The sequence below is a fragment of the Amycolatopsis sp. genome (genome assembly GCF_025464955.1).
Classification (GTDB): domain Bacteria; phylum Actinomycetota; class Actinomycetes; order Mycobacteriales; family Pseudonocardiaceae; genus Amycolatopsis.
Window position 1 is genome coordinate 56437 of record NZ_JAODNM010000131.1, and the last position, 42267, is coordinate 98703.

Genomic DNA, 42267 nt, shown 5'->3' on the forward strand with positions numbered 1-42267 from the left:
CGCTCTACATGGTCGTCCTCGGGGCCGGCATGGGCTGCCTGATGCAGACGTCCACGCTCATCGCGCAGAACAGCATCGAACTGCGCGACATCGGCGCGGGCACCGGCGCGTCGACCTTCCTCCGCAACATGGGCAGCTCGATCGGGGTCTCCCTGCTGGGCGCCATCTACACGAGTTCGCTGGCCAGCTCGCTGGGCGGCGGTACCGGCGGCGGCACGAGCAGCCAGCTGACCCCGGCCGCCCTGCGCAAGCTCCCCGAAGCCGCCTGGCACCTGTTCCAGGAAGCCGTGACCACCAGCCTCGGCACCCTGTTCACGGTGGCGGCCTGTGTCGCCGCGGCGGGCATCGTCATCGCGCTGTTCATCCGGCAGGTCCCCCTCCGCGGCCTCGTCCCCGACGAGGACCTCGTCCTCGCCGAGGTCTAGCCCGGCGGCAAGCGCGTCAGGGTTGCGCGGTGAGGAGCTGGGTCGTCGCGAGTTCGCGGTAGAGATCGTCGTCCTCGACCAGTGAGCGGTGGGTACCCGCCGCTCGCACGGTTCCCTGTTCCAGCACGATGATCTGGTCGGCCTCGATCACCGTGGACAGCCGGTGCGCGATGAGGATGACCGTGCAGTACTCCGCCGTCCGGGCGACGACTTCGCTCAGCGCCTGCTCGTTGCGGGCGTCGAGCTGCGCGGTGGCCTCGTCGAGCAGCAGCACCTGCGGCCGACGCAGTAGTGCCCGCGCGATGGCCAGGCGCTGGCGCTCCCCACCGGACAGCGTCACGCCCCGCGTGCCGACGGGCGTTTCGAGGCCCAGTTCCAGTCGCGACACCAGCCCGTCGAGGCGGGTGACGCGCAGGACTTCGGCGATCTGCTCGTCCGTCGCCTCGGGGGCGGCGTACAGCAGGTTGCCGCGGATCGTCCCCGCCATCGCCGGCGCGTCCTGCTCGACGTAGGCGATCCGGCGACGCACTTCGGCACGGGACAACGTCGAGATGTCCTGGCCGCCGATGCTGATACTCCCGGCCGTCGGCTCGTAGAACCGTTGCAGAAGCGAGAAAAGTGTCGTCTTCCCGGCGCCGGACAACCCGACCAGCGCGGTCTGCGTCCCGCCCGGGATGGTGAGCGAGATCCCGCGCAGCGCGGGTTCACGACCGGCGTAGGCGAACTCGACGTCGCGCAGCTCGATCGCCGGCGCGGGCGCGAGGGCCAACGCGCCGGTGAGCACTTCGACGTCGTCCTCGATCGGCATCCGCGAGACCTCGTCGATGCGGCCGACCGCGCCGAGCCCCTGCTGCAGCATGCTCGCGCCGGTGACCAGCGACGAGATCGGCAGCGCCAGGAAGAAGATGTAGAGCAGGAACGCGATGAGCGCCGACACCGCCATCGTGCCGTTCGCGACGAACACCCCGCCGACCCCGAGCACCACCAGGAACGCGGCCTGGATCGACGCACCGCCGACCATCGTGATGATCGCACCGTATCGGGCGCCCACCAGCCCCGCGCGATACGCCTCCTCGACGGCTTCCTCGGCCAGCACGGTCTCCCGGTCCTCGGCGCCGTTGGCCTTGACCGTGCGCGTCGCACCCAGCGTCCGGTCCAGCATCGCGCCGATGACGCCGACGGAGTCCTGCGCCCGCGCCACCGCGGCCTTGATCCTCGGCAGCACCACCGTCATCACCACGCCGACGCCGAGCAGGACCACCATCGTGATCCCGAGCAGCGCGACGTCGAGGGTGGCCATCATGACGATGGTGCCGATGAAGGTCAGGACCCCGTTGACCGTCATGATCAGGCCTTCGGTGGCCGCGCTCTTGAGCAGCGTGCTGTCCGACGTCACCCGCGCGATCAGGTCGCCCGGCGGGCGGCGGTCGAGCTCGGGCACCCGCAGGCGGATCAGCCGGAACACCAGGTCGCGGCGCACCTGCCTGACGACGCGTTCGGACGTCCGCTGCTGCAGCCACGCGTTCAGCCCGGTCAGCAGCGCGCCGGCGACCAGGAGCACCGAAAGCCAGATGATCGGCCCCGCGACCCCCTGCCCGGTGGCGAGGCTGCCCAGGATCTGCTGCGCGAACTTCGGCTGGACCAGCCCGGACGCACTCGCGAGCAGCGTCAGCACCAGCGATCCGACCAGCACCCCGCGGTGCGGTTTGGCATAGGACAGAAGGGCGCCCAGCGATCCCGAGGCGGGAGCGGCGTCACTCATCGGTTCCCCACTTCGGTGTGCTCGCGGTCGGAAACCCCGGCCCGGGGTAGCAGTCCTTCAAGGTGGTCGGCGGCGGCTTCGGCACCACCGGCCGCGCGGAACGACAGTCCGACGGTTTCGGCGGCGCGCCGGTAGCCGCCTTCGGGGTCGAGCACGGCGCCGATGGCTGCGGCGATCCGGTCCGGGGTCACGCGGCCGAACCGCAGCCGGACCCCGGCGCCCGCGTCGACCACCTGACCGGCGACGATCGGCTGGTCGTCCCGGATCGGCGCGACCACGAGCGGCACGCTGTGCCAGAGCGCCTCGCAGACCGTGTTGTGCCCGGCATGGCAGACGACCGCGTCGACCCTCTCCAGCAGTGGCAACTGAGGAACGTGACCGCGCACCAGGATGTGGTCCCCGGTCTCGCCGAGCGTCCCGCCCGGGTCGAGGATGATCGCGCGGACGCCGGTCATGCCCTCGATCGCCTCGCACGCGGCCTTGAGGAAGCCCGCGCCGGCGTCGGCGTTGGCCGTGCCGAGGGTGACGAGCACGGTCGGGACGGCCGGGTCCAGCCACTCCCACGGGAAGTCCGAAGTGGACGGACGGGTGGCGACCGACGGGCCGATCAGCCAGACCACCGGCGGCAGCTCGACCTGGCCGAGCAGCTCACGGGTGGTGAACGCCAGCACCCCGTGCGGCGACATCCTCGGGTCGGCGTCACCGTTGCCCGCGCCGATGCGCGCACGCAGGTCGTCGATCAGCCCGTCCAGCCACGCCGCGACCTTCGGCAGACCGCTCAACGGGTTGATCAGCTCGGCCGAGGTCGTCGCCGACGTCACCCAGGTCAGGCCCAGCGAGTCCGCGATCAGCCCACCCGCGACGGCTTGCTGGTCGGACACGACCACGTCCGGGCCGAAGTCGTCGATCGCGGCGCGGACGCCGGGGGCCATGTCCTCGGCGAGCGGGATGAGGAAGTCCTCCCAGAGGAACTGGAAGGCGGCCGGCCCCTTGAGGTCGGCCGTGCGCTCCAGTCCGTGTTCGGGCACGTCGCAGCCGTAGACCACCGAATCAGGCCCGGTCAGCTTCCGGACGACCTCGGTACCGACCCAGGCGACGTCGTGTCCGCGCGCGCTCAGCTCCGCGGCGATCCCGACGGTCGGGTTGACGTGCCCGACCAGCGGCGGCACCACGAACAGGAATCGGCTCACTAGTCGACCTCGACCAGTGCCGCACGGGAGTGGCGGCCGATCCAGTCGAGGATCAGCCCGGAGGTTTCCCCGGTCCGCTCCACCAACACCGAATGCCCCTGCTGCGGCAGCACGACGACGTGGCAGTCCACGAGCCCGTCCCGCAGGCTGTCGACCTGGATGTCGAGCCCGGACTCGTCGCCGAACAGCGCGAACACCGGGCAGCGGACCTCGGAAAGGTCTTCGGCGATCGTGAGACTGAGCGGCAGGTCCTCGGCCATCGTCGTGCTGTGCAACAGCTTGCCGGCACCCTTGGTCAGCCGGGCGGTGTGCGCGCCGTGCTGCTGGGAAATCCAGTCGATCGACTCGTCGCGCGCCAGCTTGTCCTTCGCTTCGGCGAGCCCGGACCCAAGGTGCTTCATCCACGTCGGCGTCGGCGGGGACGACTCGATCGCGGTAATGCTCGCGACGCGTTCCGGCCGGGTCGCGGCGTAGCCGTAGGCCATGGTGCCGCCGAAGGAGTTCCCGACCAGGTGCACCGGCTCGGTGATCTCGAGCGCGTCCAGCAGCGCGTCCAGGTCGCCGAGGAAGTGTTCGAGCCGGTACCCGGTCTCGAACTTCGTCGAGCGGCCGTGCCCGCGCAGGTCGTACATGACCACGTCCATCCCGGCGTTGGCGAACGCCGGTCCGAGCGTGAAGTAGTAGCTGGCGAGGCTGTCGTAGAGCAGACCGTGCAGGAAGACGACGATCGGCGGCTTGCCGTCGGTGGGCGGCAGCACCGGGTGCAGCCGCTGCAGGTGAATGTTGATCTCGGGCGTGCGGATCACGGACATGTCAGTCCTTCCCTGGAGCCTGCAACGACTCGACGACGAACTCGACGAGCTCGCCGACGGTGAGTGCCATGATCTCGCCGAGTTCACGCTCGGCGATGAAGGCGGCGAAGTTGATCGCGTCGCCGTAGCGGTCGCGGAGCTGACCGGAAAGCCCGACCAGGTCGATGCTTTCCAGCTCGAGGTCGTCGTGGAACTTGGTGTCCATGGTGATCTCGGCTTCGTCGAGGCCGTACTCCTCGAGCAGAATCTGCAGCATGCCAGTGATGTCCGCGAGCACCGAGCCCTCGTCCACTGTGCCGCCCACTGCACTGTCCAACATGGCCGGACTCGTCGTCTCGACACTCATTTTTCCTCCTCTTGATCGATTTCCTCAGCCCAGGCGACGACGTACTCGCGCCCCGGCGGATCACTGACGGTCCGGCTCTGGACCTGGTACTCCTGGCTCGCGGCACGGACGGTCATCAGCCCCGAGCCCACTGCCGCGACTTCGAAATTCTTCGGCTCGCCGCGCAAGCCCGTGCCGAGCAGCTTCGACACGGCCTCCTTCGCGGCCCAGAATCGGGTGAACCACAGCGATTCCGGCTCTCCGGCGGTCTTCGCGGCCGCCATCAGCAGGGCCCACTCGCCCTCGCCGAGCGCGGCGGCGAACGTCGAGTCGGTGCGCTCAGCGACTTCTTCGACGTCGATACCGCATCGGTGCCGCCGTGCCATGGCGACGCCGATCCCGCCGCGGTGGGCGATCGACACGGTGAGTTCCGGCAGTTCCCGGCCGAGCGCGCCCTCGACGGTCGGACGTCCGGCACGGTCGTTGCCGATCCTCAGCTCCGCCGGGAAGATGCCACCCGCACCGGCGTCCCACAGCAGGTGCCGCACGGCGTCCTTCGCCGCGATCCGGCCGAGCAGCCACTGCCGCCTGCCGCGCGGAGGATGGCGCTCGTACTGTTCGCGTTCGACGCCGACGAGCATGTTGCGCATGATCAGTTCGCGGGTGGCGAGGTCGGGCCACTGCTCGTGGACGAGCGTCCAGTCGCCGTTCTCCCTTGTGGACAGTGTGTTGTGCTCGGGTACGCGGTCGACGGCGCGGATCGTGGGGTTGCTGTCGAACCGGCGGTCGCGCCAGCCGCGGAACTCCGCCCACACCCGCCCCCCCAGCACCAGCTGCATCTCGGCTTCCAGCGATGAGTCGGTCACGGCCGTGATGCGCACCAGGCAGTCGAGCTTCTCCCCCGCGCCGGGATGCGGCCCGTGGAAGCGGATCTCGTCCATGCCGACCGGGAACACCGTGGTGCGATTGGGAAGCTGCGACATGATCCAGTAGCCGAGCACCTGGCCCACGTTGTCCAGCAACGCACCCGGGGCGGCAGGCGTGGTGATCACGCCGCGCACGTGGGTGTCGCCGACCGCGGTCAGCTCGGTGACACCTTGGAACTGCGGACCGTGGAACATCCAGCGCTCGGTGTAGAGCTGTTCCGCGGTCAGGCCCGGAACACGCTCGGCGTCGGCTGGGAACGACCACGGCACCGGAGGCGTTCCTGGGTACTCGGGAGCCAACTCGACGACAGCTTGCGAGTAGGTCCCGAGCGACGCGGTGACGCGGTTCGGTCCATTGGGGACAATCGTGACCGGGATGTCGGTCGACGGCGTCGCGGTGACCCACTGGTTGAGCCGGACATCGTGGACGGAGACCGCGTGGCGGCCCGGCGCGGACTGCTCGGCGAACGCCATCAGGTGGCCGATGACGGTCGTGGCCGGCACCACCGGCCAGCCGGCGGCAGGGTCGGCGCCCGGTGGTTGCTTGAAGAAACAATGGTCCAGCAGATAGGGCATCTCCTCGACCGACACGTGCAGGGTCGAGGTCAGCGCCGTCGGCGGCGCGAGAACCGTGGGGGCCGGACGAGTGGTCAGCATTTCCGACGCCAGCGCGGCCGTGTCCTTCAGCAAGGCGGAAAACTCGGCCGCCAGCGGGCTTCCACCGAGGACGTCCAAAGAGGACGTTCCGGCACCGGCGGCGACCGGTTGCCGCCGGCTCGCGCGGACGTCGGCGCGGGTGCGCTCACCGAGCGAGATCAGCCCGGAGCCCAGCTCCAGCCGCATCGGCCGGCGAACGGCCTTGCGACCGACGGCCTTACGGCTGGCAGTCTTCGGCAGCAGGGGTGCGACGTCGACCTCGGCGCCGTCAGCCCAGAGCGCGGTGACGACCCGGTGCAGCTGCGCGAGTCCGCCGCGATGGGCCGAGTGCGCCGCGACGACCAGGTGATCCTTGCCCTGCAGCGTGTCGCCCACGAGCGAACCGAGCTGGCCGGCCCCGAGCTGGATGAACGCGCGGAAGCCGTCGGCGTGCATCGCCTCGATCATCGGCCGGAACCGCACGGGTTCGAGCAGGTGCCGGACGAACAGCTCACGCACTTCTTCGGCGCTCGACGGGTATTCGGCCGTCGTGGTGGCCGACCACACCGGCAGCTTCGCGGGATGCAGTGTGTACGTCTCGGCCGCTTCGAGGATCGGGCCGAGATACGGTTCCAGCATGGGCGTGTGGAAGCCGGACTGGAAGGGCAGCACCTGCGAGATGATGGCCTGATCCCGGAAGAACCGGACGAGCTCGCCGATCGCCTCGGTCGGACCGCAGATCATCGACTGGTTGGGCGCGTTGTCGTGGGAGAGAACGACTTCGGTCTGGCCTTGAAGCGCTTCGGACACCCGTGAAGCGGCCGCGCCGATGACGGCGAACGCGAGCCCCGGCACCTTCAGCGCGTCCGGATCGAACGTGGACAGGAACGCGTCGACCTCGTCGGAGGCGTGGATTCCGGCGGCCGCCATCGCGGTCCACTCGCCCAGGCTGTGCCCGGCGAGCGCGTCCGGGATGACACCGAGCCTGCCCAACGCCGTGTCGAGCAGCCGGCCGAGTTCGAAGACGCCGGTGCCTTGACGTCCGATGTCTCCGATTTGGACGTCCCAATCAGACACCGTGGACACCCGCAGTCCGAAGTGCCGGGCGAGGTCGTCGGAGTCCTGCTCGAATTCGGCTTCCAGACCCGGGAACACGAACGCGAGCTTGCCGCCCCCAGGGCCGAGCAGCGGGTTCGGCGCGAACCAGATGTCGTTGCGGCCACGCCATCCCTTGCCCTTGGCCACCGCGCGGCGAGCCATTGCCAGCCGCTTCGGCGTCGGGTCGATGACGGCGAGTCGAGTGGGTCCGAAGGCGGGCTCACGTTCGTCGAGACTCGCCGCCAGCACCGCGGAGTCATCGGCGTCGAGCAGTGCGCCCAACGCGGCCGGGTCAGCCGCGGACAGCCGCAGCACTCGCTCGGCCTCGTGGACAACGGCCGGGGCACGAGTCGCCTGTTCCAGCACGACGTGTGCGTTGATCCCGCCGAACCCGAAAGCGTTGACGGCCGCGCGACGGACGGGCTGCGCGTCGGACGTCGTCCACGGCCGCGCGGTGTCGACCGGGGTGAATCGGGTCAGCGCCAGCGCCGGGTTGGGGTCTTCGCAGTGCAGGGTCGGTGGCAGGACGCCGTGGTGGACGGCGAGCGCGGCCTTGATCAACCCAGCCACCCCGGCAGCCGGCATGGTGTGGCCGATCATCGACTTCACCGAGCCGATCACGGCCGTCGAGTCGGCTGAAGGCGGACCGAACACCTCGGCGATGGTGGCCAGTTCGGCGTTGTCCCCGGCCGGGGTCGCGGTGCCGTGCGCTTCGAGCAGGCCGATCGACTCGGGCTCTGCCGGGTCTAGCCCGGCTGCCTCCCAGGCCTGGCGGACCGCGCGGACCTGCCCGCCGGAGTCGGGGTTGAGCAGGCCGGCCGCCTTGCCGTCGCTGGCGACGCCGGTCCCGGTGATCACGGCGTAGATCCGGTCGCCGTCGCGTTCGGCGTCGGCCAGCCGCTTCAGCACGACCACGCCGGTACCTTCGCCGATGAGCACACCGTCGGCGTCGCGGTGGAACGGGCGGATCTGCTGGCTCTTCGACAAGGCGCCGAGCTGCGTGAACACGCTCCAGAACGTGATGTCGTGGCAGTGGTGCACTCCCCCGGCGAGGACGACGTCACAGCGTCCCGTAGCGAGTTCGCGCATCGCATGGTCGACGGCCACCAGCGACGACGCGCACGCGGCGTCCACTGTGTACGCCGGACCCCGCAGGTCCAGCCGGTTCGCGAGCCGGGATGCCGCCAGGTTCGGTACCAGGCCGATCGCCGACTCCGGCGCTTCGGGACCGAGCTCGTCGGTGAACGCCTGGCGCACCTGCTCCAGCCGCTCGTCGTCGAGTTCGGGCATCAGCTCGCCGAGGGTTCGGACCAGCTGGCTCGCCGTCCGCACGCGCTGGTCGAGCCGCACCAGACCCGGAGTGAGATAGCCGCCCCGACCGAGGATCACGCCGACGCGGTGTCGATCGACGGGCAACCGCTCGGGCCCGCCGGCGTCGTCGAGCGCCTGTGCCGCCACTCGCAGCGCGATGAGCTGGTCGGGTTCGGTCGAGGGCACCGAGTTCGGCATGATCCCGAACCCGGTGACGTCCACTTCGGCCAGTTCGTCGACAAAACCGCCGCGCTTGCAGTACAACCGGTCGGCCCGCGGCGCTTCGGAAGGCGCGTAGTGACTCTCGTCCCACCGTCCGGGTGGGACGTCCGTGATCGCGTCGAACCCGCCGACGAGGTTGCGCCAGTACGCGTCGAGGTCCGGCGAGCCGGGGAACAGCACCGACATGCCGACGATCGCGACCGGGGTCACCGGGCTCACTGGAGTCACCATCACCAACCTGACGCCGTGTAGACAACCGCGCCGGTGTCACCGGGATTGTCGGGACCCCAGGCCAACTCCCGCAAGAGACTCAGCACGCCTTCTTCGGGATCGATGAGCTCGATCCCGCGCTGGGCGTAGTTCCGCATCAGCTCGGGCGTGACCATGCCGTTGTTGGTCCCGGTCGGTGCCCACGGTCCCCAGTGGACGGTCAGCCCGCGGCGTCCGTCCACATCGGCCCACCGGCTGCCCAGCGTCTCCAACGCGTCGTTCGCCGAGGCGTAGTCCGATTGGCCGCGGTTGCCGAGCGTCGCGGCGATACTGCCGAACAGGACCGCGAAACCTGGCCCCTGCGGCAAATCGCCGGCCGCGTCGAGCAGGGCCCGCGCACCGTCCACCTTCGTCGAGAACACCCGGCTGAACGAAGCCTGCGTCTTCTCCGCGATCAGCTTGTCCTCGATCACACCGGCGGCGTAGACGACACCGTCGAGCCTGCCGTACTCGGCGTGGATCTCTTTCACCGCGCCATGGACGGCTTCGGTGTCGAGCATGTCGACGGAGTGGTACCGGACCGTGCTGCCCAGTTCGGTCAGCCGCCGAACGGTGTCGCGCACCTCTCGGCGGGCTTCGATCTCACCGATGGTCCGCTCGATTTCGGCCGGGACGCGCTGCCCGCCGGCGATCAGCGCGGTCCGGAGTTCGGCGGACGTCCCCGCCGCGGCGATGGCCGGTTCCTCTTCTTCCGCAGGCAGCGATGTGCGACCGAACAGCTCCAGCCGGCACCGGCTCGCCGCCGCCAGCGACGTCGCGAACCGGGCCGTGATGCCCTTGGCGCCGCCGACGAGCAGCACGACCGAGTCTCGGTCCAGTCCGATCGCGGCGGCCTCGGCAGCACCGTCACCGGCAGGACCGGCGCCCGTGCTTCCCAGCAGTCCGAGCCCTTCGGCCTCCATGCGGAGACCTGTGCGCTCCTCCCCTCTGCGCAGGACGACGGGCTCACGATCCACATCGGACAGTTCGGCGATCAGTCCGTCCGCGACGACTTCGGGCGCGGTACCCGGTTCGTGCTCGACAAGCCGGGCAATGGTGTCCGGGTATTCCCGCGAAACCGAACGGAAGAAGCCACGCATCCCCTCGACCGGACCGTTCGCGATGACCCACCGCGGAGACGCGGCGAGCGCGACCTGATAGACACCGAACGCATCGGGGAGGACGGGCTCGCTGTCGGCGGCCGGAAGGTGGAAGACGCCGTCGAGCCCGCCGTCCGGGATCTCGAGCGAGGTGACCACCTCAACCCCATGCGCGCCGAGTTTCGCAGTCAGGACGTCGGCGAGCACCCCGGCGCCGAGGACGAGGAACCGCCGCCCGGACAGTTCACCCTCGCTCAGCCCGGCTCGCGAAAGCGCGAACTCCTTCATGACCAGGCGCTTCGGCGCCACGATGACCGGCTCGTGACCGTCCACGGAAGACTTCACCGGTTCGGGAGCCGCCGCGATCTGGGCCGGTGCGCCGGCGATGAGCGCGGTGATCCCGGCCGCGGTCCGCGCCTTGGCGAGCTCCTCGGTGTCGCCGTCGAGCGGGAGGTTGAGCCGGGTGGCGAGCTCACCGGCGATCTCGGCCCGCTTGATCGAGTCGACACTCAAATCCGCTTCCAGGTCAAGATCCGGCTCGATCATGTCCACCGGATACCCGGTCCGCTCCCCGATCACCTGGAGGACGACGGCCAGTACCGAAGCTGCAGGCAACGGCGTCGCGGAAGTCGTTACCGCGACCGACACGGCCGCGGTGACCGGTGCCGCGGCAGCGTCGGTGACACGACCGACCACCAGCGCGGTGATACTCGCGGCGGTCCGGGCCTTGGCCAGCAGTTCGACCTCTTCGTCCCCGGCAGCCGGGAGGTTCAGCCGGGTGGCGAGCTCACCGGCGATCTCCGCGCGCTTGATCGAGTCGACACTCAAATCCGCTTCCAGGTCAAGATCCGGCTCGATCATGTCCACCGGATACCCGGTCCGCTCCCCGATCACCGCGAGCACCACCGCCAACACCGAAGCACCGGTCACCGCCGGAGCCGCCACGGGCGCGGCAGCGGCGACGACGGCCGTCACCGGCTGGACAACACGCGCGGGGGCCAGCTCCTGCGTGAACGTGACCGGCGCGGCCATCGGCCGCGCGGCGGGGTCGGCACCGAGGTAGCCGAGCAGAACGTCGCGCTGGGCGGAAATCATTTCCCGGCTGGTGCGCAGGAAGTCGGCGACCAGCGCCTCGGCGGGCGAGGAAGCCTGTCCAGGGTGTCCGGCGGTCACGAGCGGCTCCGAAATTCGTTGGGCGGGATGCAGGGCAGCAGCGGGGATGGCACCGTCGGCGGTGCGGACGAGGTGGCCGTCGACAGTCCAGCCGGGACGGACACGACGGGTGGCCCGAGCCGGGTCGACCGCGTCCCGGCCGCCGAACAGCCAGCCGGTGCGGACCTCGGCCCCGGTGACCGCCAGTCGGCCCAACGCCGCGAGGAACCCGGACAGCCCCGCGCGACGAGGTCCCTCGAACGCGACAGTCCGATGTGGACGTCCTTCGAGGACCGCCGACACCAACTTGGTCAGTACCGTACCCGGACCGGCCTCGACGAACACGCGCGCACCGGCGGCGTACATCGCTTCGATCTGTTCGGCGAACTTGACCGGCGAACCGATTTGCGCGGCGAGTTCGGCCCGGATCAGCGCCGGTTCGGTCGGATAGGGCCCGGCGGTGCGGTTGGACCACACGGGAAGTTCCGGTTCGGTGACGGACACCGTGTCGAGCACAGCCGCGAACGCGTCACCAGCGTCTGCCACGAGCGGGCTGTGGAAGGCGCAGGCAACCGGAATCCGCTTGGCGCTCAGCCCCGCCGAGCGAAGACTGTCCACAGCAGACTCCACAGCGGCGGTCGGGCCCGAGATGACTGTCTGTTTCGGCGAGTTGCTGTTGGCGATGACGACCGTATCCGGCAGTCCCACGGCTTCGATCTCGGCTCGCCCGGCGGAAACCGCGGCCATCGTGCCGGGATCGCCGTCGCCCGTGGCACCAAGGATCGCGTCGGCTCGGGCGCCGCTGCAGCGCAGGAGGGTTTCCGCGTCCAGCGCTCCGGCCGCGGCCAACGCCGTCAACTCGCCGTAGCTGTGCCCGGCGACCATCGCGGGCCGTACCCCGGCCTTGGCCAGCAGGACGTTCGCGGCCATGCCGACGATGCCCAGCGCGGGCTGCGCCGCGGTGGTGTCGGTGATCCTGGCCAGCTGCTCACGTCGGCCGGCTTCGCTGAAGGCCAGCGGCGGGAACAATGTCCCGGCGACGTCGCCGCCGATCCGCAGGAGCCGCTGGAGTTCGGGGAACGCCACGAACAGCTCGGCGAACATGCCCGGCCGCTGGCTTCCCTGTCCAGGGAAGAGCAGCGCGACATCGCCGGTCTCCTCGGCGGCACCGGCAAGATAGACACCGTCGGCGGACTCGCCGGCGATTGCCTTGCGCAGCAGCCCGGCCAATTCGTCCACACTGGACGACACCAGCGCGATTCGCGTCGCGGCGCCGCGGGCGGCGTCCAGCTCGGCGCGGCGGGAAGCACCGAGCGCGAGGTCACGCAAGCGCCACGGCTCGTACTTGCCCGGATCCGCCTCGGCCAACGCCAGCAGCTCGCCGGCCACCTTGGCGGCCCCGGCCTGGTCCGCGCCACGGAAGGTGAACAGCTCCGCGGGCCACTCGTCGGAGGTGTGCGCGGGCGGCGCACCTCCGTCGTAGGCGCGGAGCACGACGTGGAAGTTGGTGCCGCCGAACCCGAACGCGCTGACGCCGGCAACGCGATCCGCGGGCGCGGTGGCCCACGGCCGGGCTTCCGCGTTGAACGTGAACGGGCTGCTCTCGACGTCCCAAGCCGGGTTCGGCTGCTGCAGGTGCAGGGTCGGCGGTTTGACTCCGGTGTACAGCGCGAGCGTGGTCTTGATCAGCCCGGCGAGCCCCGCCGCGCACTTCGTGTGGCCGATCTGCGACTTCACCGAACCGATCGCGCAGGTCCCGGCCTCGGCCCCGGCTTCGACGAACATCTTGGTCAGGGTCGCCAGCTCGGTCCGGTCGCCGACCACGGTTCCGGTGCCGTGCGCCTCGACGAGTCCGACCTCGGCGGGCGAGATCCCCGCGTTCGCATACGCCCTGGTCAACGCGTTGTGCTGCCCCTCGGGCCGCGGCGCGGTGAGCCCGAGCCCACGGCCGTCGCTGGCGCTGCCGACACCCTTGATGACGGCGTAGACCCGGTCCCCGTCGCGTTCGGCGTCGGCCAGCCGCTTGAGCGCGACGCAGCCGACACCCTCGCCCAGCGCGATGCCGTCCGCGGTGGCGTCGAAGGTCGCCGAGCGACCCGTCGGGGAAAGGGCGTGCACTGAGGAAAACAGCAGGTAGTCGTTGATGCCGTTGTGCAGGTCGGCGCCGCCACAGAGGACGAGGTCGCTCGTGCCCGCCGTGAGTTCCTTGCACGCGACGTCGACCGCGGTCAGCGAGGACGCGCACGCGGCGTCGACGGTGTAGTTCGCGCCGCCGAGGTCGAGCCGGTTCGCGACCCGGCCGGCGATCACGTTCGCCAGGACCCCGGGGAACGAGTCCTCGGTGAGCTTCGGCAGCTGGGCGTCCAGCGCGGGCGGGATCTCGCCGACATAGGACGGCAGCACCGTGCGCAGGGTCATCGCGTTGGACAGATCGCTGCCCGCCTCCGCGCCGAACACCACCGACGTCTTCGAGCGGTCGAACGGGCGCTCGCCGTATCCGGCGTCGACGAGCGCGCGGTGCGCGGCTTCGAGCGCGAGCAGCTGGACCGGTTCGATGCTCGCCAGCGACGCGGGCGGGATGCCGTAGCGCAGCGGGTCGAACCCGATCTCCGGCAGGAACCCGCCCCAGCGCGAAGAAGTCCGGTGAAGCTCGCCGTCCGCGCTGTAGTACAGCGACTGGTCCCAGCGCTCCGCGGGCACCTCTGTCACGGCGTCCACTCCGGACAGGATGTTCGCCCAGAACGTACTCAGATTCGGCGCCTTCGGGAACATACAGGCCATCCCGACGATGGCGATGTCCAGCGGCTCCGGGGTCGAACGGGGTTCTGGCACGGCCAAGCCGAGTTCCGCGACGCGTGTCGCCAGGAAGTCCTGCGCGCCCGTTCCGACGGACTCGTGCAACGCGGCGATGGTGGTAACGGCGGACCGCAGGACGGCGACCTCGCCGGCCATGAACATGCCTTCGGCCAGCTGGCGGTCTTCGCCGACGCCGAGGAGGTCGTCCCCGACTCGTTCGATTCCCTTGCTGGCCAGGCGAAGCCGTCCGACGTTGAGCTGTTCGAGCTCCTCCCACGCCTCCCGGCCCGGCACTTCGCGGGCGGCGAGGTCGGCCTTGATGGCCTGGTACTCGGTGGTGAACGGGCTCCGCACGCAGCGGGTCGCGTGGCCGGGCGCGGTTTCGAGCAGGTCGGTGTGCGCGGCTTCGAGCACCTGACGCTGGAACAGCGGAAGCACCGCGCCGGCGCCGACGGCTTCCTCGGTGAACAAGTAGGCCGTGCCCATGAGCACGCCGACGGCGGCACCACGCGCGTTCAGCGGTGCCGACAACGCGGCGACCATCGCGGCGGACCGCTCATCGTGGATGCCGCCGGCGAAGAACACCTGGAGTCCGGCGGCGTCTCCACCCTCGGCGAAGAAGTCGTCGAGGACGCCGAGTTGGGCCTCCCACAGCGGGAAACTGTTACGGGGACCGACATGGCCGCCGCATTCGGAGCCTTCGAAGATGAACTTGCGCGCGCCGGCCGCGAGGAACTGCTTGAGCAGCCCTGGCGACGGGACATGCAGGAACGTCGAGATGCCGACCTCTTCGAGCGCGGCGGCCTGCGCCGGACGGCCGCCGGCGATGATCGCGTGCGAGGGCCGGATCTCCCGGATGATCGCCAGCTGGGCGGCCTTGATCTCGTCGGCCGCGAAGCCCAAGACACCTACACCCCACGGCGCGTCGCCGAGCGCGTCCCGGGTCTGTTCGAGGAGCGTGCGGGTCTGCGCGGGGCCGGACAGCGCGAGCGCGAGGAACGGCAGCCCGCCACCGCCCGCTACGGCGGTGGCGAACGCGGCCTGGTCGCTGACGCGGGTCATCGGGCCCTGCGCCACCGGGAACGTGGTGCCCAACGCCCGGCTGCCGGCGGTATCCGGGCCGAGCACGGGGACGGTGGCCGCGAGAGCTTCGGTCACGGCGTCCCGCACTCCGCGGACAGCGGCGCCGACCGTTCCCCAGCGCCGCTCGAAGCGGGCCGCGAGGAAACCGTCCTGTCCGATCGGGAGCGCCTGGTCTGGACCACGTGCCGGACCTCGACGCTGGAGCACCCGAAGCCCTTGCACCACGGCCGTTTCCGACCCGTCGAGCCCAGCGAGAGCGGCAGCGTATTCGGGCGGCGTCTCCGAGTCGGCCAGCAGCGCGAGCTGGGTGTCGAGGACGACTCCGGCCGCCCCGCCGGCAACCGCGGCGGCAGCCGTGTGGGGACCAGCCCCGCCGCACACCCACACCGGCAGCGCGAGAGTGTCATCGGCGAGTAACTGCTGGAGCAACACGAACGAGCTGAGGTCGCCCACCTGGCCGCCTGCTTCATGACCACGCGCAACCAAGCCCTGCGCCCCGGACGCGGCGGCCGACAACGCCTGCGCCCAGCTCGTCACCTCGGCGAGCACTCGCCGACCGGGGAAATCGGCGGCGGACAGCGACGAATCAGCCGTCAAGATCACTGTGTGTGCCGACGGCGGGAGATCTTCCGCCGGGGAGAGCGGGAGGTCGGTAAGACGCACACCGAAGCCGTCCGACGCCCATTCCGCGGCTTTGACCAGCTCTTCTCTGGCCTTGCGGCCACCGCCGGTGAGGTCGAGAACACCCAGCCCGCCGGCGTGGGCGGCCGCCGCGACAAGGCGTGCCGATGGCACGCCAAACGGACTGACTGCGATCACCAGCTCGGCGCGGACCCGCACGCCGTCGGAGCCGGTGCGGCCATTGGTGCCACTAGTTGACCCACGCAAGAGGAACCCCCGGATTCACGGATGAGTGAACATGGTGACGGGGTGTACTTAAGCGTGCTATGGCGGCCGCGTCAATGACCTGACCGGATTTAGTAGTGGTACGACCACCAAATTTTCTGGTCGAATACGAGTGGGGCCTCAAGTCAGCTCGCCCATTTGCCTGTGATAATGACCAGGCGGACCAGCCAAACCCCGTGGTCCGCTGGGTCTTCCTGGTCATCCACCAGGCGACGCGCGGTATTTGCGTAGAATTTACAAGAGGCGAAAGGCAGATTGCGGCGGTTGCCCAATCCGGTCCTGCCGGTGCGCGACAAGCGATGATAAACGCTCGTAGGCGCCTTCCAAGTGAACAAGAAAAGACACGTGTTTCTTTTGTCTCCGGGCCGTTAATCGACAGTTAACGACCCATTTCTCGGCCGACCCACGACGCCACGAAAACCGGTGACCCCGGTCACCGGCACAACGCCACACACTGTGGACAGCGTCGTCCTGGGATTTGGCAAACCTCCACCTTCACCTTCTGCCCCCAGAAAGCTCAAGGCGGGAGCATATCCGGCTCGGTCGCGAAAATCCACAAAGTGAGAGATTCACCAACCCAACAAGCGGATCTCATGATCGCGGCTACCCGCACACCTTGGTCAGCAGCTCGATATTGTGGCCGTCAGGGTCGGCGAAGTAGCAGCCGCGACCGCCGAAGTTGCGGTTGACCTCGCCGGCCCGCTCGTGACCGGGGTCGGCGAAGTACGCGATCCCCGCCGCCCGGATCCGCGCGAACGCGGCGTCGAAATCGGCGTCCCCCACCAGGAAGGCGTAGTGCTGGGAACGGACTTCGGCGGAATCGAGATAGTCGAGCGTGACTCCGTTGTCCAGCCGGACCGGCACGAAGACCCCGGTCTGCGCGCCGACCGGCAGCCCGAGGATGCCGGCGAGGAACCCCGCGGCCGCCTGCTTGTCGCGGACCCGGACGATGGTGTGGTTCAGCTCGATGCTCATCGCGCACCCGCGATCGGGCTGAGCTGCACTCCGGCAAGCGCCCACCGCTCTCCGTCGCGGACGAAGATCTGGGTGACCCGGAAGCGACCTTCGGTGGGGCGACCCTGATATTCGGCGCGCAGGTTATGGATCCCGATCGCGACGGCTGCGGCGCCGTAGTCGCGCACCGAGGCGTCGTGCCAGTCGGCGGACCTCGTGACGAGGTCACCGCCGCGGTAGCGGTCGAGCCACTGCTGCTTGTCGAGGACGAACCCGAGGGGGCCGACGAGGATGAAGTCCGGGGTCGTCATTGCGTCGAGCGCGATGGCGTCACCGGCGGCCTCTGCTTCCGCCCAGCGTCGGCCGAGGTCGAGAACTTGGTCTGCGGTCGTGGTCATGTTTCCTCCCAGCGTTCGGCTTGCCGACAACGTTAGATATCTAACCATTAGATGTCAAACAGTTAGACGGCTACGCTACGCTCACATACATGTCCCGACCGCTCCACACACCGATCGGCGTGGTGCTCGCGCAGACGACGAAGCTCATCAGCCGCGCCTTCGACGACGCACTCGTCGCGGCGGGCGGATCACGGGCGAGCTGGCTGGTCCTGCTTGCACTGAAGACGCGGAAGCCGGCCAACCAGCGTGAACTGGCCGAGGAGGTGGGGATCCAGGGCGCGACACTGACCCACCACCTCAACGCTATGGAGGCCGACGGGGTGATCACCCGCAAACGCGACCCCGACAACCGGCGCATTCACCAGGTCGAGCTCACCGAGCACGGCGAAACCCTGTTCCTGCACCTTGCGAAAGCAGCCCAAGCCCACGACCGGCGCCTGCGCACCGGCTTCACCGACGCTGAGATCGCCGCACTCGGCTCCCACCTGGACCGCCTGGCCCGCAACATCACCGACGGCCGCTGACGCGATCTGTGGACACGAGAATGCGATCTGCGTACGCCGGGCTCAAGACTGGCGGACGGTGATTCCGCGAAGGTAGGCCGCCTGGCCGACGTGCTGGAGGTCGTCGCTGATGACGCTGACAAGCCGGACGCCGAGGGTCACCGGCGGGTCCCAGGCGTCGTCGACTACGCGGTCGAGGTCTGGACCACTGAGCCCGGCCAGGTACTTCTTCGTGCGCTCGCACACGGCGTCGTGGTACCCCATCAGCACGTTGACCGACTTGACGTGTACCCCCGCGACGTCCTCGGCACTCTGCCCGTACCCCGTCTCGGCCTCTCCGAACGGCAGGTCGAAACGGTCGCTCCAGCCGTCGGCCGTCCACACCTGCTCGGTGCCGGCGACATCGGCGACGTGGTCGTCCTGCACCCGCGTCAGATGCCAGACGAGCCACACGATCGAGTTCGAGCCGGGGTCGGGGCGCCACGACAACTGCTCCGGCGTCAGCCCTTCGACCGCGCTGTGAACCTCTTCGCGCACCCTCTCGAAAGCGTCGGCCAACAGGTCGGCGACGTTCATCCCGGACTCCCTTCGCTGGATTTGCAACCAGTCTATGAGCAGGCGCCGCACCCCGCCGGAGGCCAGTGGTCGTCGGCGGCCCGGTCGATGATCGCGTTCGCGCGGTGGACGTCGGCGACGAGGCCGCCGGGCTCACGCCACGCCGAATCCCGGCCGACACCGCGCGACCGACGGCCGGCCACCTGACACCCGCGGCACCACATCGACCGCTCGCAGGTGCGCGGTATCTCGAGGGTCAACTCGACGCGCGGGTGCCGAACCGGATACATGACGTCGCTGCACCTGGGCACCAGCCATTCGATGGCGGGATCGGCGAGATCGGCCTTCAGGTACTGGTGGATCTGCCCGTTCTCGACCCACCACCGAACGGTGTAATCAGCATCCTCGGCCATGTTGTCCTCCCTGCGTCGAAAGTGGTGGTGCACCGGCGGTGCCATTTGGTGCCGAGCGGAACACGTCACTATCGGTCCCGGTACTACCCGGCACAAGTCACCTTTCGAGGGAATGCTTTGACCACGCAGTGTGTGCTTAGGTGTGGCACATGGCTGGCACCACTCCCAAAGCACGCGCGATCGGCGCAGAACTCCGACGCGCACGCGAGGACGCCGGGCTGAGCGCCCGTCAGCTCGCGATCAAACTCGGCGTCGCGCACACGACAGTCGGCCGCTGGGAATCCGGCGAACGGGGACCGCGACCGACTGACGTCGCCACGGTCTTGACCGCACTGGGCGCGTCCAACGCGCTCCGCGAAGAGCTCGTAGAGCTGTCTCGCGACTCCGACGGACGCCACTGGGTCGCGTCGGGCCTACCCGAGCAACAACGCCAACTCGCAGCACTCCTGGAGCTGGAACGCGACGCGAACCGGATCGTGAACGTCTCGCCGCTGCTGATCCCCGGCCTGCTGCAAACCTCCGGCTACGCCCGAGCGATCATCGGCGCTGGCGGCGTCCCCGCCGACCAGGTCGAGACTCGAGTCGCAGTCCGCATTGGACGGCGTGACGTGATCATGCGACGCAACCCGGCGGTTTTGCTCGCGATCATCGATGAAAGCGCGCTCCGAAGGAATGTCGGTGGCCCGGCCGTGATGGTGGATCAGCTTCGAGCCCTGGACGAGGCCAGCCGTTGGGGCAACGTCGAAGTACGGATCGTTCCGGTCGATGCGGGATGGCATCCGGCACTCGAAGGTCCATTCGTGTTGATCGAACTCGCCGACAGATCTCCGGTCGTCCAGATCGAAAACCGGAGGTCGGCGCTGTTCTTCCACGAACCGGTCGACGTGGAGGCTTATCAGCAAGCGATCAAGTCGGTGTTAAATGTGGCGTTGAGCCCTGCCGATTCACGAGGACTCATCGCCGACGTCGTCAAGCAACTGGAGACAACACCATGAAGCTGGCTCAGGATCCCGATGGCTGGCGTAAGTCCAGCCGGTCGCAGAACACATCGGACTGTGTCGAGGTGGCTCTCGGCGCCAAGGTCGGCGTCCGCGACACCAAGGACCGCACCACCGGCCACCTGAACGTCGCGCCCGACGCCTGGTCCGCCTTCCTGACCACGGTGACCCGGTAGGTCCGGACACATCGGAAGCCCCCGGCGACTTGTGGACACCGGGGGCTTCGTCATGGGTGGCACCGGGTGGTACCTGCGCGAACACCGTCGGTGTCCGGATTTTCCCGTTCGGTTCGGAAAGCGCCATTCCCACTCGAGCGATCTACGATCTCTCCGTGGACCTGCCTGTGATGCCGCCGGTGAAGCCGATGCTCGCCAAAGCCGTGCACGAGGTGCCCCGCGCGCCCGGCCTGACCTATGAGCCGAAGTGGGACGGGTTCCGCTGCATCGTGTTCCGCGACGGCGACGAGCTCGAGCTCGGGTCCCGCAACGACAGGCCGCTGACGCGGTACTTCCCCGAGCTGGTCGAGCTGCTGGCCGCGGCACTGCCCCCGCGCTGCGTGGTCGACGGCGAGATCGTGGTCGTCACCGATGACGGACTGGACTTCGACACGCTGCAGAACCGCCTCCATCCCGCCGCATCGCGGGTGAAAAAGCTGGCCGCGGAGACGCCTGCGAGCTTCGTCGCGTTCGACCTGCTGGCCCTCGGCGATCGCGATCTGACCGGCGAGACGTTCCTCGAACGACGTCGACTGCTCGAAGGCATTCTCGACCGGTCCCCCGGACGCGTCCACCTGACGCCCGTCACCGACGACCCCGACGTCGCCCAGGACTGGTTCACGCGGTTCGAAGGCGCCGGGTTCGACGGCGTGATGGCGAAGGCGTCGAATCTGCCCTACCAGCAGGACAAACGCTCGATGTGGAAGGTCAAGCACGAGCGCACGGCCGACTGCGTGGTAGCGGGCTTCCGGTGGCACAAGGATGGCGAGGGCGTCGGCTCGATGCTGCTGGGCCTCTACGACGACAACGGCACGCTGCACCACGTCGGCGTCGCGTCGAGCTTCACGGCCGTGCGCCGCAAGGAGCTGGTCACCGAGCTCGCCCCGCTGCGCGAAAACGCGCTCGCCGAGCATCCTTGGCGAGCGTGGGCCGAGGCCCAGGACGACTCCGGCGGCCGCATGCCGGGCGGGCAGAGCCGCTGGACCGGCGGCAAGGACCTGTCGTGGGAACCGCTGCGGACCGAACTCGTGGCGGAGGTCCGCTACGAGCACGTCATGGCCGGCCGTTTCCGCCACGGCGGCCGGCTCGTGCGGTTCCGGGCGGACAGGCTCCCCGAGTCGTGCACCTATGCCCAACTCGACGAGGTCGCGCCGGCCGAGCTGGGGACGCTGTTCGGCGAGGTCACGCCGTGAGCGAGTCGATCACGATCGACGTCGACGGCACCGAAGTGACGGTCTCGAGCCCCGACAAGGTCTTCTTCCCCGAACGGGGTGAGACCAAGCTCGACCTGATCCGCTACTACCAGGCCGTCGCCGGGCCGCTGCTCGCGACGACCCGCGGCCGCCCGCTGATGCTGGAGCGCTATCCGACGGGCGCTGGTGGCAAGTCGTTCTTCCAGAAACGCGTGCCGAAGAACGCGCCTGCCTGGCTCACCACGACCGAGGTCTCCACGCCGAACGGCACCACGAGCGACGCGCTGGTCGCGGCCGACATCGCGCACATCATCTGGGGCGTCAACCTCGGCTGCCTCGGGTTCCACGTCTGGCCGATCCACGCCGAGACCCCCGGGGTCACCGACGAGCTGCGCATCGACCTCGACCCCTCGCCCGGCGTCGGCTTCGCGCAGATCCAGGAAGCCGCCGTGCTGACCAGGGAATTGTTCGACGAGCTCGGCATCGAAGCGCACTTGAAGACGTCGGGCTCGCGGGGTCTGCACATCTATGTCGCGCTGCTGCCGCAGTGGGACAGCTACGAGGTCCGAGCCGCCGCTGTAGCGCTGGCGAGGGAGCTCGAACGCCGTCATCCCGACCTCATCACCGCGCAGTGGTGGAAGGAGGAGCGCGGCGCACGCGTGTTCGTCGACTTCAACCAGAACGCCCCGCACAAGACCGTGTTCGGCGCCTGGTGCGCGCGGCCGCGGGTCGGCGGGCAGGTGTCGACACCGATCGGCTGGGACGAGCTGGCGACCGTCGAGCCGGACACCCTGACCATCGCGACCGTGCCCGCCCGCGTCGCCGAGCTGGGCGACCCGTGGGCCGACGTCGTGAGCCGGCCGCAGTCGATCGAACCGCTGCTGGCCCGCTCGCGGGCCGACATGGCGGCCGGGTTGATGGACGCCCCTTGGCCGCCGGTGTATCCGAAGCAGCCGAACGAACCCCCGCGCGTCGCGCCCAGCCGCGCCCGCAACCAGTCGTAGGGCACGTGGCGAAGCAGCAACTGGACGCGGTGGTCGTCGGAGCCGGGCCGAACGGCCTTGCCGCGGCCGTGATCCTCGCGCGGGCCGGGCTCGACGTCGAGGTGCGCGAGGCCGCCGACACGCCCGGGGGCGGCACGCGCACCGAGGAGACGCTGCCCGGGTTCCACTTCGACACGTGCTCGTCGGCTCACCCGATGGGCCTGGCGTCGCCGTTCTTCCGAGCGTTCGACCTGGCTGCGAACGGGGTCGACATGCTGCAGCCCGAGGTCGCGTACGCGCATCCGCTGGACGGCGGCCGGGCCGGGGTGGCCTGGCGCGACCTCGATCGGACGGCCGACGGGCTCGGTGCGGACGGGCGTGCCTGGCGAGGGCTGTTCGAGCCGCTGATGCGGCAATGGCCGGGCGTGGTCGGGGCGGCGATGTCCGATCTGCGCCGGATCCCCGCCGACCCGCTGTCGGCGTATGCGCTGGGACGACGTCTGCTAGAACTGGCGACTCCGTTGCGGGACCTGCGTTTCCGCGGCGACGCGGCGCCCGCGATGCTCGCCGGAATCGGCGCGCACGCGATCCTGCCGCCGCGCGGCCCGATCACCGCCGGGGTCAGCCTCCTGTTGGGCGGGCTCGCGCACGCCGTCGGCTGGCCGCTGGTCCGCGGTGGCAGCCAGGCGATCGCGGACGCGCTCGTCGCCGACCTCCTGGCGCACGGCGGCCGCCTGATCACCGGGCACCGCGTGGACTCGCTGTCCGAGCTGCCGTCCGCCCGCGCGACGCTGCTCGACGTCACACCGGCCGGCTTGCTGCGACTCGCGGAAGGCAGGCTGCCGACACGCTACGCGCGGTGGCTGCGGGCTTTCCGCTACGGCAACGCGGCGTGCACCGTCAGCTTCGCGCTGTCCGGCCCGGTGCCGTGGGCGGCCGAGGGATGCGCGTCGGCCGGGACACTGCACCTGGCCGGGTCGTGGGAGGAAACCGTTGCGGTGGAACGGGAAGTGGCCGCGGGACGGCATCCGGAGCGGCCGTACGTGCTCGTGTCGCAGCCCAGCGTGGTCGACCCGAGCCGAACGCCTCCGGGGAAGCACGCGCTTTCGGTGTACACGCATGTCCCGGCCGGTTCGCCGGTGGACGTCAGCGACGCCGTGGCGGCGCAGATCGAGCGATTCGCCCCGGGCTTCGGCGACCTCGTCGAAGCGCGGCACGTGCTGACGGCAGCGCAACTGGAGGCACACAACGCGAACTACGTCGGCGGGGACATCGCGGCGGGCGCGGTGACGCCGTGGCAGACCGTCATGCGGCCTGTCCCGCAATGGAACCCTTACGCCACGCCGATTCCGGGCGTCTACCTGTGCTCGTCGTCCACCCCGCCGGGGCCTGGCGTCCACGGCATGGCCGGGCTCCACGCCGCCCGCCACGCCCTGCGTACCCGCTTCGGCATCCGTACCGACCCGCTGGGCACTTTTCCACAAAAGCGCCCTGGTTGAGTGGGTACTCCCTTGCTGATCCGACGGCTGACCCCGCCCACGAACCTCGAGAACCTCACCAGTCACACCAACACCACCCCGACACCACAACCAGCCGCCGAGCGGTGGCCTTGAGCGTTCAACCACCGCAACTCGACGGCGAGTTGCGGTCTCTTAGTTTCTGAGAGACCGCACAAAAGCGCAAAAGTGCGACGCTGGGGACGTCAGAGATCGGCGAGGAGGAGGCCGCTGCGGGGCTTGGGGGTGAAGTAGGTCGCCTTGCGGGGCATGCGTTTCCCGGCGTCGTGCACAGCCAGCACGTCGTCGAACGGGACGGGCGCGAGCAGGATGACAGCGTCAGCAGCATCGCCGACAGCCTGGCCGCCCGGAAGCGCGCGCAGCGAAGGGCCGTCGGGGTCGACACCGAGTGCCTGTTTGACCAGAACCTGTTCCACGACACCGTGATCGATGACCGGACCGCGCTCCGCGGACTCCGGCAGCAACACGCGCACAGCGTCGTTCCCGGCCACTACGACGACTTCACCCTTCGCGGCCAAGTCCCGGGGCGTCGACGGACGCACGTCGAGGCCGATCGCGCGCCATCGCCGCGCCATCTCGTCCAGGCTCAGCCCGGTGCCGCTCAGCACGCGGTTGATCGACCCGATCCGCAGACCTGGCCCGCCCGTGACCAGCGCCAACAGCGAGCCGTGGCCGGCCGCGGCGGCGGCCGCGACCCGGTGGTTCCCGTCCGCGACCAGCAGTGGCTGTTCCTGTGCCACCGCGAGGATCTCGTCCTGGCGCGCTCCAGCGCCGAGCAGCCACATCCGGTGCCGCCGTCCGCCGGAATCGAGCGTCGACACGACCGGTTCGCCCAGCTCACCGCACAGTTCGACGATCAGGTCGGTCAGCCGCCTGCCGTCGCCCGCCGGCACCAGCATCGCCGCACTCGTGGCGCACCCGAGCCCGGACAGCACCGCCGCCCGCTCGGCGACGACGTCCGGGTACACCTCCTCGGTATGCCGCACGTACGCCTGCCCATCGGTGCCGACGGCGGCCGGATCGGCGACGCACAGCAGCCCGAACGCCGTCCCGTCAGGCCCGTCGACGCTGTACGGCGCGATGACGTCGGTCACCGGACGGTAGTGCTCGGTCTGGAGTCGCTCCAGAGCCGCCCGCGCGATCGGCAGCGCGGCGGTCAAGCCCAGGCCGCCGACCAGCGCCGCGGGAGTCCGATGCGGGTGTTGCACGGCGAGCAGCGTCCCCTCCGCGGCCCCGGGTGCGGCGAGCGCGGCCGTCACCCGGTCCGGATCGGCGAACTCGTCGACGTCCGGCCCCGGGACCGCGCCGCGGACCACCCAGCCGTGCCGTACCGGACGTACCCAGTCACTCATCTCCCCATCATGACCGGTTAATCGCTTACGCCGATCCGACACGCGTGGAATGCTTAGCGGGGTGAAGTAGTTGAGTGCTTTGGGGGCCCTGCCAGGCCGTCCTAAGACGTGTTCGCAAGACCCGAGGAGCCTTCCGCATGACCAAACCGGCCATCGCCGGCCCGACGGCCGTCGGCTTCCGCTCCGAACGCGGCCCAGTGCTGGTCGCAGTGATGCTGAGCACCGGACTCGTCGCGCTCGACAGCACGATCATCGCCACCGCGGTCCCCTCGATCGTCCGCGACCTCGGCGGGTTTTCGCAGTTCCCGTGGCTGTTCTCGATCTACCTGCTCACCCAGGCCGTCACCGTGCCGCTGTACGGCAAATTCGCCGACGTCCTCGGCCGCAAGCCGGTGATGTTCTTCGGGATCGCGGTGTTCCTGCTCGGTTCCGTCCTGTGCGGCGCGGCGTGGAGCATGCCCGTCCTGATCGCGGCGCGGGCCGTACAAGGCATCGGCGCCGGCGCGGTCCAACCGATCAGCATGACGATGATCGGCGACCTCTACACCGTCAAAGAACGCGCCCGGGTGCAGGGATACGTCGCCAGCGTCTGGGCCATCGCTTCGGTGATCGGCCCGACCCTCGGCGGGGTGTTCGCGGAGTACCTGACCTGGCGCTGGATCTTCTTCGTCAACCTGCCGCTCGGCGCGATCGCGGTATGGATGCTCGCGCGCAAGTTCAACGAGAACGTCGAACGCAGCAAACACCGGATCGACTACACCGGCGCCGCACTGCTGACCATCGGCTGTTCACTGCTCATCCTCGGCCTGCTGGAAGGCGGCGTGGCCTGGGGCTGGGGTTCGGCGCCGAGCGTACTGATCTTCGTCGTCGCGGCGGCGATGCTGGCGGGGTTCGTCTTCGTCGAACGCCGGGCCGCCGAGCCGGTGCTGCCGCTGTGGGTGTTCAGCAAGCGCACGCTCATCGGCGGGAACCTGACCGCGCTCGTGGTCGGCGCGGTGATGATGGGCCTGAGCTCCTACCTGCCGACGTACGCCCAGGGCGTGCTCGGGACAGGAGCGCTCGCCGCCGGGTTCGCGCTCGCCGCGCTGACCATCGGCTGGCCCATCGCGGCGTCGCTGTCCGGCCGGGTCTACATGCGGATCGGGTTCCGCGACACGGCGTTGATCGGCAGCGGGATCGTCGTGCTCGGCACCGTGCTCATCGCGATGCTGTCGCAGCATTCCACGCTGTGGGAGGCAGCGGCCGCCGCGTTCGTGCTCGGTGCCGGGCTGGGCCTCGCGTCAAGCCCCACCGTGGTCGCCGTGCAGTCGACGGTCGGCTGGGACCGGCGCGGCGTGGTCACCGCGACGAACATGTTCAGCCGGTCGATGGGCAGCGCTGTCGGCGCGGCGGTGTTCGGAGCGATCGCGAACGCGACCCTCGCCAGCCGCTTCGACCACCCGCCCGCCGCCGTGGCCGGACACCTGCCGCCGAGCGTCGACGCCACGAGCCTCGTCCTCGGCGGGAAAGCCGAAGGCACTCCGGCGGTCACGGAGTTCATCCGCGGCGCGCTGTTCGATGCGACGCACCACGTGTTCCTCGCGCTGGTCGTTGTCGGCGCGCTCGGCGTGGTAGGCCTCCTGCTGATGCCCCGCCGAACCGAGGAACTCACCTTCGTGTGACGTCGCGGCGTGCCCTCAGGGTCACCATCAGGATGGCCTTGAGGGGTCCGTGGTGCCTACCCCTTCACCAGCTCAGTGAGGCGGTCGAGGAAGACGCGCTGGCCTTTGACGAGTTTCTCCGCGGCGGTGGCCAGTGCGAACCAGGCCACGCGGTCGAGTTCGGGGAACTCCTGGGTGCGTCCGGATTTCGGCGGCCATTCGAGTTCGAACGTGCCGGGGACGACGTCCGCGGGGTCGAGGTCGGCTTCGAGTGCCCAGAGCGTGACGACTTTTCCGCTCTGGCGCGCGGCGCCGAGTTCGTGCAGTTCGCCGTCGGGTACGGGGAGTCCGAGTTCCTCGGTGAACTCGCGTCGCGCCGCTGTCAGCTCGTCCTCGTCCGGCTCGCACTCGCCCTTGGGCACCGACCAGCCCGCCTCGTCCTTCTTCGCCCAGAACGGCCCGCCCATATGGCCGATGAGGACCTCGATCCCGGTCTCGGCCCGGCGGTACACCAGGATCCCGGCACTGCGTTTCGCCACCACCGGGGCAAGTCTGCCGTAGACCGCAATTCGCCGCCGACTTGCGCTCAGCCGACCGTGCTGATGCCGCCGTCGACCGGGATCACCGCGCCGGTGACGAAGCTGCTCGCCCTGCTCGCCAGATAGATCGCGATTCCGGCCATGTCTTCCGGTCGGCCGATCCGCTTGAGCGGCACCTTGCCTTCGACCTCGTCGCGACGGTTGGCGAGGATCGGTGCCAGCATCTGAGTCTCGAACGGCCCCGGGGCGATCGCGTTGACGAGGACGTCCGGCGCCAGTGCGAACGCGAGGTGCCGGGTAAGCATGTGCACGGCTGCCTTGCTGGCGCTGTACGAGTAGTTGGTCATCCCCGCGCCCGGCACCTTGATGCCGTCGATGCTGCCGATGTTGATCACCCGCGCCGGCTCGCCGCTGCGAACCGAAGACGCACGCAGCAACGGCAGGCTGTGCTGGGTGAGCTCGAAAACCCCTTTGACGTTCAGATCGAGCACCTTGTCCCAACCGGAGGCCGGGAACTCCTCCAGCGGCGCTCCCCAGGCCGCTCCGGCGTTGTTCACCAGCACGTCGAGGCTGTCCTCGTCCGCGGAGACCCGTTCGGCCAGCGACCGGCAACCGTCCTCCGTGGACAGATCGGACACCAGGTACCGGACGTCACCGTACTGTCCTAGCTCCGAAACCGTCCCGGTGAGATCGGCTTCCTTGCGGCTGGTGACGATCACCCGCGCCCCCGCCCGCAAGAATCCCTCGCTGATCATCCGACCGATGCCCCGGCCGCCCCCGGTGACCAGCGCCGTCTTCCCCGCCAATGAGAACAAGTCGGACATGGTCGACTCGGCGTCCACAGCACACTCCCTTCGCCTGAGCCGCAAGTCTAGGGCTCGTGAGTGTTCCGGCACGCCCGGGCGCGGGTGTCCCGCAGGGCACAGTAAGCGGCCGGAACACTCACGAGCCATCTACGCAGCCGCGGGCCAGGGGACCTCAGGTGAGCGGTAGTAGGTCAGACCGAGGGCGTCCCAGCGGGGTGCCTGCGCGGCGAGCCGGGTCCGGTAGCCGGTCCAGGTGTGCGTCGACTCCGGCGACCAGCCGATCTCGGCGATGCCGGGCAGCCGCGGGAACGTCATGTAGTCGACATCGCTGATCGTCGGGAACACGTCCGTCCACAAGGGAGCTTCGACGCCGTCGATGTCGGATTCGCCGATCCCGGGCACGAAAGTCGCGGGATCCCAGTCATAGGCGTCGCTGACGCTGTTGTAGCCGGCCCAGTCCTGGCCGATCGGCGTCTGCGCGTCGTACTTCATGTCAAGGTACGACTTGTCCGCCGGCGACATAACGATCTTGTTCCCTCGCGCCTTCGCCTGCTGCGCCAGCGCGACGTCGTCGGCGGACCCGGCGGTGCCCCAGTACTGCGCGACCGGTCCGGATGTCAGGTCGGCGGCCTCGATCTGGTGCCAGCCGATCAGCTCCTTGCCGTGCGCGTGGACGATGGCCTGCAGCCGGTCGACGAAGTAGGTGTAGTCGGCGGCCGAGGTGGTGAGCGCCTCGTCGCCGCCGATGTGCAGGTACTTGCCGGGCGTCATCGCCGCGAGCTGGCCGATCACGTCGTCGAGGAACTGGTAGGTGACCTCGCTGCGCACGCACAGCGAGCTGTACCCGGGGTTGAGCAGCGGCGGCGCGACGCCGTCGCAGTTCAGCTGCGCGTAGGACGCCTGCGCCGCGGTGACGTGGCCGGGCGCGTCGATCTCCGGGACGATCGTGATGTGCCGCGCGGCGGCGAACTTGACGATCTCGCCGTACTGGGCCTGCGTGTAGAACCCGCCGGGGCCGCGGCTGGCGTCCGTGCTGCCGCCGTAGCGCGCGAGCCGCGGCCAGCCGTTGATGTCGATGCGCCAGCCGTCGTTGTCGCTCAGGTGCAGGTGCAGCACGTTGATCTTGTACATCGACAGCTCGTCCAAATAGGTCTCGACCTGGCCGACGTCGAAGAAGTGCCGGGCCACGTCGAGCATCGCGCCGCGCCAGGCGAAGCGCGGGGTGTCGGAGATGCGCACGCCGCCGATGGTCCACGGGCCGGCCTGCTTGGAGCGCTTTTCGACGCCGGCGGGCAGGAGCTGGCGGAACGTCTGCACGCCGTAGAACAACCCGGCCGACGCGTGCGCGGAGATCCGGACACCGCCGCGCGTGACGTCGAGGGTGTAGCCCTCGTTGCCGAGCGACGCCGCGCCCCACTGGTCGAAGGTGATGTCGTCGCGGCGGGGGAAGCCGATCGTGACGGGCAGGGCGAACCCGGTCGACGGGCGCAGCACCTGCGCGAGGTAGTTCGCGGCGGACACGGCGTCGTGCGAGCCCTGCGGGACGAGGATCCGGGACGATCGGTCGAGGCTCACGCTCTGTCCGGGCAGGGCGTGCTCCGAGGACGGCTGCGGCACGAGGGCGGGCGCCGGGGTCGAGGCCGGGGCGGCGTTCGCCGATCCGACGGTCGCGGGGAGGAGGGCGAGCACGACCAGCAGCGACACGGCCAAGCTCGGCAATCGGGGTTTCATGATCGGAGGTTAGTGAGCGCGCTAGCCCGCTGGAAAGCGCTTTCGCACGGATTGTCCTGACCTGGCCCCGAAAAGCCCAACGGCGTCCCGCTCAGCGGTGCGCGGCGAGCAGCGTTTCGATCCGGCTCAGCTGCGCGTTCAGCTTCTCGATGTCGGCCTTCGTGGCTCCCTGCTCCTCGGGCTTGAGCGTCAGCACGAGCTGTCCACCGGGTTCGAGGCTGCCCTTTTCGACCTGCGCGATGTCGTCACCGTTCTGCATACGCACGGCGTGGTCCAGCTCGCTGGGCCGCATGCCGAGCCTTCGCACCGCCTTGCGGACGACATGGCCGTTCTTGATCACGGCGGTCGCGTGCCCTTCGAACAGGCGCGCGGCGTGCCGGTTGACCGCGATCAGCCGGTTGAGACCGGCGTTGACCAGCACCAGCGTGACCGCGCCGATGACCCCGCCGATCAGGGAGTTGTCGTTGCCGATGACCGCGTTCTGCACGACGTTCGACAGCAGGAAGATCACGATGAAGTCGAACGTGTTCAGGTTCGCCAGGCCGCGTTTGCCGGTGAACCTGAACACCAGCGCGAGCAGCGCGTAGACGAGGACCGTCCGGAGGATCTTCTCCACCCAAGGGATCTGCTGGACGAACAGGTCATGCCACATGGTTCGTTCCTCTGCGCCGGACACACTGGACTAGTGCCGGTCAGCCAACCAGACCCGCCGCTCCCCCGCCCCGCGAAATGCACGCGGGCGTACACGAACTACCCGCGAATGCGCACAAAGTGCCCACGGACGGTCAGGCGGCGCACGTGCGGGCGAGCAGGGCGATAGCGGCATGGACGTTGGTCAGTGCGGGAGCGGGCACGCCGGTCAGCTCGGCGAGTTCGACGACGGCTCCGATGATCGCGTCGATTTCCAGGGCCTTGCCGGCCTCGAGGTCCTGCAGCATCGACGTCTTGTGGTGCCCGACACGCTGAGCGCCGTCGATGCGCTTGTCGATGGAGATCTGCGGGTCACTGCCGGCGGCGCGTGCGATCTCGAGGGTCTCGGCCATCATGGTCGCGACGAGTTCGCGGGTGCCGGTGTGCGCGCAGATCTCGGCCATGGTGGCCCTGGTGAGCGCGCTGAGCGGGTTGAACGCGACGTTGCCCATCAGCTTGATCCAGATGTCGTCGCGGACGTTGGGCTCGACCGGGCACTTGAGCCCGCCGGCGATCATCGCCTCGCTGAAGTCCTTGCAGCGGGCCGAAACCGTGCTGTCGGGCTCACCGATGGAGAACCGGGTGCCTTCGAGGTGCCGGATGAGCCCCGGCGCTTCGATCTCGGTCGAGCAGTACACGACGCACCCGATCGCGCGCCGGGTCGCGAGCACCGCGCTGACCGCGCCGCCCGGGTCGACGGCCTCGATCCGGCGTCCTTCGAGCGGATGCCCGGCGAGCTCGTGGAAGTACCACCACGGGATGCCGTTCTGCGCCGCGATGACGGCGGTGTCCTCACCGAGCAACGGCGCGAGCAGCGACCCCGAGGAGGCGTACGAATGTGCTTTCAGGCCAAGGAAAACGTAGTCGACCTCGCCGATCTCGGCCGGGTCGTCGGTCGCGTGAGGGTGGGCGGTGAAGTCACCGCGGGGGCTGAGCACGCGCACTCCGTGCTGCCGCAGAGCGGCGAGGTGCGCGCCCCTGGCGACCAGGTGGACGTCCGCCCCACCGCGATGCAGTGCCGCGCCGACGTACGCGCCGATCGCACCGGCTCCGAGAACAGCGACCTTCATATCCAGTCCCTTCGATCCCTATCCGAACCGTTGATTGCATACAGTATACGTGAATCTGGTATGGTGACCAGAGGCGCACAAGATCCACCTCTTTCGGGTGATTGCGGACACCTGCGCTGAATTTTGCATACTAAAATCTGTATCCTGGGTATATCAGCCGATTTCTTCTTCCTCAGGGAGGTGCCCGTTGACTCAGGCCTCGCCGTTTCCCGACCGTGGGCCCAGCGGACGCCGGACAGGTCGCGGTTCGCTCAGCGGTGCCGCCTCCAGCCGCGTCGAGCGGCCGGCACCGTTGCGCCAGGCCGTGTACGAGGCGCTGGCCGAGCTGATTGTCAGCGGCACCCTCAAGGCGGGCCAGCACCTGGTGGAAGCCGAATTGGCCGAGTACCTCGGAGTCAGCCGGCAACCAGTCCGGGAAGCGTTGCAGCGCCTGCAATCCGAGGGCTGGGTCGACCTCCGCCCGGCACAGGGCGCCTTCGTGCACATGCCCACCGAGGAAGAAGCCGACCAGCTGCTCAGCGTCCGCTCGGTGTTGGAGACGCACTCCGCCAAGCTGGCCGCCGAACAGGCCACCCCGGAAGACGTCGTACGCCTGTGGGAACTGCAGAACGAAGGCGTCGACGCGTTGGCCACCGAAGACGTGGAACGTCTGGTGGCGGCCAACGCGTCACTGCACGCGTTCCTCACTCAACTGTCCGGCAACGCCGTCCTGGCCGAGCTGATCGCGCTGGTGGACCGCAGGGTCCGCTGGTACTACACCCCGATCGCCCGCCCGCGCGGGCACGACGCGTGGAACGAACACGCCGAGCTGATCAAGGCAATCGCCCAAAAGGACGCCGAAACCGCGAGCCGGATCATGTCCCAGCACACCGAGCGCACGAGGCAGGCATACCACGAGCGCCCGGCGGCGAAGGACGACGAAAACTAGCCGGCGGTTTTCGGCGCGGACGTCATCGAACCGCTGAAACTCGGCGTGGCGGTCACCACGTCGGGTCCGGCAGTCGGCGACTTGGGCTGCCGCAGGCACAGCGTCAGCAATGCCGACAACAGTGCGATGCACCCCGCGAGGATGTACGCGCCGTTATAGCCCCAGGCGCTGACGACACCGGCGGCGAGTCCGCCACCGCCGACCCCGCCCACCAGTTTGGCGCTGTACACCAGGCCGTAGTTCGTCGCGTTGTGGTTCTCCCCGAAGTAGTCCGGCACCAGCGACGCGAACAGCGGATAGAACGCACCACCACCGAACCCGGTCAGGAACGCGAAGATCAGGAACAACGGCAGGTTGTGCATGTTGCCCGAGTAGAGCACGCCGAACTGCGCGACAGCGGCGATCACGAGCACCCAGGTCAGCGTCTGCCGGCGGCCGATCCGGTCGGACACCCAGCCGACGATCGCCCGGCCGGTCCCGTTGACGATGGACAGCACGCCTGCCGATGACGCCGCGACGAACGGGCCGAAGTGGCTGGCCTTCGCGAACGGCACCTGGAAGTTGATCCCGAACAGCGAAACCCCGCCGATGATCACCAGGCATACCCACATCAGCGGGAGCATCCCGGAACGAATCGCCTCCATCGGCGAGTACTGCTTCACAGCCGGAGGGTTCTTGGCGAGACTCTTGTTCTTCTTGGTGTTCTGGACCCAGTCGACCGGGTCCACTTCCTTCGGCCACCAGTTCTTGGGCGGGTCGCGGAACAGGAACCCGCAGACCGCCACGACCACCAGCATGTAGACGCCGACCAGGTCGAGGATCACCGTGTAGTTGGTCGGGTGCAGGAAAGCGGAGAAGATGTAGATGAACGGAACCGCGCCGTAGGCGAATCCGCCGTTGACGAATCCGGTGCGGGCACCGCGTTTCTCCGGGAACCACTTGCCCACCATGTTGATGCAGGTGGCGTAGACGAGCCCGGCTCCGGTGCCGCCCAGCATCGAGTAGCCGATGAACGCGACAACCAGGCTGCCGCTGGTCGCGATCGTGAAGTAGCCGATCCCGCTCAGCACGGCACCCACGAGCATCGCGGTGCGGGCCGAAACGATGTTCTTTTCCCGTAGTCTGCCGGCGGGGAAGGCGACCCCGGCTTGGAAGACCGCCCAGATGCTGGCGATCCAGAAGGTTTCGGTCAGGCTCCACCCGTTCTTGGCCTGCAGGGTGGAGACCACGGCTCCCCAGCCGTATTCGAAGATGCTGACCGCGAACATCGCGGCCCAGGGCAACCAGACCATCCAGGACCGTGATCGCCCCATCAGGTCGTGGGGGGTTTCGCCGACCCGGTACACGCGGCCGTTGTGATCAGTGAGCTCCTGGTAAGTAGGTGACGCTACAGCCATGAGAGACTCTTTCGTCGTCGTTGACGGTACTGCTCTTTCGGTCCTCCATCGCATTGATCTCCGCCCGGTGCGGTCAACCGCGCCTCGACGCCACTCCCCCCGGTGTTCTCCCCCGGCCCGGGTTAGGTGTACTCCGACATTCAGCCTCCTTCGAGCGAAAAAAGGTAGGGGCGGAGTCCATTTGCGACCCCGCCCCGCCGAAATTCCTCAGCTGAGCAGGCCCGCGGACCTTGCCCAGCGGTATTTGGCACCGAGCACCGCGACCGGCTTCTCGGTGGTGTAGGGATAAGCCACGACACCGTGGCGGTACAGGTATTCGCTCGCTTCCTCGACTTCGACGTCGCCGGAGAGCGAAGCCACGATCGGCTTTTCGATGCCCTTTGCCCGGTACTCCTCCACGACATCGACCACGAGTTCGGCGAACACCATCGGCGGTGTGACGATGGTGTGCCAGTAGCCGAGGATCAGCGAATGGATGCGCTCGTCGTCCAGCCCGAGTGCGATCGTGTTGCGGTAAGTGGCCGGTGGCTCACCACCGGTGATGTCGACCGGGTTGCCGGCCGCGCCGAACGGCGGGATGAACTTCCGGAACGCCGCGTCCAGATCGGCCGGGATTTCCATCAGCGTCAGCCCGTTGTCCACACAGGCGTCCGAAAGCAGCACACCGGACCCGCCGGCACCGGTGATGATGACGACGTTCTCGCCCTTCGGCGTCGCCAGCAGCGGAATGCCGCGCGCGTACTCGAGCATGTCGTTCAGGCCCGGTGCCCGGATGACGCCGCTCTGCCGCAGGATGTCGTCGTAGACGCGGTCGTTGCCGGCGAGCGCGCCGGTGTGCGAGCTCGCCGCCTTCGCGCCTTGCGCCGTGCGACCTGCCTTCAGCACGACCACCGGTTTGTGCAAGGAAACCCGTTTCGCCGTTTCGGCGAACGTCCGGCCGTCCTTGAGGTCTTCCAGGTGCATCGCGATGAGGTTGGTGTTGTCGTCAGTCTCGAAAAAGGTGAGCAGGTCGTCCTCGTCGATGTCGGCCTTGTTGCCGACCCCGACGATCGCGGAGACACCCATCCCGGCCGACCGGCTGAACCCGAGGATCGCCATCCCGATCCCGCCGCTCTGCGACGAAAGCGCGACCCCGCCCTTGACGTCGTACGGCGTGCAGAACGTCGCCGACAGGTTTTCCGGCGTGTAGTAGTAGCCGTAGATATTCGGGCCGAGGATACGCATGCCGTGCTTGTGCGCGATCGCGACGACCTCGTCCTGCAGCTCCTGGTTGCCGGTCTCGCCGAAGCCCGACGGGATCAGGATCGCCCCGGCGCAACCCTTGGCACCGGCCTCTTCCAGCGCCTGAGGCACGAACTTCGCCGGGATCGCGAACACCGCGACGTCGATATCACCGGGTACGTCGGCGATGCTGGCGAACGCCTTGAGGTCGAGGATCGCGTCGGCCTTGGGGTTGATCGGGTAGATCTCGCCCTGGTAGCCGCCGTTGACCAGGTTCTTCATCACCGAGTTGCCGATCTTGCCGTCCTCCGCGGACGCCCCGATCACCGCGATCGCGCTCGGCTTCATGATGCGGTTCATCGTCGCGAGGATTTCCTGCTGCGTGAACTGCACCGGCTGCTTGCGCGGTTCGGTGTCGACGAGGATGCGGACGTCGACCGCCGTGGCACCGTCCGGAGTGGCCAGTACCGGGTTGAGGTCCACTTCGGCCAGTTGCGGATAGTCCGTGACCAGGTCGGACACCCGCTGGATCAACCCGGCGAGGGCGTCGCGGTCGACCGGTGGCGCACCACGCACCCCGCGGAGGATCTCCGCGGCGGCGATCCCGTCGATCATCGACATCGCTTCGTCGGCGGACGTCGGCGCTAGTCGGAACGTGACGTCCTTGAGCACCTCCACGAGCACGCCGCCGAGTCCGAAGGCGACGATCTTGCCGAAGGTGTCGTCGGTGGTCGCGCCGATGATCACCTCCTGGCCGGAGGTGAGCAGCTGCTGCACTTGTACGCCGATGATCTCCGCGTCGGCGTTGTACGCCTTGGCGTTGTCGATGATCGTGGCGAACCCGGCTTCGACCTGCTTGGCGGTTTTCAGTCCCACGAGGACTCCGCCGGCCTCGGTCTTGTGCAGAATGTCCGGCGAGACGATCTTCAGCACCACCGGCAGGCCGATTTCGTCGGCGAGGGTGACGGCCGACTCCGGTGACGTCGCCAGCCGCTCGGCCGGTGTGGAGATCCCATAGGCGTCGCAGACTTGCTTGCCCTCCGGCGCGGTCAGTGAAGTCCTGCCTTCGGCACCGACCTGCCGGAGAATCCTCTCGACCGCGTCGCGGTCATACCCTGTCTTCGATTGCATCGCTTGCTTCCCCTCGAGTGGTCAGATGACGCCGGCGATGCGCAGCCCGGCAACTTCGTCGTCGCTGTAACCCAGCTCTTCCAGGACTTCCGAGCTGTGCTCACCGAGCAGCGGCGACGCGACGATGTCCACCGGGGAGTCGGACAGCTTCAGCGGGCAGCCGACGGTCTTGAACAGGCCGCGCTCCGGGTGGTCGACCTCGACGACCAGCGAGTCGTCCTCGATCAGCTCCTTGGTGGACAGGATCGGGCCACAGGGGATGTTGGCGGCGTTGAGCAGCCGCATGACCTCCCACTTGGAATGCCGCTCGGTCCACTCCTCGATCAGCGCGAACATCTTGTCCAGTTTGGACAGTCGCACCTCCGGCGTGCTCCACGCCGGGTCCTCGACCAGTTCCGGGTGGCCGATCAGGTTCGCGATCGGCGCCCAGCCGACGGGCTGGACGATCACGTAGATGTAGTCGTTCGGGCCACCGGGCGAGCAGCGCACCGCCCATCCGGGCTGTCCGCCGCCGGAAGCGTTGCCCGAGCGGGGAACCGCGTCGTCGAAGATCTCGTTGGGGTATTCCCCCAGCCCGCCGTGCGCGAGGCGCTGCTGGTCGCGCAGCTTCACACGGCACAGATTGAGCACCGCGTCCTGCATCGCGACCTGGACCCGCTGGCCCCGGCCGGTCGAGGTGCGCTGGTAGAGCGCGGCCAGGATCGCGGCCACCAGATGGATCCCGGTGCCGGAGTCGCCGATCTGCGCCCCGGTCGCGGTCGGCGGACCGTCCTCGAACCCGGTGGTACTCATCGAACCGCCCATGGCCTGGGCGATGACCTCGTACGCCTTGAAGTCGGCGTACCGGCCCGGCCCGAACCCCTTGATCGAGGCGTAGATCAGCCTGGGGTTCAGCTCGGCCAGCTTCTCCCAGGGAAAGCCGAACCGGTCGACCACGCCGGGGCCGAAGTTCTCGACCAGCACGTCCACCTTGTCCACCAGCTTGGCGAACACCTGCTTGCCCTGCTCGCTTTTCATATTGAGCGTGATGCTGCGCTTGTTGGAGTTCAGCATCGTGAAGTACAGACTGTCCACATCGGGCAGATCACGCAGCTGGGTGCGGGTGATGTCCCCGCGCCCCGGCGTCTCCACCTTGATCACGTCCGCGCCGAGCCAGGCAAGGATCTGCGTCGACGACGGACCGGACTGGACATGTGTCATGTCGAGGACACGAACGCCCTCCAAGGCCTTTCCCATGGAACTTCCTCCTGCACACAGAAGAGAGATGAAGCAACCGCGAACTACTCCGGCCGCGGAAGGGTTCCGCTACTTGTACATCGTCTGGTTCATCGTTCCCGGCGCGTAGGCGTCCGGATCGACCCAGACATTGATCAGCGACGGCTTGCCGGACTCGCGGGCGCGCTGCAGCGCGGGGGCGATGTCCTTGGGGTCGCGTACTTCTTCGCCGTAACCGCCGAGAATCTTGGCGAACTGGTCGTAGTGGACGTCGCCGAGCGTGTTGCCGATCCGGCCACGGCCGTCCCCGTACTTCGCCGCCTGGCCGTAGCGGATCTGGTTCATCGACGAGTTGTTGCCGACGATGCCGACGAACGGAAGGTTGAAGCGCACCAGCGTTTCGAAGTCCCAGCCGGTCAGGCTGAACGCGCCGTCGCCGAACAGCGCGACGACCTCCTTGTCCGGCCGGGCGTGCTTGGCCGCCAGTACGAACGGGATGCCGACGCCGAGTGTCCCCAGTGGACCCGGGTCCATCCAGTGCCCAGGCGACTTCGGCTGCACGACCTGACCCGAGAACGTGACGATGTCGCCGCCGTCCCCTATGTAGATCGAATCCTCGGTGAGGAACTCGTTGATCTCGTTCACCAACCGGTACGGGTGGATCGGGCTGGCGTCGGAGCGCAGCTGCGGCAACCGCTTCTGCTTGGCCTTCTCCTCCACCGCCTGCAACTCTTCCAGCCACACCTTGCGCGCGATGGCACCGTTGTCACGGACGCCGGACGCCGCTTCCGCGACCGCCGCGAGCACCTGGCCCGGGTCGCCGACGATGCCGAGGTCGATGTCACGGTTCTTGCCGACCGTGCGGTAGTCCAGATCGATCTGCACCACCGTCGCCTCAGCCGAGAGCCGGCGCCCGTAGCCCATCCGGAAGTCGAACGGTGTGCCGACGATGACAATGAGGTCGGCGTTGTCGAAGGCGTACCGGCGGGAGAGTTGGAAGTGGTGCGGGTCGCCGGGCGGCAGCGTGCCGCGGCCGGCGCCGTTCATGTACGCCGGGAGGTTGAGCGCTCGCACCAGGTCCACCGCGGACTCGGTGCCGCGGGTGGTCCACACCTGGCTGCCGAGCAGGACGGCCGGTTTCCGGGCGTGCACCAGTAGGTCCGCGAGCCGCTCGATGTCCGCCGGGTCCCCAACGTTGCGGGTGGACGCGCGGTACCGGCCCGCGGCCGGGATCCTCGCCTGCGCCAAGGGCACCTGCGCGTCGAGTACGTCGCGCGGGATCTCCAGGAACGACGGTCCCGGGGCGCCCGCGAAGCATTCGCGGAAGGCCATCGACACCATGTCCGCGACGCGTGCCGTGGAGGGCACGGTCGCGGCGAACTTGGTGATCGGGGTCATCATGTCGACATGCGGCAGGTCCTGCAGTGAGCCCATCTTGTGCTGGCTCAGCGCACCCTGCCCGCCGATCAGCAGCATCGGGCTCTCCGCGCGGAAGGCGTTCGCCACTCCGGTCACCGCGTCGGTCGTGCCGGGGCCGGCGGTGACCACGGCGCAGCCGGGCTTGCCGGTGATCCGGGCATAACCGTCGGCGGCGTGCGCGGCCACCTGTTCATGCCGGACGTCGATCACCTCGATGCCTTCGTCCACGCAGCCGTCGTAGATGTCGATGATGTGTCCACCGCACAGGGTGAAGATCGTGTCGACGCCTTCCGCCTTGAGCGCTTTGGCCACGAGGTGGCCGCCCGAGATCAGCTCGCCCGAATCGCCTCCGCCGTCTCCGGCGGTCTCGGTCGCTGTCCGCACCATTGCTGGTCAACTCCTTCTGACGTCGCGCCGGCCCTTTTGGTCCGCGCGCTTCGGTTCCGAGCCAACTGTAGATTGCATACCGTATGGGGTAGGCATATCGTGGCTCTCAGAAGTGCTGATGTCCAGAGGCAGCGGACAACATTTCTCGAGACATCCCGAGAAGCCTCCGGCCGGATCCGCCGACCCCTCGGCCCGGCCTTCCTCACCCAGAGAGGGTTGAGCTGTGGATCTTTTCGAACACCAGGCACGCGATCTGTTCGCCGCGCACGGAGTACCGGTGCCGAGCGGAAGCGTCGCGAAAACACCGGAAGAAGCACGCGAGGCAGCCGTCCGAGTCGGACGTCCCGTAGTGGTGAAAGCCCAGGTCAAGACAGGCGGGCGAGGCAAAGCGGGCGGAGTGAAGCTCGCCAACACGCCCGACGAGGCGGAGGAGGCCGCCGACGCGATCCTCGGCATGGACATCAAAGGCCACACCGTCCACAAGGTGCTGGTGACCGAGGCGAGCAAGATCGCCGAGGAGTACTACGTTTCCTTCCTCCTTGATCGTTCCAACCGGACATTCCTCGCGATGGCCTCGGTCGAGGGTGGAATGGACATCGAGCAGGTAGCGGCCACAAAACCGGACGCGCTGGCCCGCATCGAGGTCGACGCGATCGCCGGGGTCGATCTGGCGAAGGCCCACGAAATCGTTACCGCGGCGAGATTTCCCGAAGCCGTCGCGGACCAGGCCGCCGACGCGATAGTCGCGCTGTGGGCGGTCTTTACCGGCGAGGACGCCACGCTCGTCGAGGTGAATCCCTTGGCGCTGACCGAGTCCGGTGAGGTAATCGCCCTCGACGGCAAGATCACGTTGGATGGCAACGCGGCGTTTCGCCATCCCGCTCACGCCGAACTCGTCGACGCCGGCGACGGCGCCCCGCTGGAACGCCGGGCACAGGAGAAAGGGCTCAACTACGTCAAACTTGACGGCGATGTGGGCGTCATCGGCAACGGCGCCGGACTGGTGATGTCCACATTGGACGTCGTGGCGCAGGCTTCGGAGACTTACGGCGGCCCCGGCCCGGCAAACTTCCTCGACATCGGCGGCGGCGCGTCGGCCGTGGTGATGGCGGACGGGCTGGAGATCATCCTCGGCGATCCCGGCGTGCGCAGTGTGTTCGTCAACGTCTTCGGCGGCATCACCGCTTGCGACGCCGTCGCGACGGGCATCGTCCAGGCGCTCGGCCTGCTGGGCGACCGCGCGCACAAGCCGCTGGTCGTCCGGTTGGACGGCAACAGCGTCGAACTGGGCCGCAAGATCCTCGCCGACGCCGGCCATCCGCTGGTCACCCTCGCCGAAACCATGGACACCGCCGCGAGCGAAGCCGCGCGGCTCGCCGCCGGAAAGTAAAGGGAGAGAACAGTGTCGATCTTTCTCGACGAGAACAGCCGGGTGATCGTGGCCGGGATGACCGGGGCCGAGGGCACCAAGCACACCCGCCGCATGCTGCAGGCGGGCACGAACGTCGTCGGCGGGGTCAACCGCCGCAAGGCCGGCCAGCGTGTCGAATTCGACGACCGCACGCTGCCGGTGTTCGGCACGGTCGCCGAAGCGATGGACGCCACCGGCGCGAACGTGTCCGTCCTCTTCGTACCGCCGCCCTTCGCCAAGGACGCGGTGATCGAAGCCGTCGACGCGGGGATCGAGCTCGCGGTCGTGATCACCGAAGGCATCCCGGTGCACGACAGCGCCGCGTTCTGGGCGCACGCGGTGGCCAAGGGGAACAAGACGCGGATCATCGGGCCCAACTGCCCCGGTCTGATCAGCCCTGGCAAAGCCAACGCAGGCATCATCCCGGCGGATATCACCAAACCGGGCCGCGTCGGCCTGGTTTCCAAATCGGGCACGCTGACCTATCAGCTGATGCACGAGCTCCGCGATTTCGGCTTCACCACGTGCATCGGGATCGGGGGCGACCCGATCATCGGCACCACGCACATCGACGCGATCCGCGCGTTCGAGGCCGATCCCGAGACCGAGCTGATCGTCATGATCGGCGAGATCGGCGGCGACGCCGAGGAGCGGGCGGCGGACTTCGTGCGCGATCACGTGACGAAGCCGGTCGTCGGCTACGTCGCCGGGTTCACCGCGCCGGAAGGAAAAACGATGGGGCACGCGGGCGCGATCGTCTCCGGTTCGTCCGGCACCGCCGCGGCCAAGGCCAAAGCATGGGAACTGGCCGGAATCCGGGTCGGAAGGACACCGAGCGAGACCGCCGAACTCGCCATCGAGCTGCTGCGCGGCTGAAGTCGTCCGCGTGCGTGGGCGCACGGCGACGCGCCCCCGCACGCGGATTCCCATGTCCAGTGTGACAAGGAGACGACCCGTGAAGCAGACCGAACTGCTACTGGCCAACGCGCGCGACTACGAGAAGCTCCACACGCTCGGCGAACTCCCGAAGCAACCGCGCCGCAAGGTTGCCGTGGTGGCCTGCATGGACGCCCGGATGAGCGTGTACCGGGTGCTCGGGCTGCGCGAAGGCGACGCGCACGTCATCCGCAACGCGGGTGGTGCGATCACCGAGGACGCGATCCGGTCGCTGACGGTGAGCCAGCGCCTGCTGGGTACCCGCGAGATCATCCTGATCCACCATCTGGACTGCGGGATGCGGATGTTCACCGACACCGAGTTCGCGCGGCAACTCGAGGCCAGCACCGGCATCCGGCCGACCTGGGCCGCCGAAACCTTCGTCGACGCCGAACAGGATGTCCGACAGTGCAAGGCCCGCCTGCTCGCGTGCCCGTTCTTGCCGCACACCGGCTCGGTGCGCGGCTTCGTCTACGACGAGAAAACCGGCGCACTGGCCGAAGTCGCGTAGAGGACTCGTGAGCGTTCCGGCCGGTCACAACAGGCTGTCCCAGCCCAGGACATCGTGAACAGTTTATGTCTCAGAACATCGTGAACACTTGCCCGGCCAGCCTGCATGGTCACCGGTCCGAACCCGGTGACCATGCACCATGGCCAGAACAGGGTTTTCGA

General features: G+C 68.7%; 33 protein-coding genes (1 of these 33 only partly in view). 13 read left to right on the plus strand and 20 right to left on the minus strand.

Annotation, left to right across the window (positions count from 1 at the left end):
• Together JWQ81_RS34580 and JWQ81_RS34585 are read left to right on the plus strand one after the other, a co-directional pair.
• Positions 1-42 carry the 3' portion of a hypothetical protein gene (locus tag JWQ81_RS34580; protein WP_297548123.1) on the plus strand. 351 nt of this gene lie to the left of the window's left edge, so only the last 42 of its 393 coding nucleotides appear in the window; its start codon lies off the left edge, out of view; it ends in the stop codon at positions 40-42.
• Entirely contained in the window at positions 9-425 is a 417-nt protein-coding gene (locus JWQ81_RS34585) for a hypothetical protein (protein WP_297548125.1), read from the plus strand. Before JWQ81_RS34580 ends, JWQ81_RS34585 begins: the two co-directional genes overlap by 34 nt.
• Before the next feature lie 16 nt (positions 426-441).
• Here the strand turns inward: JWQ81_RS34585 and JWQ81_RS34590 are convergent, their stop codons facing one another.
• The 8 genes from JWQ81_RS34590 to JWQ81_RS34625 all read right to left on the minus strand — a co-directional run bounded on the left by JWQ81_RS34590 (position 442) and on the right by JWQ81_RS34625 (position 17345).
• A complete protein-coding gene (locus JWQ81_RS34590; RefSeq protein ID WP_297548127.1) occupies positions 442-2187 on the minus strand; it encodes an ABC transporter ATP-binding protein in 1746 nt (581 codons plus the stop codon).
• Positions 2184-3377 (minus strand): glycosyltransferase, encoded by a 1194-nt coding sequence (locus JWQ81_RS34595; RefSeq protein WP_297548152.1) that lies wholly within the window; start codon positions 3375-3377, stop codon positions 2184-2186. The genes JWQ81_RS34590 and JWQ81_RS34595 overlap by 4 nt, the downstream gene beginning before the upstream one ends.
• On the minus strand, positions 3377-4189 hold the full coding sequence (locus JWQ81_RS34600; RefSeq protein ID WP_297548154.1) for an alpha/beta hydrolase: 813 nt from the start codon (positions 4187-4189) through the stop codon (positions 3377-3379). Before JWQ81_RS34600 ends, JWQ81_RS34595 begins: the two co-directional genes overlap by 1 nt.
• Position 4190: 1 nt before the next feature.
• On the minus strand, positions 4191-4508 hold the full coding sequence (locus JWQ81_RS34605) for an acyl carrier protein (protein WP_297548210.1): 318 nt from the start codon (positions 4506-4508) through the stop codon (positions 4191-4193).
• A 23-nt stretch (positions 4509-4531) separates the two neighbouring features.
• Positions 4532-8926, minus strand: coding sequence for a beta-ketoacyl synthase N-terminal-like domain-containing protein (locus JWQ81_RS34610; RefSeq protein WP_297548156.1), 4395 nt, complete (start codon positions 8924-8926; stop codon positions 4532-4534).
• Between the two features lie 11 nt (positions 8927-8937).
• The gene (locus tag JWQ81_RS34615) at positions 8938-15882 is read right to left on the minus strand and encodes a type I polyketide synthase (protein WP_297548158.1); all 6945 of its coding nucleotides are present in this window, start codon (positions 15880-15882) and stop codon (positions 8938-8940) included.
• 714 nt (positions 15883-16596) lie between these two features.
• A complete protein-coding gene (locus tag JWQ81_RS34620; protein ID WP_297548160.1) occupies positions 16597-16968 on the minus strand; it encodes a VOC family protein in 372 nt (123 codons plus the stop codon).
• On the minus strand, positions 16965-17345 hold the full coding sequence (locus tag JWQ81_RS34625; protein ID WP_297548162.1) for a nuclear transport factor 2 family protein: 381 nt from the start codon (positions 17343-17345) through the stop codon (positions 16965-16967). The genes JWQ81_RS34620 and JWQ81_RS34625 overlap by 4 nt, the downstream gene beginning before the upstream one ends.
• Positions 17346-17434: 89 nt before the next feature.
• On the opposite strand from JWQ81_RS34625, the gene JWQ81_RS34630 reads away from it, so the two are divergent.
• Entirely contained in the window at positions 17435-17869 is a 435-nt protein-coding gene (locus JWQ81_RS34630) for a MarR family transcriptional regulator (protein ID WP_297548164.1), read from the plus strand.
• Positions 17870-17911: 42 nt separating this feature from the next.
• Here JWQ81_RS34630 and JWQ81_RS34635 read toward each other — a convergent pair whose 3' ends face one another.
• Together JWQ81_RS34635 and JWQ81_RS34640 are read right to left on the minus strand one after the other, a co-directional pair.
• Positions 17912-18424 carry a DUF664 domain-containing protein gene (locus JWQ81_RS34635; protein WP_297548166.1) on the minus strand — a complete coding sequence of 171 codons (513 nt, stop codon included), beginning with the start codon at positions 18422-18424 and terminating at the stop codon, positions 17912-17914.
• Positions 18425-18456: 32 nt separating this feature from the next.
• A complete protein-coding gene (locus JWQ81_RS34640) occupies positions 18457-18816 on the minus strand; it encodes a hypothetical protein (RefSeq protein WP_297548167.1) in 360 nt (119 codons plus the stop codon).
• Positions 18817-18965: 149 nt separating this feature from the next.
• Between JWQ81_RS34640 and JWQ81_RS34645 the strand changes: the two genes are divergently transcribed.
• The 5 genes from JWQ81_RS34645 (at position 18966) to JWQ81_RS34665 (ending at position 23704) form a co-directional block, all read left to right on the plus strand.
• Positions 18966-19811, plus strand: a complete 846-nt coding sequence (locus tag JWQ81_RS34645; protein WP_297548169.1) for a helix-turn-helix transcriptional regulator — start codon at positions 18966-18968, stop codon at positions 19809-19811.
• Positions 19808-19990 (plus strand): DUF397 domain-containing protein, encoded by a 183-nt coding sequence (locus JWQ81_RS34650; RefSeq protein ID WP_297548171.1) that lies wholly within the window; start codon positions 19808-19810, stop codon positions 19988-19990. Before JWQ81_RS34645 ends, JWQ81_RS34650 begins: the two co-directional genes overlap by 4 nt.
• Positions 19991-20145: 155 nt before the next feature.
• Positions 20146-21222, plus strand: a complete 1077-nt coding sequence (locus tag JWQ81_RS34655; RefSeq protein ID WP_297548173.1) for an ATP-dependent DNA ligase — start codon at positions 20146-20148, stop codon at positions 21220-21222.
• Positions 21219-22226, plus strand: a complete 1008-nt coding sequence (gene ligD, locus JWQ81_RS34660; RefSeq protein WP_297548176.1) for a non-homologous end-joining DNA ligase — start codon at positions 21219-21221, stop codon at positions 22224-22226. The genes JWQ81_RS34655 and ligD overlap by 4 nt, the downstream gene beginning before the upstream one ends.
• Positions 22227-22231: 5 nt before the next feature.
• The gene (locus JWQ81_RS34665) at positions 22232-23704 is read left to right on the plus strand and encodes an NAD(P)/FAD-dependent oxidoreductase (RefSeq protein WP_297548178.1); all 1473 of its coding nucleotides are present in this window, start codon (positions 22232-22234) and stop codon (positions 23702-23704) included.
• Positions 23705-23907: 203 nt separating this feature from the next.
• Here the strand turns inward: JWQ81_RS34665 and JWQ81_RS34670 are convergent, their stop codons facing one another.
• The gene (locus tag JWQ81_RS34670) at positions 23908-25074 is read right to left on the minus strand and encodes a DUF1015 family protein (RefSeq protein WP_297548180.1); all 1167 of its coding nucleotides are present in this window, start codon (positions 25072-25074) and stop codon (positions 23908-23910) included.
• Positions 25075-25211: 137 nt separating this feature from the next.
• Between JWQ81_RS34670 and JWQ81_RS34675 the strand changes: the two genes are divergently transcribed.
• Positions 25212-26735, plus strand: a complete 1524-nt coding sequence (locus JWQ81_RS34675; RefSeq protein ID WP_297548181.1) for an MDR family MFS transporter — start codon at positions 25212-25214, stop codon at positions 26733-26735.
• A 56-nt stretch (positions 26736-26791) separates the two neighbouring features.
• Here the strand turns inward: JWQ81_RS34675 and JWQ81_RS34680 are convergent, their stop codons facing one another.
• The 5 genes from JWQ81_RS34680 to JWQ81_RS34700 form a co-directional block, all read right to left on the minus strand.
• The gene (locus tag JWQ81_RS34680; RefSeq protein WP_297548183.1) at positions 26792-27256 is read right to left on the minus strand and encodes an NUDIX domain-containing protein; all 465 of its coding nucleotides are present in this window, start codon (positions 27254-27256) and stop codon (positions 26792-26794) included.
• A 44-nt stretch (positions 27257-27300) separates the two neighbouring features.
• On the minus strand, positions 27301-28077 hold the full coding sequence (locus tag JWQ81_RS34685) for an SDR family oxidoreductase (protein ID WP_297548212.1): 777 nt from the start codon (positions 28075-28077) through the stop codon (positions 27301-27303).
• Positions 28078-28206: 129 nt separating this feature from the next.
• Positions 28207-29790 (minus strand): beta-N-acetylhexosaminidase, encoded by a 1584-nt coding sequence (locus tag JWQ81_RS34690; RefSeq protein WP_297548185.1) that lies wholly within the window; start codon positions 29788-29790, stop codon positions 28207-28209.
• 91 nt (positions 29791-29881) lie between these two features.
• On the minus strand, positions 29882-30442 hold the full coding sequence (locus JWQ81_RS34695; protein WP_297548186.1) for a DUF421 domain-containing protein: 561 nt from the start codon (positions 30440-30442) through the stop codon (positions 29882-29884).
• Positions 30443-30575: 133 nt separating this feature from the next.
• Positions 30576-31550, minus strand: coding sequence for a 2-dehydropantoate 2-reductase (locus JWQ81_RS34700; protein WP_297548188.1), 975 nt, complete (start codon positions 31548-31550; stop codon positions 30576-30578).
• A gap of 187 nt (positions 31551-31737) precedes the next feature.
• Between JWQ81_RS34700 and JWQ81_RS34705 the strand changes: the two genes are divergently transcribed.
• Positions 31738-32478 carry a GntR family transcriptional regulator gene (locus JWQ81_RS34705; RefSeq protein WP_297548190.1) on the plus strand — a complete coding sequence of 247 codons (741 nt, stop codon included), beginning with the start codon at positions 31738-31740 and terminating at the stop codon, positions 32476-32478.
• On the opposite strand, the gene JWQ81_RS34710 is transcribed toward JWQ81_RS34705, so the two are convergent.
• The 4 genes from JWQ81_RS34710 to JWQ81_RS34725 all read right to left on the minus strand — a co-directional run bounded on the left by JWQ81_RS34710 (position 32475) and on the right by JWQ81_RS34725 (position 39248).
• Positions 32475-33875, minus strand: coding sequence for an OFA family MFS transporter (locus tag JWQ81_RS34710; protein ID WP_297548192.1), 1401 nt, complete (start codon positions 33873-33875; stop codon positions 32475-32477). The genes JWQ81_RS34705 and JWQ81_RS34710 overlap by 4 nt on opposite strands.
• Before the next feature lie 207 nt (positions 33876-34082).
• A complete protein-coding gene (locus JWQ81_RS34715) occupies positions 34083-36227 on the minus strand; it encodes an acetate--CoA ligase family protein (protein WP_297548194.1) in 2145 nt (714 codons plus the stop codon).
• Between the two features lie 21 nt (positions 36228-36248).
• Complete coding sequence (gene frc, locus JWQ81_RS34720; protein WP_297548196.1) at positions 36249-37463, minus strand: formyl-CoA transferase; 1215 nt, start codon at positions 37461-37463, stop codon at positions 36249-36251.
• Between the two features lie 69 nt (positions 37464-37532).
• Positions 37533-39248: a thiamine pyrophosphate-binding protein gene (locus JWQ81_RS34725; RefSeq protein WP_297548198.1), complete on the minus strand. Its 1716-nt coding sequence runs from the start codon at positions 39246-39248 to the stop codon at positions 37533-37535.
• 223 nt (positions 39249-39471) lie between these two features.
• Between JWQ81_RS34725 and sucC the strand changes: the two genes are divergently transcribed.
• From sucC to JWQ81_RS34740, 3 genes are all read left to right on the plus strand, one after another.
• Complete coding sequence (gene sucC, locus JWQ81_RS34730) at positions 39472-40638, plus strand: ADP-forming succinate--CoA ligase subunit beta (RefSeq protein ID WP_297548199.1); 1167 nt, start codon at positions 39472-39474, stop codon at positions 40636-40638.
• Between the two features lie 12 nt (positions 40639-40650).
• Positions 40651-41535, plus strand: coding sequence for a succinate--CoA ligase subunit alpha (gene sucD, locus JWQ81_RS34735; protein ID WP_297548201.1), 885 nt, complete (start codon positions 40651-40653; stop codon positions 41533-41535).
• 79 nt (positions 41536-41614) lie between these two features.
• A complete protein-coding gene (locus JWQ81_RS34740; protein WP_297548203.1) occupies positions 41615-42106 on the plus strand; it encodes a carbonic anhydrase in 492 nt (163 codons plus the stop codon).
• The last annotated feature ends 161 nt before the right edge of the window (positions 42107-42267 follow it).

Coding starts and splice junctions, on each gene's coding strand:
- JWQ81_RS34675 (WP_297548181.1), top strand. CDS start 25,212: ATGACCAAACCGGCCATCGCCGGCCCGACGGCCGTCGGCTTCCGCTCC.
- JWQ81_RS34695 (WP_297548186.1), bottom strand. CDS start 30,442: ATGTGGCATGACCTGTTCGTCCAGCAGATCCCTTGGGTGGAGAAGATC.
- JWQ81_RS34620 (WP_297548160.1), bottom strand. CDS start 16,968: ATGAGCATCGAGCTGAACCACACCATCGTCCGGGTCCGCGACAAGCAG.
- JWQ81_RS34640 (WP_297548167.1), bottom strand. CDS start 18,816: ATGGCCGAGGATGCTGATTACACCGTTCGGTGGTGGGTCGAGAACGGG.
- JWQ81_RS34650 (WP_297548171.1), top strand. CDS start 19,808: ATGAAGCTGGCTCAGGATCCCGATGGCTGGCGTAAGTCCAGCCGGTCG.
- JWQ81_RS34635 (WP_297548166.1), bottom strand. CDS start 18,424: ATGAACGTCGCCGACCTGTTGGCCGACGCTTTCGAGAGGGTGCGCGAA.
- frc (WP_297548196.1), bottom strand. CDS start 37,463: ATGGGAAAGGCCTTGGAGGGCGTTCGTGTCCTCGACATGACACATGTC.
- JWQ81_RS34625 (WP_297548162.1), bottom strand. CDS start 17,345: ATGACCACGACCGCAGACCAAGTTCTCGACCTCGGCCGACGCTGGGCG.
- JWQ81_RS34710 (WP_297548192.1), bottom strand. CDS start 33,875: ATGGCTGTAGCGTCACCTACTTACCAGGAGCTCACTGATCACAACGGC.
- JWQ81_RS34700 (WP_297548188.1), bottom strand. CDS start 31,550: ATGAAGGTCGCTGTTCTCGGAGCCGGTGCGATCGGCGCGTACGTCGGC.
- JWQ81_RS34690 (WP_297548185.1), bottom strand. CDS start 29,790: ATGAAACCCCGATTGCCGAGCTTGGCCGTGTCGCTGCTGGTCGTGCTC.
- JWQ81_RS34600 (WP_297548154.1), bottom strand. CDS start 4,189: ATGTCCGTGATCCGCACGCCCGAGATCAACATTCACCTGCAGCGGCTG.
- JWQ81_RS34685 (WP_297548212.1), bottom strand. CDS start 28,077: ATGTCCGACTTGTTCTCATTGGCGGGGAAGACGGCGCTGGTCACCGGG.
- JWQ81_RS34630 (WP_297548164.1), top strand. CDS start 17,435: ATGTCCCGACCGCTCCACACACCGATCGGCGTGGTGCTCGCGCAGACG.
- JWQ81_RS34715 (WP_297548194.1), bottom strand. CDS start 36,227: ATGCAATCGAAGACAGGGTATGACCGCGACGCGGTCGAGAGGATTCTC.
- JWQ81_RS34670 (WP_297548180.1), bottom strand. CDS start 25,074: ATGAGTGACTGGGTACGTCCGGTACGGCACGGCTGGGTGGTCCGCGGC.
- JWQ81_RS34645 (WP_297548169.1), top strand. CDS start 18,966: ATGGCTGGCACCACTCCCAAAGCACGCGCGATCGGCGCAGAACTCCGA.
- JWQ81_RS34725 (WP_297548198.1), bottom strand. CDS start 39,248: ATGGTGCGGACAGCGACCGAGACCGCCGGAGACGGCGGAGGCGATTCG.
- JWQ81_RS34590 (WP_297548127.1), bottom strand. CDS start 2,187: ATGAGTGACGCCGCTCCCGCCTCGGGATCGCTGGGCGCCCTTCTGTCC.
- JWQ81_RS34605 (WP_297548210.1), bottom strand. CDS start 4,508: ATGTTGGACAGTGCAGTGGGCGGCACAGTGGACGAGGGCTCGGTGCTC.
- JWQ81_RS34585 (WP_297548125.1), top strand. CDS start 9: ATGGTCGTCCTCGGGGCCGGCATGGGCTGCCTGATGCAGACGTCCACG.